The organism is Lactobacillus sp. ESL1191, assembly GCF_058504435.1.
In genome coordinates, this window is the sequence record NZ_CP196365.1 from 1,103,612 (window position 1) to 1,161,282 (window position 57,671).

A 57,671-nucleotide genomic window follows, 5' to 3' on the forward strand; every position below is an offset into this window, starting at 1 on the left:
GAGCCCGGACCAATCGCTACGGCGAAGCGATCAATCTCACTTAATTTAAGCTGCTGATCAATCAAGATTTGGTTAATTAACGGATCCAAGTGTTCACTATGGTTATGCCGGTCTGGTTCACCCTTTTCAACCAAAATGGTCTGATCCTCATTTAACGCAACACTCAGGTGATTGGTTGCCGTTGACACACTTAATACTTTCATGACAAATTTACCCTTTTACAAAACTACTTTCTTAATTTGACCCGAGCTAGCGCCGTTAAAACAAAGTAGTCAACTACCAATTGAATCCACGGTACAATGGTTTCTTTGGGCAGGCGCTGGATTAGCGCCGCTTTAATGTCTAGACCATATAAGAGGTGCACCCAAACCGTGTTCAGACCGAGATTGATAATAACCGTAACTAACAGTGTGGCCACGATAATGCGCCAGATTTTGACCGGTTTTTGATGAAAAAACCAACCGTAAATCAGCGGCCCCAGCATTGCACTGAGGGTAAAGCCGATGAAAAAGCCCCCCTGATTACTAAACAAAACCGATGCAACCAAATCACTAATACCACCGCCGATTGCGCCCCATACGGGGCCAAACATATAGCCAAGCATAACGCTACCGATAAAACCCAGACTCACATGCACGACATTACTGCCAATGCTGAAACGGCCCAAAATAATTTTCATTGCGATAATAATTCCCAGCAGAACAAGATCACGCAATTCGATTTGAGGTTTTTCCTTGGTAACCATTTGCAACACATTCTTTCATTAAATTAAGCGGTAATAACTTTAAATTCAATTATATTATAAGTTGCGCCAAGTTAGTTCACAAACGGCTTTGTCGCTACGCTCTTCATCCTCAATTACATGGTAGGATTTGATGTCTTCGCCCGCTTCAGTTAGGCTAACGCCAGCAGTTGGCATTTGTGCGTAACGGACCTCCTGGTTAAAGCGAATATCAATTGTCTTAACCATGTGCGTGCGCAGAAAGTCACGATCCAAAGTATCGATAAACCAGTTAAAGTAGTGGCCGTTAGTCATGTGGTGGTTCGTGTCCAGATCATCATAGCGCACGCGGTACTGCCGCTTGTTTTGATATTCCGCGTGCGGACGCATTCGCGGAAAACGCGGTAATTTTTTCAGGCGGGGAACCCCTAAGGCGTCCATCATCTCCTTGTCGGTAGAAACCATCTTACGCTTTTGCAGGTCAAACAAAACCCATTCACTTTGAGCTTTAATTAACTCCTTACCTTCAGTATCAGTGAAAATAAAATCCCGATACTCTAAAAAGCGGTTATATCCAACCGGTTCAGTAGAAAGCACAACTTGTTCAGTGGAATGCGGCAGCCGCGTTAGTTCGATGTGGTACTGGGTCACAACCCACCCCAAGCCCTGATCATTCAAGGCATTAGTGCTAGCATTACTACTCGTCAATTGCCGCTCTGAAACACCCATCATGAGGTCAATCATTGCTGGTAACTTTAAGTTTTTGTTTTCATCACATTCATAAAAGTTGATTTGATGTTGTTCACTATATTTCATAATCTCTTCCTAACTATGGTGGTATTGCTCATATAATTCATTTTTAGAGACCCGGTTTGCTTGGGCGACCGCCTTAATAGCAGACTTCTTGCTCTCACCGCGGGCGACTTGCTCATCAACCAGCTTAATTAATTCGGGCCACGATTTTTGCACCGGCGCCGCAGTGTTTGGCGCTATTAGAATGACAAATTCACCGCGCGGATCATTCTGGTCAAAATACCGGCATACTTCGCCCAATGTGCCCCGAATGAACTCTTCATGAATCTTAGTTAACTCGCGCGCCACTACAATCTGGCGCTCAATGGCAATGACAGTCGCCATGTTATTAAGGGTCTTAACCAAACGGTGGGGAGACTCATAAAAGATTGAAGTAGCACGGGCCTCGTTCATTTGTTCAAAAAAAGGTTTTTGTTCACCAGCCTTGCGCGGTAAAAAGCCATAATAAGTGAATGGTTGGGCATCAAAGCCCGAAGCAATCAAGGCTGTAGTGAAAGCCGAGGCACCTGGAAGTGGCACTACCGGAACATCTGCCTTGATACATTCCTGCACCAAGATATCTCCGGGGTCCGAAATAACCGGCATACCTGCATCACTAATTTCGGCAATCACCGCACCATCCTGCATCAGCTTGACCAGTTCCGGTGCTTTGGCCTTTGAATTGTACTTGTGAAAAGCGACCATGTGGTTATGTACACCGATTTGGGCCAGTAAAAGTCCACTAGTTCGAGTATCTTCGGCTGCAATATAATCCGCTTCTTGTAAAATTCGCTTGGCCCGAATAGTAATGTCTTCCAAATTACCAATTGGTGTTGGTACCAAATAAAGCTTGCCCGTTGCACGTGCATAGCTACTCTGCTGCTGCATTTGTCTTTATCCTTAATGTGCTTTCTTTTTTCCGCCAAAATTATCGAGAATGTCGAGGCAGAACATGCAGTCTGAACTGGGATCTCGGTGTGAGCCGTAGTACATGTTGCAAATGTGATAACCCGAAGTATATATTTGACGCAGAGATTCGAGACCACTTTGCGTTTTAACCGGGTTATGTGCGTTATTCAGCTTGTCCATCTTGTCACGTAATAACTGGTTCTCGACCTTCAGTTCCGTATTTTCTTTGAGTGTTTCTAAGATATTATTTTCAAGGCTTTCGATTGTCTTGGTCATGTTGACCATAGTATCGTGTAGCCGCTGCAATTCTGAGTACGAATCTGCCATCAGGCACCTACCGTTTCCACTGCAGGGCAAGATAGTCGAGTATGTTACGAAAACTGACATTGCTATACTGCAGTTGGTCAATTTCAAGCAAATACTTTAACATCCTTGCCCCTTCCTCTTGACTTTCACCGTTCAAATCTTTTTGGGCGCGCTCCTTCAGCCAAAGTACCAGATATTTTTGTTCAGGTTTACTCTTAGCCAGTTCGGCCAACTTATGCGCACTGACCAAAGCCAAGGGACTGCCTTCTACCAGCTCTTGATAAAAGTACTTGGTCGCCTGGTCTAGCTTAGCCGTGTCGCCTAGTTCAGCAACTTCACTATCATTGAAGCCATTGTCGATCAGCCAGGCACTTTTGTCACTTTCCTGGTCGCTTGCGCCAAAGTTGATAATTTGGGAACGTGAGCGAATCGTGGGCAAAATCTGATCAAGATTAGTCGTAATAAGAATCGTAACCACTGGTGCTATTGGCTCTTCAAGCATATTTAACAGTGCATTGGCCGCTGGTAAAGTGAGCTTTTGCGCCTCATTAACCAAAAAGAAACGTGTGCTACTTTGCACTGGACTCTTAGCCAGTTCTTCTTTCAACAACCGTATTTGGTCAATTCCTAAACTCTGCTTACCTTCTGGACCAACTAGTAAAACATCAGGGTGGTTGCCAGCAATAATTTGACGACAATTCTGGCAGCTTCCGTCTGGCTTGTTTTGACCAGTACAATTAAACAAGCAGGCCAACCAATAAGCCGTATTCAGCGCCGCGCGCCCATTGGCAGCACAGAATAGGTAGCTGTGTGCCAGTTTATGCTGTTCTGATGCCTGCCGCAAAAAAGCGGCTGGTCGGGCACTGCGCTCAGAAATCTCAATTGCCATTAAAACTGCTTAAAGTCTTCTACAGGCAGGACAAAACAGGTGGCACCGCCAACTGACACCTTAACCGGCTGACTACTGAGGTCAAAGCCGTTCAAGCCAATACTTGGGTTCAGATATTCTTCGCGCCCTTTTGACTCTTCCTTGATTACCCGCAAAACCTGGTTAACGTGCTTCTCATCAATTCCAATCAAAAAAGTCGTATTTCCTTCACTTAGAAAGCCTCCGGAAGTCGCCAACTTAGTTGCCCGAATACCTTCTTTGGCAAAAGCACCCTGCAGCCTGCCAGCATCTTCTTTTTGAACAATCGCAATTATTAATTTCATTAAAATCCATCCTTTAGCAACTCTGTTGGTATCTGGTTTGCGATAATTTTAACACAAGCTTCGACCACTTGCTCAAGTGGTCCACTCGCATCCACTACTTTAATCCGGTTAGGATATGCTTGCTTAACTTCTTGATAACCCTGGTAAACTTGCTCGTGAAAAGTCAATTGCTCTTGCTCCAGGCGATCTTTTTGCCCCGCCCGAACTTTAGCTATTCTGGCCAAGCCAACTGCCGGTTTAACGTCCAAAAAAAGAGTCAGATCCGGTTCAATCTTACTCGTCGCAAAATCATTAATTTGCTTGACTGGCAAAATCCCCAGCTTACGTCCCACACCTTGGTAGGCTAACGAACTATCAACGAACCGATCTGCAAAAATCACTTTACCCGACTTGAGAGCCGGAATGATTGTTTCAGCCATGTGCTGACTACGCGCAGCCGCGTAAAGTAAGGCTTCCGTCTTGGCCGCCATTTTTTCATTGGTCGGGTCCAAAATAAGTTGCCGAATTTTCTCGGCAATCACTGAACCGCCTGGTTCACGCGTCACTAGATATTGTGTTTTAAGCCTGGGGCCAATGCGCGCCACCACTTGCTCCAAAACGGTGCTTTTACCGGAACCGTCAGGCCCCTCAAAGCTGATAAAAAAACTTTTCATAAAACTCTCCATGACTCTATTTTACAAGAGTTCACTTGAGAAAAACACCCATATGACATTTTTTAATTTTGGACCAAATAAAAAGCCCTCAAATGAGGACCCTCTATTCAGATATCGCATTGGTGAACCCACTAAATCTGGTATGTCGAATACGGGCTTCGTCATATAAAAAAGAGTACTTCGCCCGCAAAATTTTTCTGGCAACAATGTTATTGTCTGACATATCCAACGTAGTAAGGTCCAAACTCTTCTGGACCGCAATTTCTTCTTGTAGTTTGGCGATCTTTGCGATCAACTGGTCATCGCCCATTTGCTTTACTCTACGTGCCATTAGATTGACGTTCTCCCTTGTACTGCCCGTTTCAGGGTAATTGAATTAGCATATTCAATGTCACTGCCGACTGCTAGCCCGGCGGCCAGACGAGTTACCTTAAGGCCAGCCGGTTTAATCAATTTGCCGATGTACATCGCCGTCGCTTCTCCATCTGGGGTCGAATTGAGCGCCAAAATTACTTCTTTCACCTTGTCCTGTTTTTGCAGACGAAGGATCAGTGACTTGATATTAATTTCTTCTGGACCGATCCCATCCATGGGTGACAAGACTCCGTGCAGCACATGGTAAAGGCCGTTATACTCGCCCATCTCTTCAAAAGCCATGACATCCTTAGGCTGTTCAACAACCATAATTGTTGACTGCTCACGATTCTGGTCGGCACAGATGGAGCATGGATCCTCTTCTGTAATGTTGCCACAGATAGAGCACCGCCGTAGCTTTTCTTTGACCGCATTTAAGGCTGTGCTGAAGTTATGAACATCTTCAGTTGGCATATCGAGCGTATAAAAAGCTAAACGGGTCGCCGTCTTTTCACCAATACCAGGCAATTTCAGATAAGAATCAATTAAATGCGCAAGCGGTGCTGGATATTGCAATTAGATCATACCCTTCGTATATTTACCTAAACTCGACTGGGTCGCATCATCAATTGCCGCCAAGCCCTTATTAACCGCATCAATGATTAAGTCTTGGAGCATATCTGGGTCATCTGGATCAATGGCAGCTTGATTAATATCCACCTTTTTAAGTTTACGATCCCCACTAAAAGTGGCCACGACTAAGTCCTCTGCAGATTTGCCGACAAATTCTTGTGCTGTAATGGTTTGTTGCTCCTGGGCCATTTGCTCTTGCAATTTTTTAGCCTGTTTCATCATTTGTTGCATATTCATGCCACCCATTGCACCAAAATTAGGTTTCTTACTCATTGTTTTCTCCTTACACTAATTAATCCTTAACGTTGACAGTATCGCCAAAGAGGTCTTTAGCCTGCTGCACAACTTCGTTGTCATTGTCATTGTTAACTTCTGACTGCTTTTCGTCAGTTGCACTCGTCTTGCTCTTGCCCCTTAGTTCTTCGCGGTGGGTTTGCAAGAACTCCTGGCGGACCGTGAACCAATCCTTATCAGGAACCAGCACAATTTCGTATTCATGCTGGGCAAATTTGGCAATTTGTTCAGTTAAAATTGCCAGCAGATCATCATCAGAACTGGCCTTTTCAAACCAGAGGGCATACTTGCATTTCATCACTACTTGATCAGGGCTCGCCGCTACCGGTTCAAGCACATCAAGCAGGGCCCGTTGTGAAACAGCCAAAACAGACTGCAGGTCTGGCCAGACTGCTTTAATGGCCTGCAAGTCTTGTTTGGTTGCATTTTCCAATACATGATAGACCTGCTTGCGATTTTGCTGATCTTGACGGGCGGCGTTTTTGACCCGTTGGGGCGAACTAGCCGCCTTATCCGCCTGCTTAACTGGCCTAGTCTGTTTGACCGGACTTGAACTATGGTCGTCGAGATGAAAGATCTGCTCACTGCTTTTTCCGTGCTGCTTACCCCAAGCCGTAAACTTGGTGGTCAAATCAACTACTTGCTTTTTCAAGGCCGTCACTTCAGCTTGTAAGTCGTCAGCTCCCGGTTTTTCACCTGGTTTGGTGGCCGCTGCTGCCGGTGTATTTGCTAAGGGGGTGGTGCTTTCAACCAGAAACACTTCTAAGGGAATCTGCTGCTGGTTAGTATAACGCAAATTGCCCAAGGCCGTATTAGCTGCTGCAATCAGACCAAAATAGCGTTCTGGCGGTATATCCGCCACCTTGCTGAAAAAATCCTCATTTAAAAACTTGCGTTCAGTTTGACCGCCGGTTTTAACAGCTAGCAAGGCCTGGGTGGCTAAGTCAATAAGTTCAGTCAAGATGTTCTTGGAGCTGGCCCCCTCCCGCAACTGACTTTGAGCAAGGGTCAGGGCCCCACTGGTATCCCGATGCAAAAGTGCCAGCAAAATTTGTTCAATTTTTTCTTTTGCGGCAAAACCGGTTATTTCCAAGGTAGCTCTATATTCAACCCGGTCTGTTTCGTAACTTAGCAGTTGGTCCAGGATACTTAACGCATCCCGCATCCCGCCATCGGCTACCTGAGCAATTACGGCCAAGGCCTGGTCATCATACTTAACCTTTTCCTGATCCAAGATATATTGCATCCGTTCCTGCAGTTTGCTCGCACTGATACGTTTGAAGTTGTAGCGCTGCGTCCGCGAAATAATCGTTGCTGGCACCTTCTGTAATTCCGTTGTCGCTAAAATGAAAACAACGTGCTCGGGCGGCTCTTCCAATGTTTTTAGTAGGGCATTGAAGGCTCCCAGCGAGAGCATGTGCACCTCGTCAATAATATAGACCTTGTATTTTCCTTGGGTCGGCGCGTACTTGACTTTGTCGCGAATTTCCCGAATCTCATCTACCCCATTATTGGAAGCCGCATCGATCTCCATAATGTCCGCCATTGCACCCTTGTCCGCCGCCTGACAGTTGGCACACTCATTGCAGGGTTCACCATCTTGCAGGTTAGTGCAGTTCAGGGCTTTAGCAAAAATCTTAGCACACGAAGTCTTGCCCGTCCCACGCGGTCCGGCAAACAAAAAGGCATGCGAAATCGTGCCACGCTTAATTGCGTTCTTTAGCGTATTGGTAATATCTTCCTGACCAACGACACTGTCAAAGGTTCGTGGCCGCCACTTGCGGTATAACGCTTGATAAGCCATGCTCTATCTTTCCTAGTAAAAAACTCTTAACTCTTCGAAAGAGTTAAGAGTTTGTGAATGTCTATAAAAGGCACATGCCCGAGCAACCTTAGTGCTGCTACCTTCCGGTCCTGACACGCTTCAGAAGTCAAACATTGCCCACAGATAATACTACCGTATTTGCCAACATTTTTCCACTAATTTGACGTATTTTTATTTTTTTCACCGCTGTTACTGATAAGTTTCTGTTGCTTTTGCTGGCGTCTAATTTCTTGAAAAAATTTTTTCAACATCTGACTCGCTTCATCCCGGTACATGCCCCGAATAATCTGCGGATGGTGGTTGAACTTGGCCACATCAAAGAGGTTGACTACACTGCCAGCTGCCCCGGCTTTAGGATCTGCAGCCCCGTAAACCACCTGCTTAAGCCGGGCATTGATAATGGCACCAGCACACATCGGACACGGTTCTAAGGTAACAAACAAACTGCAATCTAACAGCCGCCAGGTGCCTAAAGTAGCGCAAGCCTGTCTGATGGCAATCAGCTCGGCATGCTGAGTCGCATCTTGATCCAGCTCCCGGTGATTAAAGCCGGCCCCCACAACTTCTCCATTAGCGTTCACTACAATAGCACCAATTGGGACTTCGTGCAGGTCTTGGGCTTTCTTGGCCTCGGCAAAGGCTAGTTCCATGTATTTTTTCTTTGCAGCACTTGACAAATCCATTAATTATTCACCGCTTGCAGAACATAATAGCCCTTGTCCCGCACCAGAATGCTACAGTTGCCAAAAGTGGCCTGCAGTAACTTACGTGCGCTCGGTTCACCCTGCTTCTTTTGGATTACGACAAGTAAAATACCCTTTTCAACCAGGTGGTTTTTGGCTCCGGACAAAATACTTGTAACAACCGCTTTCCCAGCTCTAATTGGCGGATTAGTAACAATTAGGCCAAACTTTTTACTGGCAGCAACTTCTTCATAAACATCGGAAGAATAAATTAGCACGTTGGCAATATTGTTCACTGCGGCATTCTGCCGGGCTAAGTTAAGTCCCCGCTCATTAACATCGACCATTTCGACCATCTGCTCAGTCCAGAACTTAGCCGCAAAGAGGCCTAAAGGGCCATACCCAGTTCCGACGTCGAGAATATTGCAAGGCGGAAAATCAAGCCCTACCATCTGCTTAAGCAAAACGCCCGTCCCATAGTCAACCTGCAACTTCGAAAAGACTCCAGCGTCAGTTGTGAATTTCAGGTCTATTCCATTTACCTGGTAGTCAACCACATGCTCATCGTGCTCGGAGGTTGGATTACTTTCAAAGTACATTTGATTTTTTGTCTCAGTCATTATTTGCTCGTTTCTAAAACACTATTCTTGAGATAATTTTACCGAACCAGCGGTTTTTTGCAAATTTATTGCCAAACTCGACGAATTATTTAACACCAGGAACACAAACTCGAAAAACACAAAAAGGCGCAAGCCCAAATCGTTGAGCTTACGCCTTTTTTGATTGCTTGGTCCAGTTGGACTGTAACTATTTAAGCGTTACAGAAGCGCCAACTTCTTCAAGCTTAGCTTTAATGTCGTTAGCTTCATCTTCAGAAACGCCTTCCTTAACGTTCTTAGGAGCGCCATCAACAAGATCCTTTGAGTCCTTAAGGCCAAGTCCAGTGAGATCACGAACAACCTTAATAACCTTAACTTTTTCTTGACCTGCTTCAGTCAATTCAACATCGTATGATGATTTAGCAGCAGCATCGCCACCAGCAGCACCAGCGGCAGCAACAGGAGCGGCAGCAGTAACGCCAAATTCATCTTCAATCGCCTTTACCAGGTCGTTTAATTCAAGAATTGAAGCATTTTTCAAGTCTTCAATAATCTTTTCAGTATCTAAAGCCATACTTATGTATCCTCCGAAATTTAATATTCAAAATTATAGTTCTTATTCTGCAGCTTCATCTTTTGAATCAGCAACAGCTTTAACAGCATATGCGACGTTGCGAACAGGTGCTTGCAATACAGAAATAAGCATTGACAGCAGGCCTTCGCGTCCAGGGATAGCGGCAAGAGATTTGATTTCTTCTTTCGAAGTTACCTTACCTTCCAGCATACCACCCTTAATTTCAAGAACGTCGAAATCATCCTCGTATTTAGAAACAATCCGGGCTGGTTCAGTAACGTCTTCTGCATTATCAGTATAGATAACAGCAGTCGGACCAACAAAAGTATCATTAAGACCTTCCATGCCAGCTTTAGCAGCAGCACGTCTAAGGTATGTGTTCTTGATAACCTTCATCTTGACATCGTTATCACGAAGTTCCTTACGCATGTTAGTTACTTCTTCAACCGTTAACCCAAGGTAGTTAATTACCAAAACGGCCTTGGCAGCCTTAAGTTCTTCAGCAATCGCATCAACGAGTTTTTCTTTTTCAGCAATAGCAGCTTTACTCAATCAAATTCACCTCCACTAATTAAATTTGTTAATAAATTCCATTAGGCCTAAAAAACTCCATGCCAAGCAAGACATGGAGGATTAATATCTTCATTATCTTCTGGCCTCGGCGGGAAATTAAGGCTTACGCCACCCGAGTCTTAGGTAGAATTTACTTAATTAACTATAGCAGGGCAGGCGCCCAAATGCAAGTTATTTCTTACCACTTTCCATCAGTTCAAATAATTCCCCTGAGGTCTTGTAAATAACCCAACTAGCAATATTGACGATGTGGTCGCTAATTCTCTCTAGCAGCCGGATAATGACAAAATAACTGGCTGAGGCGACCGCAGCATTGGGGTCTTTTTCTACACCATCAATAATCAATTTGCGCGCTTTTTTATAGTCCGCATACACTTCCTGGTGGCCACTGACCATTGCTCGAGCCGTCTGTTCGTCTTCTTGAACATAAGCGGTCAAAACCTGGATCAGCATCGTACGTACCTGGTGCGTCATTTGCGAAATAATGGTCTCTACGTCAGCGATCCGCGGATTCCCCTTCACCCTAACCGTTTCAACGGCAATACTGTTGGCATTCTCGCCAATCCGTTCTAAGTCCGTAGTTGCCTTCAAGATACTAATCACAACCCGAAAGTCGGTGGCGACCGGTTGCTGCAGAGCCATTAGCGACAGGGCCTTTTTTTCAATCTTAATCGCCTCTTTGGCAACTTCCTTGTCTTCGGCAATCATTTCTTGGGCAATCTTTTTATCGTGGTCGACAAACGAGCGCGTCCCCTTGTCAATTAGGTCATTGACCAAGACCCCTAATTCCATAAACCGGGTATTTAACTTCTTTAATTCATCTAAAAATATTTCGTGCATAATCCACCTCTACTCTATCCAAAGCGACCATTAAGATAATTACTAGTAATTTCTTTTTTAGGTGCCATAAACATCTCTTCTGTTGTTCCCACTTCAATCAAATTACCGTCCATCAAAAAGGCCACTTGGTCGGCTACCCTGCTAGCCTGCTGCAGATTGTGTGTCACCATAATAAAAGTGTATTTCTGCTTTAGGCCGGTCAAAGTTTCCTCAATTTCGGCACTGGAAATCGGATCAAGGGCCGAAGTTGGTTCATCAAGTAGCACCACTTCGGGTCTAATTGCGAGGGCTCGAGCAATACAGATACGCTGCTGCTGGCCGCCAGAAAAGGCCATGGCATTCCGTTGCAAGTTATCCTTCGTTTCTTCCCAGATGGCGGCCTGCTTCAGGCTCTCTTCCACCCGTTGATCAATCAGGTCCTTGTCCCTAACACCAGCCACACGCAGTCCATAGGCTACATTGTCATAAACCGAAAAAGGAAATGGAGTCGGTTGCTGAAAGACCATCCCGACCCGTTTACGCAGAGCAACTAAGTCCAGGTGATGATCATAAATATTTTTACCTTCCAGCGTAATCCTGCCCCTGATCTTGATGTTGTCAATATCGTCGTTCATGCGGTTAAGGCAGCGCAGAAAAGTCGACTTACCACAGCCGGAAGGTCCAATTAAAGCCGTCAACTTCCGGTCGGGAAAAGCAAGGGTAATTCCATGTAGTGCTTCAAACTTACCGTAATTTAATTTAACGTTTTCGGCTTCCATCACATTTGTCATCTTGCTACTCCTTTATCCAAAACTACCTTGAATGTACTTCTCCGTGATTTCACCTTGAGGATTGGTAAAAATATTGGTAGTGGTGTCATATTCAAGGGCGTGCCCTAAGTGGAAGAAGGCAGTATACTCACTAATTCGTGAGGCCTGCTGCATGTTGTGGGTTACCATAACCATCGTGTACTTCTTACGCAACTGCTTCAAGGTGTCCTCCAGTTTAGCCGTTGAAACCGGATCAAGGGCACTGGCCGGCTCATCTAACAGCAAAACTTCCGGCTTGAGTGCAATTGCCCGAGCAATGCACAGACGCTGCTGTTGACCACCTGATAGGGCTAATGCACTCTGGTCAAGCTTGTCTTTAACCTCATCCCAGAGGGCGGCGGCCCGCAAACTCTCCTCAACAATCTGGTCTAATTTTTGCTTGTCCTGCTGACCATTGGCCTTCAGCGCATAAACAATATTCTCCCTGATTGACTTAGGAAAAGGATTGGGCTTTTGAAAGACCATCCCAATTGCCTTGCGTAGTTCATAGACATTGACCTTTTTCTGGTTGACATTAAGGTCATGAAACATGATCTGACCATCGACCCGGGCAACCCGGTCATTCATCCGATTGAGTGACCGCAAGAAAGTTGACTTCCCTGAACCCGATGCCCCGATGAGGGCAGTAATAGTGTTTTTCTTAAAACCTAAGCTAACCTCAAATATTTTTTGGATAGTACCACCGTAGAAAACCGACAAATCTTGCGTATAAATCGCACAGTCATCTTCGCTGAAGGTCTTAATATGCCGTGCTTGCTCTAAATTATCCATATGACTTCCTTATTTAATCTTAGCCGCGGTTAACCGGCGGTAAAGCCAGTTGCCCAAGGCGCGTGCGCCAAAGTTAAACATAATTACCACAATTACCAGTAAGGCCGAAGTGGCGGCTGAAACAAGGTTAACATCTGGAATAATGCCCTCCGTATTAACCTTCCAGATATGCACTGCCAGTGTTTCGGCTGGCCGCATCACGTTTAAAAAGCTGGTCGGACTAAACGGGTTCCAGTTGGAATAGTCGACGGTCGATCCACTCTGACCAGCAGTATAAATCAGAGCCGCCGCTTCACCAAAGACGCGGCCGGCGCTTAAAATTACCCCCGTGATAATGCCAGGAAGAGCTGCTGGCAGAACAATGCCTCGGATGGTCTTCCAATTAGAAAGACCTAGCGCCCAGCCAGCCTCACGCTGGGTCTGAGGCACGCCCTTGATTGCTTCTTCAATGTTACTAGTCAAGATTGGTAGGTTGAAGAAGGTCAGTGCTAACGCGCCCGCAATAATAGAAAAGCCGAGGCCGAATTGAACTACAAATAACAGGTAGCCAAATAGTCCGACGACAATCGATGGTAGCGAACTCAGAATTTCAATGGTAGTTCTGATCAACTGCGTCAACCAGGTGTCAGCAGCATATTCAGCCAAGTAGATGGCCGCGCCCAGTGCAATCGGAAAAGAGATTAGCAAAGTGAGTAGCAACAAGTACAGCGAGTTAAAAAGTTGGTCGCGGACACCGCCGCCTGCTTCAAAAGAAGAGGCTGCCGCGGTCAGGAAGTGCCAGGACAGGTGGGGCAAGCCTGAAATGAGAATATTGCCAATGATTCCAACCAATAGCAGAATAACAATGCCCACCAGAAAATAAATGACGCCCGTAGCAATCCGGTTAGTTTTTTTTGAATTCATAGGTCTTTAACTCTTCTTTCCAATCAAGTGTACTAAAAAGTTGAACACCAGAGACATGACAAGTAATAACAGGGCCAAAGACCACAGTGCATTATTAGGCAGGGTGCCCATGACGGTGTTACCCATTTGACTAGTCAACTGACTAGTTAAGGTAGCAGCTGGACTGACCAAATTAGCTGGCATTAAGACTGCATTACCAATTGCCATCTGCACAGCCAGAGCCTCGCCAAAGGCCCGCGCCATGCCAAAGATGACTGCGGTCATAATCCGTGCTCGGGCAGCCCGTAAGACAACGTGAAAAATAGTCTGCCACTGCGTTGCGCCAAGAGCGGCTGAAGATTTCCGCAATTCTTTGGGAACAGCCTTGAAAGCATCAATTGTGAGCGAGGTAATTGTCGGTAAGACCATTACAAATAAAATCAGTGTGGCCGTTAAAATACCAAAACCGGTACCACCAAAAATATTCCTGACGGCCGGAACAATAACGGTTAAGCCCAAGAAACCATATACCACTGACGGAATACCAACTAGTAGTTCCATCACAGATTGCAAGAGGCGCACTTTCCGACCCGATTCATATTCGGTCATAAAAAGCGCTACCGCAATGGAAAATGGCGTAGCTAAAAGCGCTGCTAGCAGGGTCACTGCAAAAGAGGTGACAATCATGGCAGCTGCTCCAACGTGTTCTTTACCAGCACTTGGGTTCCAATCAGTCGTAAAGAGAAAATGAAAGACATTTACCCTATCAGTAAAAAAGGTGGCCAACCCCCGCAAGCCGACAAAGCCAATAATGGCAACAATCAAAATCCCAATTAAGCCAATTGCCAACAGGGTTAACCCTTTGCCCCAACGCTCTTGCCGCGTTTCCTTAGATGGCTTGGTTAAGCGTGCAATATCAATGTCCTGAGGGTCAATACCCTTGAACTTGACGTGTGGTACCTTTTGCTGGGCAATTGCCTTTTCGACCACTTTTTGCAAATCTTGTTTCTTTTTTCCCATCTTACTTACCTATCTGCGTAATTTTATTTTGACTGTCACGCGCAACTTTCATCTCGTGGATGCTGAGATAACCAATCTTCGGTACCAGATCCTGTTGCACCTTCTTGCCCAAGACGTACTTGATGAAGGCCGCCGTTGCCTTGTTTGGCTTGCCCTTAGTATACATATGTTCATATGACCAGAGGGGCCACTTATTAGCGGGAATATTCTGATTATCTGGTCGAACACCGTTCAAACTCAATTTTTGAATGTTCTGATCATTAGCATAGGGAAAAGAAATATAAGAAATTGTACCTGGGGTGGTGCTGACAATCTTTTTGACGGTGCCATTAGAATCTTGTTCTTGGGAATTAACCGCTTCCTTGCCCGACAAGATAAGATCTTCAAAGGTTGTTCTGGTACCACTGCCCCGGGAACGGTTAATGACAATAATTGGCAAGTTTTTTCCGCCAACTTGGCGCCAATTTTTTACTTTACCGGTAAAAATCGCTGCTAGCTGCTGGGTCGACAGGTCCTTAACCCCGACTCTCTTGTTAGCAATTGGGACAATCCCCACCACGGCCACCGGGTAATCCTTAAGCTCCGCTGCATTAATCCCCTTCTGGGTAGCAGCAAAAACGTCAGACGTGCCCACTTCAACTGCGCCGGCCTGTACCTGGCTGAGTCCAGTACCAGAACCGCCGCCCTGCACGACAATATTACTGCTCATGTGGGCCAAGTGGTAATCATTTCCAGCTTGTTCAATTAAGGGCTGCAAAGCACTTGAACCAACAATAGTAATCTTTTCTTGGTTCTTACTGCAACCAACTAAAAAAAGCGGCACAACCACGATGACAGCCAAAAGTTTGACCAAATTATTTTTCCGCATTCAAAATTCCTCAATTAGACAATTAAATTAGTTATAGTTTACCAAATCTTGCCCCCTCGTTAAACCATAAATACTTTGAAGATAAAACCCAAGGGACTAACTTGCAATATTTAAAGCTGTTTAACATAAAAAATCCTGCTGATAGAATCATCTCTACCAACAGGATTTATTTTATCAGCCGTAGCCAACAAGATTATTTACTTATTAGTCTAAGTTCAATGGGTCCAGCTTAATCCCTGGGCCAAAAGTTGCGGCAACAGCCACACTCTTAACATATTGCCCCTTAGCAGCTGATGGACGAGCCCGCAGAATAACATCGCGCAGGGCGTCAAAGTTCTCAACCAGTTGCTCATCAGTGAATGAAACCTTACCAATAGCAGCGTGGATGGCAGCTTGCCGGTCAACTCGGTATTCAACCTGACCAGCCTTAACATTTTCAACGGCCTTGGCAATATCCATGGTCACAGTACCAGTCTTAGGGTTTGGCATTAAGCCTTTTGGTCCCAGTACCCGACCCAAACGACCAACTTTAGCCATCATCGTTGGTGTTGCAACAACAACGTCAAAGTCCAAGTAACCGTTTTGAATCTTTTCTACCAGGTTGTCTGAACCAACTTCATCAGCACCCGCTGCCTTAGCTTCTTCAGCTTGGGCACCTTCAGCAAAAACAACTACCTTTTGAGTTCTACCGGTACCGTTTGGCAAGACCAGTGAACCCCGAATTTGTTGATCAGCTTGCTTAGGGTCAACGCTCAAGTTGTATGAAACTTCAACTGAAGCATCAAAGCCTGCATATGAAGTCTCTTTAACCAACTTCATTGCTTCGGCAACCGAATATAACTTCTTTGAGTCTACTTTTTTAGCAGCTTCTAAATATTTTTTACCATGCTTTGGCATGTGATTTCCTCCTTAATATGTGGTCAAACGAGCACGCCGGCTCTCCCACCTAAATTGTTATAAATAACAGGATTAGTCTTCGACTTCGATACCCATGCTTCTAGCAGTACCTTCGATCATCCGCATAGCAGCCTCGACATCAGCAGCGTTAAGGTCTTGCATCTTGGTTTCCGCAATTTCCTTAACCTGATCCTTGGTAACCTTACCAACCTTCTTGGTGTTCGGTTCACCGGACGCCTTATCAATCTTGGCAGCTTGCTTCAAAAGAACTGGAGCTGGTGGAGTCTTAGTTATAAATTCGAATGAACGATCTTCATAAACCGTGATGACTACAGGAATAATCATGCCTTTTTGGTCAGCAGTTCTAGCATTGAAGTCCTTGGTAAAACCTACAATGTTAATTCCCGCCTGACCTAAAGCAGGACCAACTGGGGGTGCAGGTGTTGCTGCACCAGCTGGTATTTGTAATTTGACAACGTTAATAACTTTCTTTGCCACGGTCAAAACCTCCTTGATTCCGTGCGTGGTTAAAATGGAAAACTAACCTATTTTCCTCCCACAATAATAAAAGTACTTTAATATCGTACCATCGTTTACCTACTTTTGCAATTACTTGCCCAACTTTAACTAATCTTCTTAACCTGGTCGTAGTCAAGTTCAGTAGTGGTTTCCCGGCCGAACATATCAACCAGGACAAAGAGCTTGTAGCGGTCGGCTTGGACTTCGGTAATCTTACCCTCAACCCCGTTAAAGGCACCATCGGTAATTGTTACCGTCTCTCCGACTTCAAAATCAATCTGCGGCCGCTTAGCCGGCTCACCTTGCTGACGCAAGAGCCGATTTACTTCTTCTTCAAGTAGTGGGGACGGCTTAGAACCACCCCCGTGAGAGCCAACAAAACCCGTAACATTAGGTGTGTTACGGACAACGAACCAGCTCTCGTCGGTCATGACCATCTCCACCAACACATAACCTGGGAAAACTTTTTCCTCGACCTTTTTCTTCTTATCATTGACCTTTTCAATTTTTTCTTGTTCCGGGACCATCACCCGAAAAATGTAGTCTTGCATCCCCATACTTTGTGCACGTGACAGCAAGTCGGACTTAACCTTATCTTCATAACCTGAATAAGTATGAAGTACAAACCATTGCTTCTTAGCTGTTTCAACCATTACGATGAATTCTCCTTTAGTTTTGGCAAACAAAAAAACCTCCACGTCAGAGGTCTTCTTTAATTATCATTATTCTATCACAAGTAGCGCATCTTTGCTACTTACATAAATAATTGCGTCAACTTGCCAAAGAGTAGGTCAAGCAAACCTAGATATGAGGCAAAGAGAATTGAGGTTACAATTACGATTCCCGTGTCATGCCGGTTTTGCTTAGCTGATGGCCAGGTTACCAGGCGCATCTCTTTACCAACGCTCTTAAAAAACTTAATCATTATCCTTACCTCGTTTCTTTATGTAGGGTCTTTTTGCCGCAATGCTTACAAAACTTGTTCAGTTCAAGCCGCTTCGTGCGATTGGTGCTTGCGGTGATCGAGTAATTACGCGAGCCGCAAACGCTGCAGGCTAAGGATGCTTTTTTCACTGCCATAATCTCACTTCCAAACTACTGTATTCTAGCAAAAAACAACTTTTTAAACAAGAAAATAAGCCAGATTCTTCAAGAAGAAAACAAAGGCAGCTACTCTATCCGAGTAGCTGCCGCCCTGAGTTGGTGGTCAATCCAAGTAAAACACTGCGTCAGTGTCTTGGACTTGACTTACTTCTTAAGTTTTTCTTCGACCAAGGCTTTAAGCCGATCGTCTGAATAATTTAGAACCGGTAACATCGTTTCTTCAGTCTTAATGGTATCGTGGCCATTTTCTTCCATAAAATAATCCCACAGAGCATCTCTAACTGGAATATCGGCCTCACTCCAGTCAAACACTTCTTTCATGTGCCGGTCAAGTAATGCTGTCTTCATCTCTTCTGCCATTTTAACTACCTCCTGAATTTTTTCTTTTACTAGTTTTATTGTAACGCTATTTAGTTTGCCCACTGCTTAAAAAACACTATTTTAACAAGGTAGCGCGCATTTTTTGTAATAAACGTGAACGCGCCCGGGCAAGGGCCTTGTAATCAATCTCTAGGAGCTCAATAACGTCTTCTGGGCTAGCCATCCCTAGGGTTACCAACAAGGCATTCATTTCCAAGTTGGACAAATTAGCAACCACTTCCGTCAGACTTTCGGTTAGTGGTACTTGAGATTCGGACACCTGGTCGCGGTGTAGCGGTCCGAGGCCATTTTCTTGGGCTGTTTCCAGCGATACCGACTGTAGCAGCGCACGGCGCCGATATGCCGTATTGTATCTGACTAAGGATTTGGCGTGGTTGGTTAACCGAGTTTTATAATAACTACTGAAGCGGCCGCGCTGGCAATCGTAATTTATGGCTGACTGGTGGCAGATGATCAACGCCTCTTGATCCCAATCCTGACTATCATAATCGCGCACGTGGTACTTCTGCTTAACACTGTTGATTAGCGGCTGATACAAGTAATACAGCTTTTTCAGGGCATCATCGTCGCCCGCCTTAGTTTGGAGAATCAACTTATCTTCACGTTTTTTGGTTTGTTCGTATTTTTGCATGTGCTGCTCCTTCATCTAACTGGTAAAATGAAGATTATGAAAATAAGTTGCTGCCAGCTATCGAACCATTGTTTATTTTGTCCGAAAATTGGCTAACGCACCTTAAACTCGAAGCAGCTCCTGCTCGCTGATAAATTTCTTGTAGCAAAAAAAGATTCTGGGCTAACTGCCCAGAATCTTTTTGACTTTTGCTTAAAGCGGATTACGGCTATTTAGCATCTGATAAAGCAAAACTCCCGTAGCAACACTCGCATTCAACGACTGCACGTGGCCTACCATGGGTAGAGTTAACATCTGATCCATCTGCTCCTTGAGTAGCCGGGAAATACCCTTGCCTTCATTGCCAATCACCAGAACTGTCTTGCCCTTACTATCCCACCTGCGATAGTCTGTACCATCCATGTCTGTACCAAATAGCCAGTAGCCCCGCTTCTTTAGCAGTTGACTTGTCTGCACCAAGTTGCCGACGCGGGCAACAGGAACATGGTCAATAGCGCCCGTCGACGTCTTGGCAACCACTGAAGTAAGGCCAGTTGCATGACGCTTGGGAATGATTACAGCAGCCACGCCAGTGGCATCCGCCGTCCGCAAAATTGATCCTAAGTTGTGGGGATCCTCAATTGAATCCAGCATTAACAAGAAGGGATCCTCAGCCCTCTGGTCGAACTCAGCTAAGAGTGCGGTCAGTTCCGCATATTCAAAACTTGCAACTGCCAAGACTAAGCCTTGATGATTGCCCCCAGCTACTAGCCGATCAAGCTTGTTCTTCGGTACGGTCTGTATAATCAGCCCTTTGTCTTTAGCTAAGCCATACACTTCTTTAGCAAAACTCTCTTGGACACCCTGCTGCAAAAAAACTTTGTTAATACGTCCAGCATCTTGTGTTTTTAAAAAATCCAAACCCGCATGTTTACCAAACACAAAGTCGCGCTCACTTGAACTCATAATTATCAATACCACCATTCTCTACGGTTTTAATGCACCACTCAGTTAATTCATGAATCCGTTCATGCTGTCCCAACAACTCTAGATAACCCCAGACCGCCTCAAAGCCGGTCGACAGCTGATAGGTTGCTAGACTGGTGTTTTTAGCCTTGGTGTGGCTTTTGGAATTGCGGCCCCGGCGAAAAGTCGCCAGCTCGCCTGCCTCCAGTAAATGCTCCGCTTGGAGTTTAGTAATAAGCGACGCCTGCGCCTTCGCCGAGACATAGTGAGTAGCACAGCGTTGCAGCACCTGAGGCTTAACCACCCCACATTTAATTAAGTGCCGCCGAATCGCAATTTCGTATACCGCATCCCCCAAATATGCCAGCGTTTGGCCGTTCAACGTAGCTGGATTGACCGCTTTTTCAATCATTTCTGTGTTTTTAGTCACGTCTCCACCTTGTTCCCAGCGGGGTGTCCTCTACCGTAATCCCCATTTTTTGCAATTGTTCGCGCAATTCATCACTTTTAGCCCAATCCCGGTTCTTGCGTGCTTGATCACGCTCCTTAACCAGCTGGATGACCGCTGCATCTTCTTCGGTTGAGTCAGTTTCAGCCGTTAACTGATCGGCCTCAATCCCAAAAATTGCCAGCCATGCTGTCAACCGCCCGCGCGCCTGTCTTAGGGTAGTCTTGTCAACCTGTTCAGCCGCACTGTTGGCGTTGAGCTCAGGTAATAGTTCATAAATTGCGGCTAAGGCATTTTGCACATTAAGGTCATCATCCATTGCTGCAACAAAATTCTGCTCAGTTTCTTCCAACTTCTGACTGAGTGCTGCCGACGCCATACTTGAACTGGTATCCTTTAAACGGAAATCAACATTGACTAAGGTGTGCTTAAACCGCTGCAAAATATTTTGGGCCTGCGTCAAGTTTTGACTAGAGTAGTTAATCTGGCGCCGGTACTGCACACTAGCCATAAAAAAGCGCAAGGTTTGGGGATCCGTTGTCTTCAACAGGTCATGCACGGTCACAAAGTTACCCAGTGACTTAGACATCTTCTCTTGGTCTGCACCAACCGTAACAAAACCGTTATGCATCCAATAATGAACAAACTTCTTGCCGGTAGCGGCCTCACTTTGGGCAATTTCGTTTTCATGGTGAGGAAATTCTAAGTCTTGTCCGCCGCCATGAATGTCAATCGTGTCACCTAAATACTTGGTGGACATCACGGAACACTCAATATGCCAGCCGGGCCGCCCCTTACCCCAGGGTGAATCCCAAGCAAGCTCATCAGACTGCTTCTGTCCTTTCCACAAGGCAAAGTCAATTGGATCCTCCTTGCGTTGCTGCTCGTCATCATTCAGGTGGTCTGAAGCCCCCTCTTCCAGCTCGGCAATATTCTGACTGCTTAATTCACCATAATGAACAAATTTTTTTGTATGGTAATAGACATCACCGCCTGCTTCATAGGCGTAGCCCTTATTAATCAGTTCGGCAATGAAGTCAATAATTGCGGAAATCTCATGCGTAGCACGCGGATTCAAAGTTGCCGGTTTCACATTCAAGGCGGCCGTATCTGCCTTGTAGGCCGCAATATAGCGCTCAGCCAGAGCAGCTACAGTAATACCCTCAGTACGCGCTGCGTTAATCATCTTATCATCAACATCAGTAAAGTTGGACACATAGTTAACCTGGTAACCCCGGTATTCAAAGTAGCGCCGAATGGTGTCAAAGGCAATCGCACTCCGAGCATTACCGATGTGAATGTAGTTATAAACGGTCGGGCCGCAGACGTACATTGTTATTTGCCCCGGCTTAAGCGGCCGAAATTCTTCCTTGGTCTTGGTCAGAGTATTGTAAATTTTCACGGCTTTTTAACCTTTCTAGCTTAACTTTTATCTTCATTTTACCAGAAACCAGCCCAGATTCTAGTCAAGCACTACCAATAAGTCAGTCCTTGTGCCTTCTTACTTTACTCCCGCCAACATTTAAAAACGTTGAGTAATTCACTTCCTCAACGTTTTTTGGTTTATAATCCGTTCTCACTCATTTGCTGCAAGGTCAAGTCCAAGTGCTCGTGCACCCTATCCTTGCCCAGCAGTTCCATTGCTTCACCAATGCCAGGTCCAACCATTGATCTGGTAGTCGCAATTCTAATCGGCATGAAGAGGCGTCTACCCTTGATGCCTGTGACTTTACGAGTGGCTTTAACTGCATTCATAATCTGGGCAGACGTGAAACGCGGCAGCAGGTCAATCTGCTGCTTAAATTCTTCAATCACTGGTCTAGCCTCATCCTGGCGGATTTCGTCCAATTCTTCAGCACTTAGAGCTTTTGGCGCAGCAAAGAAAATCTGAGCCAAATCAACAATTTGCTTGGTATAAGACATCTGCACCGCATAGATGTTAACTAGTTGACGAACCCACTCCATTTTTTCTGGGCTTGGACTAGTCTCAATCAGGCCAGCCTCTTGTAGGTTACCAAGAGCTAAGTCAAGTAGGGTATCACGATCAGCCTGCTTGATGTACTGGTTGTTAATCCATTCCAGCTTTTTACGGTCAAAGGCAGCAGGTGACTTAGAAAGACGCTCTGGGTCAAATTGCTTAATCAAGTCGCGCTGACTATAGATTTCACTTTCACCCACCGGTGACCATCCAAGCAGGGTAATGAAGTTAAACATTGCTTCTGGAAGGTAGCCCATTGCCCGGTACTGCTCAATAAACTGGAGGATAGACTCGTCCTTTTCGCGCTTGGATAGCTTCTTGCCCGTCTCAGCGTTGATAATCAAAGTCATATGACCAAACTTAGGTGGCTCCCAGCCAAGTGCTTCATAAACCGCTAATTGCTTAGGCGTGTTCGACACATGATCATCCCCGCGCAAAACGTGCGTGATTGCCATCAAGTGGTCGTCTACTACGACCGCAAAGTTATAGGTCGGCATCCCGTCGCGCTTTTGAATGACAAAGTCGCCGCCAATAGTGTCAGACTCAAAACTCAAATGCCCCTTAACAATATCCTCCCAGGCGTAGGTCTCCATTTCAGGAATATGAATCCGAACCACTGGCTTTAAGCCTGCAGCCTGGGCCTGGGCCTGCTTTTCAGCAATTTCAGCAGCAGTTAGGCCTTCATACTCATAGGTATAGTGGGGCGCAATCCCCATCATGCGCTGCTCCTCACGCTGTTCCTCTAGTTGCTCTTCGGTCTTGTAGGAATAGTAGGCCTTACCCTCGTCGAGCAGTTGTTGGATATACTTTTGGTAAATATCCTTGCGTTCTGATTGCCGGTAGGGGCCATAGTCGCCGCCCTGGTCTGGACCCTCATCCCAATCAATGCCCAGCCAGTGCAGGTTATCCATCTGTGACTTAGAACCACCTGCAATATTACGCTTCTGGTCGGTATCTTCAATTCTTAAGACAAAAGTACCCTTATTGTGTCGCGCAAATAAGTAATTAAATAGCGCAGTCCGTGCGTTACCAATGTGTAAATGTCCCGTAGGACTTGGGGCATACCTTACCCTAATCTTTTGTTTTGCCAAAGTTCATGCCTCTTTCAAATAGTATCGTTAAATCAATATAAGTTTACCCGTAAACCGGGAAAAGTTCAATGGATCCTTAGCCCAAAACCAGTTTCAGCGCCTGCGGAATGCTTGCCACCGGAATCACCTCGATCCCCAGCTGCGTAAGACTGGCCCGCATGTTGTGCTTAGGAATGAAAATTCGTTTGAAACCGGTCTTAGCGGCCTCCTTAATGCGGGAATCCACCTGGTTGACACGGCGAACTTCACCGGTCAAGCCCACTTCACCGACAAAGCAATCAGTCGGTAAGATTTCTTGGTTTTTATAACTGGAAGCGATGGCCATCACCACCGCCAAATCAACCGCTGGCTCGCCCAAGCGAATACCACCAGTAGCGGTCAAATAGACGTCTTGGTTTTGTAGCATGAGATTGCCCCGCTTCTCCAAAACCGCAAGCAGCAGCGCGGCCCGGTTGTAGTCGAGCCCAGAGGTAGTACGCTTGGCATAGCCAAAGGCGGTCGGCGTAACTAATGCTTGGATTTCCGCCAGGATGGGCCGCGTCCCTTCTAAAGAAACAACAATCGCCGACCCCGTTGACTGCGGCAAACGCTCATCTAGAAAGATGGCTGATGGATTGGTAACCTCCTGCAGCCCCTGGTGAACCATCTCAAACATCCCAATTTCATTGGCCGCCCCAAAACGATTCTTAACCGAATGCAGGATACGATAAGCATGGTGTTCATCACCCTCAAAATAGAGTACCGTATCCACCATGTGTTCTAGAATCTTCGGCCCTGCAATGGCCCCTTCCTTGGTGACGTGTCCAATGACAAAGATTGTAATGGCATCCAGCTTGGCCATTTTCATCAGTTCACTGGTAACTTCACGTACCTGCGAAGCCGAGCCCGTCATCGAGTCCAGACTAGGCTCATTCATTGTTTGAATCGAATCGATTACCACAAAATCTGGCTGCAGCTCCTCAATCTGTTGCCGAATATCCTCCATGTCCGTTTCAGGATAGAGTAACATATCACTAGCATCAAGACCCAGCCGGCTGGCGCGCAGCTTAATCTGATTGGCTGACTCTTCGCCCGAAACATATAGCACTTTGTGCCTGGTCGATAAGTCACTCATAATCTGTAGCATCAAGGTAGACTTGCCAATGCCGGGATCTCCGCCCACCAAGACCAGCGAGCCGGGCACGATACCACCACCTAAGACTCGGTTTAGCTCGCCCATCGAGGTCTGAATGCGTTCTTCTTTTTCTGCTTTCACATCTTCTAGCTTGACTGGTTCACTTACGCCCGTCTTCTTAATTAGGCGACTAGGACTGCCCTTGCTCGACCGGTTCGCAACGGCCTCTGTCTCTTTTTCAAACTGGTTCCAAGCACCGCAGTTAGGACAACGGCCGAGATAGCTGGCCGAGATATAGCCACATGAGCGGCACTTGTACTTGGTTTTAAGCTTGGCCATTTAACTCTCCTTCTTGTTAGTTGAACCGAAGCCACTCAGCCGTTCCCGGCTAACTGGCTGGTCATCGTCAATCTTGCGGTATTGCACAAAGATACCTTGAGCAATCCGATCACCCTGATGAATTTTAATTGTTCTGACACCGTAATTCAGTAGTTGGGCAAAAAGTTCGCCCTCGTTATCAGGATTATTGTAGTAGTCGGCATCAACTACGCCAATGCCATTGGGCAGACTTAAGTTACGCCTAAAGGTATTAGAAGACCGATTAGCCAAGATTAAGACTTCATCCTCAGGCATGTATGCCTTGACGCCCGTGGGAACTAAGAATGGTTTCAAAATTGCTTCGGCTTGCTGATAGTCCGATTCATATAATTGGTGGCCATTCCTAATAATCCTAAAAATCCGCACAAAGTTGAGCCGCCAGATACTCGGAATCTCCATATCCACAGCTGCTGCGAGATCATAGCCCGCGCTGGCAATGGTCTGGCGCCTGGGCAGCGTGATATTTTCATCCCGATATTTAGATACAATTTCAAAGCCGCGTATTCTCGTCATTTTTTCTCCCTTAAGTTTATCTAATATTATTTTACATTAAATTGCAGCTTTGATAGAAAATCAACTATAATTAACTACGACAAAAGCTAAATTTATTTCGAAAAGGAAAAAATGATGTTTAATCTTGATGATCCCCACCAATTTTGTGAAGTTTATGATGATGAAGTATTAATTTGCCGCTGGACAATGGACCGACTTGAACGCCAGGATGGTCCGGTTTGGGTCATGAATCACTTTTTCATTAATCCAAGCGCCAACCATAAGCAAGTTCTTAGCGAACAATTGAACGTTGTCCAGACGATTGCCCAGCAGTCTCACCTGTTGGTCTGGCCACTTGATCCCCTGGTCATTGACTACTTCAAAGAACATCCCCAATTTGATAAAATTTGGTACCACAAACCGGCTGGTCAGTTTGACCAGACCGCAAAATAACTAACTTAAAATCAATAATTGCTATTCAGGAGGGCAACGATGGGCTTTTCAGTTTTTTATTTTATCTTTGGAATAATTGGCTTGACCTTTTTAATTCTGGGCCGCCACCGTCAAAAGAACTGGTTAGCTTATCTAGGTGCAACTATGTTGCTCTTGTTTTTGGCGGTGCTGCTTTACTTTTGGCTGTCTCCAGACACCATGTGATCAAAAAAGTTAGTTGTGCGTGATAGACTAGTAAGCCTTGATAAGCTAAAATAGTAGTTAATTATCTCAAGGAGGAAACAAGATGACTAAAGAAATTACTAATGATGCAATAGCCAATTATACTGCCGACCTGGCTAAGCATGCTGGCTTTAACATTGCTAGCCATGCTGCCCAAGAAAACGGCATATACAAGGCGAGCCAAAACTTACAAGCCAAGATTGACTTAACCCCAACCTTTTCAATTGAAATCGAAACGGGTAAGCCATCCAACCAGCAACAATCAGGCCGTTGCTGGATGTTCTCTGCGCTCAACACCATGCGTCACCCACTGCAAAAAGAATACAAGGTGAAAGATTTTGAATTATCGCAGAACTACACCAACTTCTGGGACAAGTTCGAAAAGTCTAATTGGTTCTTCGAAAACGTGATTGCTTCTGCAGACAAGCCACTGGGGGACCGCAAGGTCAGCTTCCTGTTCGCCACTCCGCAGCAAGATGGTGGCCAGTGGGACATGCTCTGCGGCCTAATTGAAAAATATGGGATCGTGCCTAAGTCAGTTTATCCAGAAACAGCTAATGCCACTAATTCCAGCGCCTTAAATGATACGCTCAATACGCTTTTGCGCAAAGCTGGTCTGGTGCTACGCGACTTGGTTAATTCCGGCAAGTCTCAGGATGAAGTTGAGGCGCGCAAGAACGAGTTTTTAAACGATGTTTTCCGGATTTTAGCAGTTTCTCTTGGTGTGCCTCCTAAGAACTTTGACTTCGAATATAAGGATGACGATGGCAACTACCATCGCGAAGCCGGCCTCACGCCGAAGACCTTCTTTGATAAGTACGTGGGCATGAACTTGGAAGACCATGTTTCTATCATTAATTCACCAACTGCAGACAAGCCGTACCACAAGGTCTTCTCCGTCGAATATCTAGGCAACGTGGTTGGTGGCCGGCAAGTACGCCACCTCAACTTGAAGATTGACGAGATGAAGGATTTAATCATCAAGCAGCTCAAGGCTGGCGAGGTGGTTTGGTTTGGTTCAAACGTGGGTAAAGATTCCGAGCGGCAACTTGGATTGCTTGACACCAACATTTACAAGCGCGACGAACTCTTCGATGTTGACTTTTCAATGTCCAAGGCCGAAAGACTTGATTCAGGCGAAAGCATGATGGATCACGCGATGGTAATTACCGGGGTTGACTTGGTTGATGGTCAGCCAACCAAGTGGAAGATTGAGAACTCCTGGGGTGAAAAGCCTGGCTTTAAGGGCTACTTCGTGATGAGTGATGCCTGGTTTGACGCCTTTGTCTACCAAGCTGTAATCAACCAGCAATTCCTGCCTGAAGACCTGAAGAAGGACTTTGCCGCAGGCGCCAAGCAGCCAATCGAACTGCTTCCTTGGGACCCAATGGGTGCTTTAGCTTTTAAGTAAAGATTCCAGATCAAAAAAGCGTTGAGTAAGCTCAACGCTTTTTTGGTGCCTACCAGCTGGCTCGCCCCAGTACTTACTGTTTCATTGACCAAAATTCAGTAAAACCACCATTTGATGAGTGCTTTTTTCAACCAGTTTGAGAAAATCTGCCCGGCTAATTCCCTTGAAGTTCAGGTAGGCTACAAGTACCTCATAGACATCCCCTAACTCTTCAAGCAAGTTGTCTTCCGTCTGCGCCTCAAGAACTTCATTAGTTTCTTCAAGCAACTTCTTTTTTAGGGCTGGGTCAATCTCTTCCTCGCTTAGTTGGCGAAAACTTGCAGCCTTAGCTAACTCGGGAATTTTGTCTCGTACTAATTTCTCCATTTTATTATCCTCTTTTTGAAATTTGGCTAGTCGTCACTAGGCGATGCGGACTGCTCAGCTAGTCCGACTTTTTGGACAAAACGCATAAAGGCTTTTTGCCCCGCTTGCGTCCGCTTGAAGACCCCAGCATCTTCAAGTACCCGCGCAAAGATCTGACCTAATTTCGCGCGCAAGATCTGATCGACATTATCTGCATTTATTCGCTGCCTTGCCCTAATTTGCTGCGCCCAGGGCAGATGCATTGGTGCCACCTGATTCGGCTCATCTAGCAAAAACTTTTTGACTTCCTCTAGCTCGGGTTTCAAGCGCGGCGGAAGAATAGCCAGACCCATGACCTCAATCAGACCAATGTTTTCTTTTTTAATGTGCTGGACATCTGGGTGCGGGTGAAAGATGCCATCCGGGTATGCTGAGGAAGTCTGGTTATCGCGGAGTACCAAGTCCAATTCAAAATCATGACCGCGGCGCCGAGCAATCGGCGTTACTGTGTGGTGCTGCACGCCATTAGTGGTGATTTTGGTAGCTAAATCTACTAGTTGTGCCTGGTCTCGCTTAACTAGAGCAATCGCACAACCACCAAATCCGGCTCCGGTCATGCGGGCACCCAAAGTCCCAGCTTGGTCCCAGGCCGCGTGAACCAACGTGTCAAGTTCCTTTCCGGTTACTTCGTAGTCAGCTTCAAGCGAAACGTGCGAGGCGTTGAGCAAGTGGCCGAACCGTACCAAGTCTCCATTTTGCAAGGCCGCTTTAGCAAGTAGCGTCCGGTGGTTTTCCCAGACGGCATGCCGGCTACGCTTAAGCAAATTTGCTTGCGGCAGCAAGTAGCTGTACTCGTCCAGCGTTGTAGTGTCTAAGTCGCCAAGAGACTTAATCTTAAGCTGCCGCTGCAACCAATGTAGCGCCTGGTCACACTCACTTCGGCGTTCATTGTACTTAGAGTCAGCTAACTCCCGGCGCTTGTTAGTGTTCATAATGACAATTAGGTTATCCTGCAAGTCAAGTGGAACCAGATCATAATCTAGGGTCTCTGCATTGAGCAAAATAGCATGATTCTTTTGACTCAATTCAACGGCGAATTAGTCCATAACGCCAGAGTTAACCCCGATAAAGTCGTTTTCGATTTTAACGCCGAGCTTAACCATGGCAAGGTGATCAATCGACAGGTGGAACTGGTCTTCAATCATGGTTCCGATTGGCATAGTTGGCCCAACCGTCTTCCTTAACATAGCGTAACTGGTCCAGGTCAACCTCAATTACCCCAGCTTGGACAAAACTGGTGGAATAAAGCCTAAACTTGCGGTCTACACGCGGACTAGCGGCACCATACAAGCCAAGCGAGATTGCACAAGGAAAAACATGACCGCCGTTATAATCCGTGTGCTCACCAATTAGTTTGATTCGACCGGGAGCAAAGTAATACCTACTTGGCAGCTCCTGGTAAATTTGCTTAAATCCTGCTTGTAAATCTGCAATTTGCATTATCATCACTCTTTTTCTTTAAAAGCACTAATAAAAGCGATTACAACTCAATTATACCGTTTTTTTTTGCTTGCACGACAGCTAACTTTTTACCATTATTAGCGTAATAAAGACTTTCGCTAGTCTCAAATCATTGGTAATACAATAAGAGCTCAATCCACCAAAGTTGTGAATTGAGCTCTTATTTTGCTAAGCAGCTACCAGATGTGCAAGAGCCGATCTGGTTGTAACTTGCTTAAGTTGAATTGATGCACGTGTTGCGGCCTACTCTGGGGATAGTCCAGGGCAAAGTCGGCCAAGTTAACTAATCCAGTTGAATAAGTCCACACACCCTTGACCTTCTTAATGGGATCAAAGACTTCATTGCGCACCGGATAAGCCGAAATGAGAAAGTGTTTATGATGAAACTTAAACACAAAGTACGGCAAGCGGAAGTTGTCGATAATTTCCGTGCTGGTCTTACCGATTGTTATCACGTTGCGGTATGTCCCGTACCTTTCCGTAAACTGATCATTAAAAGAAAAGTAAAAATTGGAAATATGAACATGAGGGAAATCTTCCTCCGGTACCTGGTCAGGCACCGCAAACACATGGGCAAAGTGATCTAAATTACTTTCCCGCTGTGATAACGCCCGGCTCAACTGGTTGGGATTAATCACGTGTGCCCACTCGGGAACCTGCTGATTCTCTTGGTAAGCTAGGTACATCTCCCTAATCACTTCTGGCTTGACCCAATCGTACTGCCGACGAATTTCATTGCGATTGAGCAAGTTATTCAGGGTCTTGTGGTACATCAGGTCAACAATGAAGGCTTCATAACGGTATTGTTCGACCCAGGGCTGGTAATGGTCAATACTCTCCGCGGAAATATGGGTGCTGTCAACAATGACCGTTTCACCTCGCTTCATCTTTGCTTCAACCAGGCTGTCTACCAAGCGTTCCGTTTGCTCGTTAGCATAACGGGGCACAACTTGGTGTAGGCTATCGGATTCTTCTTCATAATAATAGGTTAAATTGGCCAACAATAATCTAATCTGATCACGGCTAATCGCATATGGCTGTAGGTGATGACGGGCAATGAAAGAAGATTTTCCGGAGCCGGGTGCGCCTCTTAATAAAAATATTTTACGCATACCTTTACTCCAAACTAAGAATGTAAAATTAAATTGATATCGTAATAAATTTTACCACATATCTGAATAATTCCTTAACCTGAAATAGTATGCAAAGCAAAATTAGTGCAGAATTTCCCGGTTAACCAGCCGTAACTGCTGGTCCATGGTATAAACAAGCGGCTCTGCATTGGGCACTTGCACGATGGCGGTGTCACTAATTTTTTCTAACTTTTTGATCAAAGCACGCAGACTGGAACCATGAGCCACAATTAATTGGTCCTCACCCTGCAACAGCCTATTGGCCACGCAGTCTTGGTAATATGGTAAGAGGCGTTGTTGCGTCTGGTACAAGCTCTCAGCTCTGGGCAAGCTAGGCATATCACAATTGTGATATGCCCGTCCACTGACTGGTTCACCGGCAGGCGGAATCGCATAAAAGCCCCGTCGCCATTCCAGAACCTGCTCCTCACCAAAAATCACACGTGAAGCTTCCTTATTGAGACCACGTAGTTTGCCATAATGGCGTTCATTCAGTCGCCAAGTCTTCATGATGGGCACGTACAAGAAATCACTGGCTGCTGCCACAATATTGGCCGTCATAATCGCTCGCTTTAAAACAGAGGTATGGATACAAGTGGGCTCAAAGTCACTGAGGCCGGCAATGAGTTCGCCTGCTGTTTGAGCTTGCCTAATTCCCCGGGCAGTTAATTCGACATCGTTCCAACCCGTATACACATTAGAAAAATTTGCGGTACTCTCGCCGTGCCTAACTAGTACTAACTTGGGCATCTTATTAACCTAACCAGTGAGCAATTAGCATTCCGATGCCAGCAATGGTAAACAATGTTCCCAGTAGCATAAATGGTTTACTGCCTCGGCCTTGGTTGTGGTTGCGCCGATTATAGCCATAGGCTAGGTCATATAGACCTACAATAAGGACGATAATTGCCGTAAACAGATTAATTTTAAGATTCATTTCCTATTCCTATTCTTGCGACCGTTCAGAAGTAATCATCTGATCATTCTTGCCCCGCTCGCATTCTACCTGAAAGTTGATGTGATTAATGCCCAAGCGTTCAAGTTTTTGTGCGATTGCCTGGGTTAGCACCTCAAATTCGCCTGCAGTCAAGTCAGCATTCACGTTAACGTGGGCATCTAACATGACATAGCGGTCACTATAACGCCACACGTGCACATGGTGAATATTCTTGATTTCGGGGTAAGACAGCACCAGTTGATTCACCTGGTCTAGGTCGATGTCCGGATTAGACTCCATTAGTACATCAGCTGCCTTACCGGTTAAAATGCAGGCTTCCCGGAAGACAAAGACTGATACTAACATTGTCATTACTGGATCAATCCAGGTAATATGCCAAAAATAAATAAAGATGGCCCCAATAACAACAGCAACACTAGAGAGGGCATCGCTCAACATGTGAATAAAGGTAGACCGGACATTCAGATTATCGCCGCCCTCTTGGTGCATTACCAACATTGAAAGCAGATTTGCCAGTAGACCAATAACGGATACCACTAACATGATGCCACCACTAATCTCGGTAGGCTCCCAAAAGCGCTCAAGCGCTTCAATAAAAAGCGCAATACTAATCAGGATTAAAATAACCCCGTTAGTAAAAGCCGCTAGCGTCTCCGCCCGGTCATAACCAAAGGTTTTCTTTTGATTGCTACGACGATTACTAATCAGGTGTGCCACAAATGAAATAATAATGGCTCCGACATCACTCAAATTATGAACTGCATCAGACAGCAGCGACAGGGATCCTGAAACAAAGCCCCCTATAAATTCAGCAACAGTAATAAGAACATTTAACGCTGTAACAAAGGCATAGCGCCTGGTCGTGTGATCTTTCATTTTGTTTTCCTTCCAAAATTATTGTAACAAAAAATCCTACTTTGATAGTAGGATTCTAGATATCTTTTGCATCTACGTTGTAATCGACAATTTCAAACTTGCCGTTTTCATGGAGTATGCCCCGACTGACACTGCCATTGTCAGGGAAAATGATGTCGTGTAACCCATCACTCTTATTCCAGTACTTGATTCCTAGCGTCTTGATGAAGTCACCGTGAGAAACGATTAACACCCGCTGTTCCTGGCGGCTTAAGTCGGCTAAAACCGAAATTGCTTGTACCATGCGCTCATCTAGTTCAGCCTTGTTCTCGGCTAGGTGGCGCGGGTCGGCTTGTTTGGTCGCTTCCCGGAACTCATAAATACCGACTTGGTTGATAATTCTGGTAACATCATCTTCATCGCTAAGTCCAGCAGCATGAGCCACTTGCTTCCAAGTATCGCGAATATCGTCGCCTTCAAAGGAACCAAAGAAGACCTCCCGGAACTCCAGCAGTTTTTTGATCTTACCAATTTCTGAAACCTGGTTGGCATCCTTCATCAAATGGACAGTATCGATTGCACGTTTTAGGTCAGAGGAATACATATTGTCGAAGTGAACTTGACTAAGCGCCTGCGCCGTCCGCTTCAAATCATTAATCCCTTTAATGGTCAACGGTGAATCGCACCACCCTTGAACCTTGTCCAATTGATTAAACATCGTTTCGCCATGACGTACGAGATAGACTTCTGTTGCCAATTTGTATCCTCCTTTCAGCTAAATAATATCTAAATACTATACCATAAATGAACAGCAAAATAAACCGCTAGCTGCCAGGAATCCTTAAGCGACCAGCTTAAATAGCGCACCTTGTAATTATGCTCAAACAAAAAATTCACGCTCCCGCCTGAATTTTTATAATCTACTGGCTAGCTTAAGTAGCTCGATGTGACCAGCTATCAACAATCCTGCCACGGTCTAGTCGATAGACCTCATCGGCTAGTTCACCAATGAAGCGCTCATCATGGGCCGTAACCAAGACTGTGTGCCTCTTTTATCCGCAAGTCTTGCCAGAACTGTATGGGCCCACAATTCCGATAATCTTTCCCGTGTTAATGGACAAATTAATATCGTTTAGGACAACTTCTCGCTTGATAACCTTGGTAACATTCTTAAGTTCTAAAAAATTCATTTGTACCTCCTCAATCGAGAACATCTTGTCTACTCTTCTTCATTGTTAAAACGGCAATTACCACGCTGAATAATAGAAAATAGGTCAAGAGCACCCAAATAGTGTGTCGCTGGCTGTTGCTATCAACTGGCGTTAGTAGATAGGACAGGAAAAGCTCAGCCCGGCCAGAAAGCTTGGCCAAAAGCCACGTTGCACAAGACAGGGCAAAAGGAACAACCATTTCGAAACCATTGGGTATGTCATAGTATGAGGCAGCCAAACCAGTTAGGCCGTACAAACCTCCAAAAATGAAGGTAATCAATATCACACAAAGCAAAAATAGAGCGCGTGGTGGGCAAATAGACCATACCCCCAGCCAGTGGGCTTAAGCAGTTGCACCCCTGCCTCGATAGACCTCTTAGCGAGGCCATATTTAGCAAAAAAGTAAGCAGCTTCCACTAATAACGGCAAGACACCGACCGTACCCCCACAACAAAAGAACTGGCAGTAGTTGAAAGAAGGTACTGCCGCTGCGTTTGCTTGGTTAAGATACTATTTAAGAGGTGATTGTGTTGGTCCAATTGAAAGGTACTGCTGGCTGCTAAGCCGCACATGACAGGCAAGGCTAAGTAATACATGAGGCTGACCCAATTACAGTTGTTAAAGCCCGTAAGGTGCATAAAGGCATTGTTACTACTGCGCCCGACTCTAATGGTCTCAGCCTGAATAATCACCAGCACCAAGCCAATCACTAGTGCTAGCGAGGTTTGCCAACGTAGACTCATTCCCTGAACTTGCTTCTTAAAAAGCATTATTATCTCCCTTATAATCCTAACCTAAAAACAAAAATTAATATATGATTCAAAAAAAGTATATTTTAATTTAAGCATAAAAGTATAAATTTTCAAAATAGGCAATGGTTCACCCACTGCATGAGCCATTGCCTATTTTATAGTATAAAGGGCTTTCTATAAGTAATAACCAAATTTCCTAGGATTGATTACTACTTATCTTGCCATTATCAAGTAGATAAATATCATCTGCTATTGCTTTAATTATGCGATCGTCGTGACTAGCTAGCAAAATTGTGCATCCTTTTTGACGCAGGTCACTAATTAAGTGCATAAACTGCTCAATTGATTTCTGATCTAGACCATTAGTCGGTTCGTCAAGTACTAGTAGTTCTTGCTTTTCCATAAAGGCTTGAACAATTGCTAATTTTTGACGCATCCCCAAGGAAAATTTTTTCACTTTTTTATTTTCGTATTGATCTAAATCAAAAACTTTCATTGCAGCAATAATTTCTGGCTCACCAACTAAATTTTTGATTGATGCAAAGTATTGTAAATTTTTAAATGCAGTATACGAATTAATAAAACCAGGCGTTTCAATTATCGCACCAACATTAGTTTTCCGTTCAGCATTTAAACTGACTTCATTTCCGTCAAGAACTATTGAACCGCTATTGATTTTAATCATACCCAAAATGGCCCGAAACAGCATGGTCTTACCTGATCCATTCGAGCCAACAATACCAGTAACTGTTCCCTTATTAATTATCATATTCACATTGCTTAAGACCGTTTCATTACTAATAGTTTTAGTAACATTGTTTACTTCCAAAAAGTTCATCTTTTATCTCCTCATTTTGTTTCAATCCGCTGATTTACCTGTTGTAATACGAATACCAATGCACATGACCAAATAATATTACTGATACTCGATTTGACCGTTACATTATTTGTCAGCACGATTGAATAGTCTGTCTTTAATATCAATGCCAAGAGAGCTGTGATAATTCCCACTACCCAGCCCAAGACTGGTTCAATTAAAGAAAAAGCCAACATCAGCAAAGTGAAAGCCATAAAACTTAACCATAAAGCAAGAAACAACTGACTAAAGAAAAGTAAATTCACTCTACCAGCTTGCAAAATTATAATTATAATCAAAAAGATAAAGTTATAAATAGCCGAGAAGGCTGCAGTCGTCAGCAAACAATCTCTTAAAATAGTTGTTTTTTGTTCGTTTCTTACTACAATCAGAGGATTCGCAGCAAGCAACTTCGTTTGCACGGTAGCAATTATATATAGTTCGCCACCTAAGTAATAAAATAACCAGCCCACATTGCTAAATATGAAATTTAAATTATCCGCTTGAAAAGTAACAAAAATATTACGTTTTGAGCCAAAGCCTGCAATCTGACAATACTGCCACCAAAATATTACCTGAAATAATGCTAAAACAACTTTGCCGAAGCGATTACTGATGAAGATTTCGCATAAATAAGATCGCCAATTCATAATAAGTCTCTCCCACTGTAGAGAGAAACGCTTAATATCCAGCAAATTAAGACAGTTCCCCACATTATGACTGATTGCAGTAATAACCTAATCATATCTCCTGTCAGTAGATAAAATGAATTTATAAAGTCGCGTAGCAGTTGATTATGTATTGTTGTACTTAAGAGTCCTACTACTAATGCATATAAACCGCAATTAACAAAAAAATAATTGGACTTCGGTAATAATAGGAAGAGTACTAAAATAAGACTTTGAAAAAATACCAGATTTTCAAATGCTATAACTATCGTTAATAAGAACTGGGTCCAATATATTTGATCAATTCCGGACTCAAGCAAAATAATTCCTTGTAAAGATACGGTTGCGCTCAATGCCGTCCAAAAGCCGCTTAGAACTATCCACGAAATCACCGTTTTTAGCCAGTCTTCTTTGCGCTGATAGCGCATTGTTCAAAATAAGTTGTAAATGGGGGAACCAAGATGACCAAAAGAACACAGAAAAAGGCGTCAATTGAATAAAAAGTATTAGGGTAAAAGAGTTGGTAGATGGCTGCTTTCTTGCCTAATCCGCGCTCAATGCCAGTAATGCGATATAGGATAAGCAAGGTACTAACAAAGCAAATTGTAATAATGATAATTTTTCTTGAATTAGCCTGAAGCAAGCGTTTAATTGAAGACATCTTGTTTACACTGCTTCCAGGTCAAGGTTAGAACTGTAGCGCTCATAACCACAAAATAAGCCAACAAAATGTAGATATCGAAAAAATATGAATTGCTATAAGTCGGAGTCAAAACGTAGTACAGAGAAGCTTCGGTTTCTCCAGTAATTCCTGACAAAACTATAGTTAAAAAAGATAAAACGAAAGGAATGATCGTCTCCATTCCTGCACGTAAATCGTAGTAGGTTGCAACCAGTCCGATTAAGCTAAACAACCCACTAAAAATAAAAGTAATCAGCATAATGCATAACCAGAATAAGAGTGGCTGATGCATAAACAAGTCATATCCCCAGCCAGCGGGGTCAATAATTTGAAAATCTTGTCCTTTTGGAACACTGGTAACTCTGTAATTTAAGAAGAAGTAGCCGGCTTCCGCCAATAAAGGCATAACTCCAACGGTCCCACCAAATAAGAAGGAGCTGGCTGTAGTTAAAAATAAATATTGCTTATTCGTCTTCTTAGTTAGCAGTTCGCCTAAACGGTGATTTTGGCGGTCTTCCTGAAAAGTGCTACTAGCAGCCAAGCCGCACATCAAAGGCAATATTAGATAATAAACGGAAGTTCCTGATCCACTAAAACCAAAACCCGTCAAATGTAAAAATGCATTATTGGTTGCGTTAGCATTCATTTGATTAATTGTTTTAGCTTGAATAAAAACTATTAAAAAACCGATTAATAAAGCTACCCAGGTCTGCCAACGCAGAAACATTCTTTGAATTTGCTTTTTAAAAAGCATCTCTCTTCTCCCTTATTAATAGCAAAAGAGAAAATATTCTATTGACGAATATTTCCCCCTTTTTATAATAATGCGCTATTAACTAAACTGAATCTGGGCTCCATTTGCCACGTGTGTGCACATTAACAACTTGAAATCCATCAGTCTTAAGACCTAGTTTAATATTTGTCCGACCATACATTTCGTATGCAAGATTGTAGATACGAGCTACTTGACCCTGCTTAATAGAATATGACCTACTTTGAACACCAGTGCCATTAGATCTTTCAACCCAAACAATAGCTTTTCCCATACCAATTTCAGTTAATTTTGCATAACTACGACTTTTGTCTGTCTTCAACCTAGCATCTGTACGAGCTACTTGATTAAATCTTGGTAAATTCAAATCCCAAGTCGTATCTGAATGATTATTTCTGAGCAAAGTCGAAGTATCAGCAGATTCAATGTTATTTTCTAATTCATCTGCTAATACAATTCCTGCTGATCCTGCTGTAAGCATTACTCCAGCTAATGCAGAAAACAATAGCTTCTTTTTCATAAACTCTCTCCTAAATATTATTTCAACGTAATCATTAATTATTTAAAAACTAATAACTATGTCTAACTCTAATGACAAATGAATGATTACAATTTAACTAAGGATCCTTTTGTTATTTCATTCACCATACATTAGTTTAACAATAATCAATATTTAAATTATTAATTGTTCAATATAGCGAACAAATTAGTTTGATTTTTTAAAAAAGTTATTATCCGATAGTTTAAATTAATGCTCTTGGTATACCTTCTTTAATTGGGAAAACCTTTGTTAATAACTAAAAGAAAAATAATCCCAAGAGATATCCGTTCTTTTAACATAGATTCCTATTAACTAAATTGAATCTAGTCGCCTTGATAACCGTCAACGTATAGTTTTTAATATATATTTTCTTTTATTGTACAGTTTATGTAGTTACAAGTCCAATAAATTTTAAAACAAGTTTGTTCTATATAATGAACAATGGCACTGTCAAGTTTACTGTTTAGGGTATTATAATGGTGTTTTAGATTACTTCTTTTGGTATAGTTGCTTTAGTTGTGAGAAGCTTTTTTGCAAGCCTGCACTGAACTGATCCAGCTCTAAGTAATCTAGCATTGGAAAGAAGATGGTTGTCAGCCGAGTTTCATCTCGGGTCTCAATATAGTATAAGAATTCATCAATAAGTTTCATCCTGAGCTTCTCAAAAGCAAAACTATCCGATAGCTTTACTGACTTGAGCTCTTGGTTGAGAACTTCCGCCTTGTTGGCATTATCGTAGAGTAGGGCATACGAAGCGTTAATTACCGTGTTCAGTGCAGAATGCTGCCACTTGGTGTCTTCATTTTGGGTTTTAACAATTTTGGTAATTAACAGCTTGCTCAATCCACAGATGCGTTTGCCTGGCAAGAGGCTTAAAGTATTCCCAAAGATAAAGACATCCTCATAGTGCCATTCTTCTATTGCCGACAAGAGCTCCTCAAGTCGCTCCGTATCACTGGACAAGAAAAGATTCTCACCAGTTGATGCTTTCAAAAAATTGCATGCTACAGCTGCCTTTTGAAATCCCCTCTTATCATATTGATTTTGGTGGCTTTGCGCTAGGCTGGCCTTTGCAAGTGATTTTAGTTTTACATCATCATCATCATAGTATGCTGACCAGACATCTTCGATATCGAGATAGTCACGCGGGCTCTGGGTATCCAGTTCCATCAACTTGATGTGCAAGCGGCCAAGCATCGCCAGCACCTTGTAAAATGCCATGTTGCCCTTACCATTTTCCCAATTATAGAGCGCCGTTTTTGAAGTAATGCCGGCGGAGGCAGTATCTAAACTATAATGTTTTTGTTCACGCAATTGTTTGAATTTTTTACCATATTTTGTATTATTCATGGAGGTACCTCAAATGAAAAAGAACTTGTTAAAAAGAAAATTTGTTACCGTTTTAGTATTACTTTGCGGAGGAGTAATAGCTATTCCTTATGCCTTTCCGCTACTGATCGGCCAACAAGTAAGCTTGCTGGGATAAGCCAATAACTTATTGATTTAAGGATTGCATCAGTGCCAGTTAGCTGAAGGAAGTTTAGTAAAATAGCCGCTAGAACAAGTGAGTGTTCTAATGGCTATTTTTTGTTCATGTAAGCCCTAGCCTTAAAGTAAGAAAAGTTTACCCTACTTCCCAAAAAATAAAAATATAAGCACATAGAATTCAAAAAGCGAATTCATTCAATTGCCTTGAACGAACTCGCTATTTGTATGATTAAGCTTCAAATAGAACCAAAGGCTTTTTAGGTTAGCAGTACATTTACTTTTGCATACCTATTAATAAAGAAGGAATATTGGCATATACTCTTTGCTTCATCCACTTTTTCAATTGCTGAACAGAAGTTTTACCCAACTTCTTCTTGTGTCCATGGAGTCCCTTAACCATTTTTTCGGCCTTAGCCAATGCCTTCTGCGCTGCCTTTTTATGACCTTCATCACGTAGATGCATTGCCTTGACTTCAACCTTAACTAGTGGCTTCAAGGCTTTACTTTGAGCATTAGCATTATAAATTTCAGCAACTGGACTAAGCCAGCCCTGGATTTCACCACTCTTATCAGTGATGTGGGCCGAAAAACCATTTTCAATTGTTCTTACTTCAGTTACCTTAAATTTCACTTTTTTACTAGCAAATTTTTTAACATCTGTTTGACTATATTTCTCTAGCCTGTGCAAATTGAGATAAATCTCAGAATTTTTTCTTACCCGGAAAGTATAACCTGCTTGACTAAGGTTCTTAGTCCAATTCTTGTCAATCGTTGCCTGTTCAGTTTCCTCAGTTTTACCTGGTTGGACCTGATTCGGCTCAGTTATATCAGCTTTTACCATAGCTAGCTGGCACGTACTTGCAAGTGAAAGTGCGCAAATAGCAGACGTCAATAATTTTGTCCATTTCTTCATCTTATAACCTCCGTCAATTGTTGTTACCTGAATGATACCATTATTTCATATTTACTTAAATATTTTTTGTTTTATAAGAAATAAATCTTAATAGTTTGCTCATCAAAATTTCTGCACCTTCACTCCATGAATGAATGCGTTCTTGTCTATCAAGGAACACTTGCATGCGCGTCTCTTGATGCATCTAGCTTATCAAATTTTAATGACTAGTTAATTAAATGTTCAATATAGTGAACGATTTTTTATTAAATTGACCTTGCCGCTACTAGAGCCAATGTGGCAACTGGTACCAAAAAAGGAGTTCCTTTCTTAGGAACTCCTTTGTGCTTAAGTAATTATGCTTGAGCCAATTCGGCCTGTTTCAGTGCAACACGTCCGAAATCTTGATGAATGGAATGTAGAACAAGGTACAAACCACTAAAATAACAATCTGAACAAGTACCACTTTCCAGTCGCCAGCACTAGCCAAGATACCACTCAAAATTGGTGGCGTGGTCCATGGCACTAACACACTTAGGGGTTTAACAAAGCCAATGGCCGTTGCAAAGTAGCCAATTAATGACCCAATAACCGGACTGAGCACGAACGGAATAATCATCGGAATATTAAAGACAATGGGAAAACCAAAAATAATTGGTTCATTAATCTCGAAAATTCCAGGTACGGTCGCTAACTTGACCACATCTTTGTAAGGTTGATAATGCGAAACAATTAAAACCGCAATAATTAGGGCAAGTGTTAAGCCAGTACCACCCATTTGTGAATAGACCGTTACGAAGTCAGTATTAATAATGTGGGTAGGCTGTTTGCCTGCAGCAACTGCCGCCATGTTTTCATTCATATTAACTAGGTTCAGTGGATCAAGTAAAGAACCATTGATTACCGTCTGATGAATACCGAGTGTATAAAGAAAGTTACCGGTCGAATAGATTAACAAGAAACCCGGTAATGAAGTATTAACTGACCGCAGCGGTTCTTGGATGAGCCGCGAGATCAGTGTTACTAAGTCGGTATTGAAGTAGGCAAAGATACCCGCAAAAATACCAAACAAACCCAGGGTAAGTAGTGAAGGCAATAACACCGAAAAACTTTGACCAACGGCTGGTGGCACTTGATCACCCAAATTGATCTTAAGGGCCTTAACCTTTGATAACTTCATGTAAATTTCAGTTGCCAGAAGTCCAATAATGATACCGGAAAACATCCCAGTTGTTCCTACCTGTGAGTAAAGCACCGCACCGGAGACATCAACCGCCTTTTTGGCACCAGTGGGAATGATGCTAACATTAATGGCTAGCATAATGAAGACTGCCGAAATAGCGACTGCAACCGCCGATATTTGATTATCAAAAGACTTGTTCTTAGCCAAGAAGTAGGCAATCATCGGCGCAATCAGAATACTGGCAATATTCAGGGTCCCGTTAGTCAGAGCTGTGCCGAAGACCTGGAACTTTGCTAACGTTGCTCCCTTAAAAATCCAGGTAAAAATAACATTATTAAATAAGACGGCCACACCAGCCAAAATAAACATGGGCATCAAGGTTGCAAATGCATCCCGCAATGATCGTAAGTGGACCTGATTTCCTACCTTTACCGACACTTCGGTAAATTTATCCAAAAATCGCTGTAATTTTGGATGACTTTGGATACTTGTTGAATCGTTCAATTAGAACACCTCCATAAACTAACTTAAATCCTTACCGTTGGAATGAATGACCTTTTTGAGCCAGTGATAACTTTTCTTGGGTATCCGTTTCATATCGCGCAGATCATGGTTTGTCCGGTTAACGTAGACCACGCCATACCGCTTCTCCATGTCACCCTGTGAACTCATAATATCAATCAGTCCCCAACCTAGATAACCAATGACGTTGACGCCATCCTTGTTAATCGCATCCTGCATCGCCTTGATGTGACTTCTGTGGTAGTCAATGCGATAGTAATCTTTAATTTCGTGTTGACCGTCCCATTTTTCGCGGACACCGATTCCGTTTTCGATTGGAAAGACTGGGAGATGATATCGTTGATAGATCTTGTTTAGCACATCCCGAAAGCCTAACGGATCAATCTGCCAGCCCCATTCAGTCGACTTCAAAGCCTGATTAGCTGTGGCTCCCCAATCCATGTACAAGTTAGGTGCGGTATCCGCCGGAATCTTACTTGCATCAATCGTATTCGATGAATAATAACTAAAACTCAGAAAATCACTCCGCAGCGCAGCAATTTCTTTCATTTCCGCTTCCTTGTATTCAACCGGCAATTTTTGTGTTTGCACAAACTTTATTACGGCCGTGGAATACTTCCCATAACTAAAAGCATCTAGCAAATCATAATTTAGGAATTCATCAATTTGGTGAGCAGCAAAAACATCCCGGGGATTAGCCGTTGCCGGATATACCTGACTGTAAGCCAACATGCCACCAATTTTGGCAGTTGTTTTAGCATGGAGGTAATTGGCAACCGCGGCATGACAATACATCACATTGTGCGCAATCTGATAGAGCTCGGTTAGTGTTTGATCACCCTTGATATACCCAGCAATCTTGAACGCTTCAGGAGTATGGTAGAGGTTTTGCTCATTAAAGGTGATCCAATACTTAACTCGATCTGCAAAATGATCAATTACCACCTGGCTGTACCTAATAAAAGCCGCACACACTTTTTTACTAGTAAAACCGTTGTAATCCTCCGCCAAATGCAAAGGCATATCAAAGTGATACAGACAAATCATTGGTTCAATGTTACGCTCGCGCAAGGCCGCAATCAGCTTATCGTAATAGCGTAAGCCCTCCTCATTGATCTCACCATCACCATCTTTAATAACACGCGACCAGGAAATTTGGAACCTATACATGTTCATCCCTAAATCCTGCATGTAATCGAAATCTTCTTCAAAATGATGATAATTATCATTAGCAAAGTGCCAGTCGCTAACCTGGTCTCCTGACTTACGAATATCATAGACGGACAAGGACTTACCACCCTCGTTCCAGCCACCTTCTGTTTGCATACTGGAGGTTGAATTACCCCAGAAAAATTCAGACATTATACTTCCTCTTTCTTTTTATTTTTAAAAGCGCTTTCAGATATTATGTTATTTCATCTTGCCCTTTTAGTAAATATTTGTCATCATGTAAGTAAAGTATTTCCTATACTTATGCCAAGGAGAACCTACGATGACCACTAAACCAAAATACTTCACTGTTGCTAACCTGATTGAGCAGGAGATTCTCATGCACAAATACCAGCAACAATTACCCCATATTGATGAACTGGCAGTGATTTATCATACTAGCAAAGTCACAATTGTGAGTGCGCTACGCCTATTACAATATAAGAACATTGTTAAACCCGTACGCGGTCATGGCACCCAAATCTTAACGGCGAAAGAAAGTGAGATTTCCAAGAAAGATAATGCTAACGAGCACCTTGGTTTTACCTCGCGGATCAAAAACACTAAATTTCTGACCAGCAAGGTTATTTCCTTCGATATTCGCGAACCAACCGACAAGGAACGGATCATGCTCAAACTTAATAAAACTGACCTAGTCTACGACATCATCCGCCAAAGACTATTGCGCAACTTTCCGGTAAGACTGGAATATACAGTGATGCCGCAGAGAATTATTCCTGGAATTACAGTAAATATTTTGGACCAATCGATTTACCACTACATTGAAAATCAGCTCCAGCTTAAAATTGGCAGGGCCAACCGCACCTTCCGAGCCGACAAGCCCGATGCTTATGACCAACTCTACCTCAAGTGTGCAAGCACCGATCCGGTACTCGAAATCGAACAAACTTGTTTTCTGCAAGATGACACCCCCTTTGAATACTCCCAAACCCGTAACCGCTATGACCAAGCTGAATTAACTTTAAACCAGGTATAACACTGACTTTTGGAGGGCTTGACCAGGAATTGATCATCATTTAGCTTAATAAGTCACCAAATGAGCTATTGGTCTTTCTTTACTTGGCCAATACCGTTATAATGCAGCTAGAAAGATAAGGAAGGTAAAACAATAGTGGCTAAGTTTGAAACGTTAATTTTCATTCCTGAAGGCAGCTTGCTTGACCAAAAATCTGCAGAAGCAAATGCTCTGCGGATAACACTCGAACATTTTGGTACCGGCATGGGACCGACCCAGCGATTGAAATACGCAAGCTTAGGACAACAAACTAAGCTATTAGGCATGGACGAGCGAATTGACCTGTTTCTTAAAACAATAGTCCCGCAAGACCTGACTACTGCTCGGCACTTTTTCGATGAACAGCTCCGCCAGCAAGACCGCCTAAATAAGGAAACTATCCCATTCTTGGACGAGGTTCAAGGCAAGCTTCAGCTTATCTTGCTATCTAAAGAGCCGCGCCAGTTGATAGCTAGCCGCTTACAAGCAACAGAACTGTTTAGTTACTTTTCTGCTTGCTATGGCAAGGATGAACTGCAAGGCAGGCTGCCTGAAAAGCGAGTTTTCGATCAAATTGTTCAAGAACAAAAAATTACCCCCGCCTCTTGCCTGGTTATCGGAACGGATTTAAGTGAAGATATTCAAGGGGCTGAGAATGCCGGCTTGCAGTCACTTTGGCTAGCACCCAAAAAGGTCAAACTGCCAATCAGTCCGCGTCCTACTTTGCATTTAAGCAAACTAAGTGACCTATTGTTTTATCTAAATTTAAGTTAAACTAAAGTAAAAAAGATGATGGAGGTAATAATATGAAAACGGTTGCAGTTGTCTTTGCTGACGGATGTGAAGAAGTTGAAGGATTAAGTATTGTTGATGTCTTACGCCGACTCGACGTACAAGTCGATATGGTTGGATTAACTAGTACCAAAATTACTGGTGCTCACCAAATCAGCCTAACTTGCGCTAAGATAATCGACAACAGCTTACTAAACTATGATTTAGTAGCCTTGCCTGGTGGCAAGGCGGGAGCTGAAAACTTACGGGACAGCCAGCAGCTGCGAGAGCTGATGGTCAAGCGCAATCAAACTGGTCAATGGCTTGCCGCCATGTGTGCTGCGCCAATTGCTTTGGCCCGCTATGGTATTTTAAATGGTGCCGACTACACTTGCTATCCAGGTTTTGAACGCCAAACCAAAAAAGATGCCCCCAGTGGTCACTATCGGGAAAACATTACAGTAACTGACAAAGTTCACCAGGTCATCACTAGTCGTGGGCCTGCAACAGCCTGGGCCTTCGCTTATGCAATCGGAGATGCCTTAGACATTGACACCCAAGATTTAAAGCATGTAATGCTATATGATTATCTAGCAGACAACATTCAAGACAGCTTGTAAGAATTTAAGGTAATTCTTTCCACCCCAAATTTTTAATAGACAACAAAAAAGCCCACATCTCGTTTGAGATGTGAGCTTTTTGTTATTCAGTATCACTGGCGAACATTTCCATTGATCTGAAATAAATTGTTATTATTCCTATTAGTGATTAATACTTGTCCACATTGTTCTTTGCAACATAGTACCCGTCACCAATTGAAACTAGTTCTTGGCCGTTAACGCTCTTAACTTCACCGGCGATTACTTTAGAACCAGCTAGAATAACATAGCCGTCTACTCGCTTGCCATCAGCGTCATAAACATATGAGTTCTGTGAAAGTTCAGCATTTGAGCTTACGCCAGCAGCAATTACGTTATTAGCTTCAATTAAAATTGAACCAAAATTCTTTGCTTTGACGTAACGATTATTAGCAGTGATGTAGTAATACTTACCACGAATCTTCACTGGATCACCGTAAACGCTAACTCTGGTCTTCTTCTTCAAAAGTTTCGTACCAACACGTTTGCCCTTACTGTTATATACAAACGCATTCTTCTTTAAAGTACGCTTCCGACTATTAACATTGTGAACAGCGATGTAAAGATTCTCACCAACTTGGTAGAAATCACGACCATTAATAGACTTGGTACCGTACGTTGTGATCGTCGAGCCCTTCTTGACTAGTAATAGGTTGGCACGCTTACCTTCTCTATTGTAGTAGAAGGCATTGTGCTTAAGCACTTTAGAAACCGCATTTGATCTATTAAGATTACCATTAGTTCCATTTGAGCCGTTAGCTCCGCCTGAACCGTTGGCACCATTTGAGCCGTTGGCACCATTTGAGCCGTTAGCACCATTTGAGCCGTTAGCTCCGCCTGAACCGTTGGCACCATTTGAGCCGTTAGCACCATTTGAGCCGTTAGCACCATTTGAGCCGTTGGCACCATTTGAGCCGTTAGCACCATTTGAGCCGTTAGCACCATTTGAGCCGTTGGCACCATTTGAGCCGTTAGCACCATTTGAACCGTTGGCACCATTTGAGCCATTAGCTCCGCCTGAACCGTTGGCACCATTTGAGCCATTAGCTCCGCCTGAACCGTTGGCACCATTTGAGCCATTAGCTCCGCCTGAACCGTTAGCACCATTTGAGCCATTAGCTCCGCCTGAACCGTTGGCACCATTTGAGCCATTAGCTCCGCCTGAACCGTTGGCACCATTTGAGCCATTAGCTCCGCCTGAACCGTTGGCACCATTTGAGCCATTAGCTCCGCCTGAACCGTTGGCACCATTTGAGCCATTAGCTCCGCCTGAACCGTTGGCACCATTTGAACCATTAGCTCCGCCTGAACCGTTGGCACCATTTGAACCATTAGCTCCGCCTGAACCGTTGGCACCATTTGAGCCGTTAGCCCCGTTGTTACCATTTACAACGTTATTAATTCCATTAATACCATCTTGCTTAGCCTTATCAACCTCATCTTTGCTATTAGAGTTATTTACTTTATCTTTTGCATCAGAAGCAATTTGGTCAATTTTATCCTTTTCTTTTTGCTTTTCTTCATCGGTCTTATTCTTGTCTTTATCTACCTTATCCTTAGCAGCATTAGCAGCATCATCAATTTCCTTATTAGCATCAGTCTTTTGCTGCTCAAGCCCTGGTGTATTAGCAATAACATTTATTGCATTAATACCATCTTGCTTGGCCTTGTCAACTTCTCCCTTGTTCTTGGCATTATTGACTTTATCCTTTGCTGCAGCAGCTGCGGCATCAATGGCTGTCTTGTCTCTTTGTTTTTCAGCATCTGTCTTAGTCGGGTCCTTATCAACCTTATCCTTAGCAGCGGCTGCAGCGGCATCTATTTCCTTATTAGCATTAGATTTTTGGTTATCAAGATCATTATCAATTACAATCTGATTAATATTTGATGTTCCTTTATCCTTGGATTGGTCAATTCCATCAGCACTTGTACTATGATTAATTTCATCCTTAGCGTTGGAAGCAGCCTTGTCAATTTCATCTTTTTCCTTCTGCTTCTCTTCATCAGTCTTGTTCTTGTCCTTGTCTACCTTGTCCTTGGCAGCTTGGGCAGCCTGATCAATTGCAGCAATGGCATCAGCTTTTTGCTCATCAAGTGACTTACCAGGAACATATTGAGCATCAATTGCCTTAATTCCTGCATTCATTTGATCTCTAATTTCTTGAGAAATAATTGCTCGATTAATCGCATTTTGCGCTTTTTGAGATTCAACTTCAACGTTAGCAATTTGTTGATTTTTAACATTTGTAGTTAAAGTTACATCATTTTTAATTGCATTCTTGATTGTATTAGCTTCCTGAACAATTGCTGTAATAGCATCAACCTTTTGCTTAGCTAATTCAGCTGCTGAAATATATTGTGCGTGAATTGCAACTATACCATCATTATATGCTTTATGTATACCTTGAGCGTCAATTGCCTGACTAATTGTATCAAGCGCTTTTTGCTTTTCATCGTCTACTGCATGGCTTTGCTGCAACTTAGTAGCATCATCAAGTGTAACATCCTTGCTAATAGCAGTTTTAACAATTGCTGCTTCGTCATTAATTAATTGCTTAGCATTATCTTTTTGTTCTTGTAAGGTTACTGCATTAGTTACGTATTGAGCATCAATTGCTGTAATACCATTATAACGAGCAACTTTGACTTCTTGAGCATTACTTGCATCGTCAATTGCTGCCTTAGCTCTGGTTACCTCAGTATCAACATTAGTTCTTTGCTTATTCTTAGCTGTACTATCTAAACTCGGATCATTATCAATTAAAGTCTTAACTTTAATTGCTTCTGCATCAATTGCCTTGTAAGCAGCTAACTTTTGATCTGATAAAGAAACATTATTTCCAACATGTTCACTATCAATCTTGGCAATTCCATCATTTCTAGAGTCAATGACAGCTTGTGCATTAACTGCTTGCTCAATTGCACTTTGTGCACCAATCACATCTCTATCAACGGCATCTTTCTGTTTGGATTTAGCTGTGTCGTCTAATGAATCATCAGCATTAATTTCGGACTTAATTCTCGTTGCTTCTGCCTCAATAGCTTTTTGAGCCGCCTTCTTTTGGTCTTCTAACGCCTTACCTGGGATATGATCGCTATTAATTCTCGAAATACCCAGTTCTTTTGCATCGGTAATACCCTTAAGATCAGTTGCTTGACTAATGCTTGTTTTGGCCGCTGTTGCATCTCTGTCAACATTAGCCTTTTGAACCGCCTTAGTTGCATTATCCAAAGTTACATCATCATTGATTTGAGCCTTAACTCTTTCAGCTTCATCATCGATAGATTTTTGAGCATTTGACTTTTGTTCAGGAAGTGAAACTGTATTTGGAATGTGATCACCATCTATCTTGATAATCCCTGCATCCTTGGCATCTTTTACCCCTTGGGCATTAATTGCTTGTTCAATCTTGTTTTTAGCATCTGTAGCGTCTTTGTCAACGTTAGCCTTTTGGACTGCCTTAGAAGTTCCATCAAGAGTATCATCTGCATCGATCTCATTCTTCACTTTGGTTGCTTCCGCATCAATGGCTGCTTGAGCTGCCTGCTTCTGATCTGGTAAGGAGATGCTATTAGGTACGTGATCACTGTCAATCTTGGCAATTCCTGCGTTAGTAGCATCCTTTACACTTTGAGCATCAGTTGCCTGAGTAATATTAAGTTTGGCGGTTGAAGCGTCCTTATCCACATTGTTCTTTTGCGTTGCTTTTTCAGCATTATTTAGAGTAACATCCGCTTCGATTTCTGCCTTAATCTTAGCTGCTTCCGCATCAATAATTGCTTGAGCGTTAGTCTTTTGCGCTAATAGCGAAGTACCATTTGGAATGTGGTCACCATCGATCTTGATTATTCCGGCACTCTTAGCATCCTTTACACTTTGCGCATTAACCGCTTGCTCAATTTTAATTTTAGCGTCTGCGGCATCCTTATCCACATTGTTCTTTTGCGTTGCTTTTTCTACATTATCAAGCGTTGGGTCTGCTTCAATTTCTTTCTTAATCTTAGCTGCTTCCGCATCTATCGCTGCTTTAGCCGCATCCTTTTGATCTGGTAGGGAAATACTACCTGGGATGTGGTCACCATCGATTTTGATGATACCGGCATTCTTGGCATCGTTAACACCCTGGGCGTTGGTTGCCTGACTAATATTGTTCTTAGCTATTGCGGCATCTGTATCCACATTGACTTTTTGAACTGCTTTTTCTGCGTTATCAAGCGTTGGGTCTGCTTCAATCTCAGCTTTGATTTTGGCTGCTTCTGCATCAATGGCGGCTTGGGCATTGGTCTTTTGTGCTGGCAAAGAAATATTGCCTGTGACATGGTCGCTATCAATCTTAGCGATACCCGCATCTCTAGCATCATTTACCCCTTGCGCATTAGTGGCCTTGTTAATGTTGGCCTTAGCAATAGCTGCGTCTGTATCTACGTCGCTCTTTTGCTTATTCTTTGCTGCCGTATCTAAGCTCGAATCCGCATCAATCTCAGCCTTAATCTTAGTGGCTTCGGCGTCAATCGCTGCAATCGCATTCGTCTTCTGCACTGGCAGGGAAATACTGCTTGGAACGTGGTCCGCATCAATCTTAGCGATCCCTTCATCCTTAGCATCAATTACCCCTTGGGCCGTAGTCGCGCTGTTGATCTTGTCTTTAGCAGCCGCCGCGTCACGATCGACATCAGCCTTTTGCTTGTTCTTAGTGGCCGTGTCTAAAGTGACATCCGCATCAATCTCGCCCTTAACCTTAGTCGCTTCCGCATCAATTGCTGCAATCGCATTCGTCTTCCGATCTGGCAACGAAATGTTACCTGGAACGTGGTCACCATCGATCTTGACGATGCCCGCTTCTTTGGCATTCTTGACTTGTTGAGCATTAAGGGCATTATTAATCGCCGTCTTGGCATCAGCCGCGTCTTTATCGACGTCACCCTTCTGTTTTGCCTTAGCCGCTGCGTCTAGGGTTGTATCGGCATCGATTTCTCCCTTGACCTTGGTGGCTTCCGCATCAATCGCCGCAATCGCTGCCTTCTTTTGGTCGGGCAACGACACACTACCTGGAATGTGATCGCCATCAATCTTAATGATTCCGGCAGCCGTTGCGTCTTTAACTGCTTGGATGTTAGTGGCACTATTAATCGCCGCCTTCGCATCCGCTGCATCTTTATCGACATCACCCTTTTGTTTTACCTTGGTTTCATCATCCAAAGTTTCATCGGCATCGATCTCTCCCTTGATCTTAGTGGCTTCATCATCGATTTGCTTACTATAATTCTTCTTTTGATCTGCAAGTGTTACTCCTGGTACATGGGCGGCATCAATTGCTGCAATGCCATCTTCCTTGGCCTTATCGACTTGGGCTGGCAATACTGCCTTATTGATATTAGCCTTGGCATCCGTGGCCGCCTTGTCCACATCACCCTTTTGCTTTGCCTTAGCTGCACTATCAAGCGTTGGGTCTGCATCAATCTCATCTTTAACCTTAGTTGCTTCCGCATCGATGGCTGTATTAGCGGCCTGCTTCTCTACATCCAACGGGTGGTATACATAGGTGATTTCGTCTGTTCCGTTGCCAAATTCAAAGGCTGAACCTACTGCCACCGTCTGACCATTCACAATCACATGGTCTAAGGCCCAGTTATTGGCATCTGGGGCTGTTGGTAACTTAATCGTTTGGCCCGTTGCTCCTTGAATTACAAATGGCGCATTAGGAATAATTTGATTACCATTTGTATCCATAAACTTCGGATTAATCGTTTGCGAACTCCCTTCTACATAGATTGTAACTACTGGATTATTATCGGATACGACCGTCGTTTTCGGCTGGTTAGGTGCACTTGCTGCGTAGTGGTAACCAGCAGGTACATTGTCTTCAGTATAGTACTTGTTAGTCCAGTCAATCGTGTTACCATAGTTGGCCGGTGTTACACCACCAACCGCTTCTGTACCGGTTTGGCCTGATAACGGTGAAGTCAATACCCGATCTTTATGGTTAACATCTACATACTGGTAGGTAACGTTTTGTTTAGTTCCGTAGACATATACCTTATAGGTATATGTGGTACCTTCCATTGGAACTATCCCAACGGCAGCCTGTCCGTATGTATCACCATTATCATCAGTTGTTGTCGGATCACCGCCACTTTGAGCATCTGCTTTAGCTCCAGGGAAAATTTGATTTCCGAGCGCCCACATGTAGTTCTTAGGCATATTCTTAACAACAATATCACTGGTAATCAGCGGCAGATATTGACCAATATAAGAGTCTTTATCTAGCGGTACTGCCACTGGTCCACCAACATTCTTACCATTTTGGTCGACATATTGCACGTTAACCTTACCAACTGGAATCGCAATCGTCTGTAATTCACGTGTCGTTGGTGTGACAATATTTGAATTAGCGATGGCTCCACTTAAATCAGTAATTACTGCTTGACCATTTCTAACCACCATCTTGGTAAACTTAGCCGTATTGTCTCCTGCAGCACTAGTAGCCTGGGAATTATTACTCAGCCAAGTCTTAATGTTAGAGTTGTTCAGTGTTACTGTACCTGAACCAGAAATAATCCCTGCGCCTGTTGCGACTGGGTTACCATTACCATCTTGAATGGCCAAGTGCAGTTGTTTTGGTGAAATAAAGGTAACACTTGATGTGTCATTAACTCGAATTACCGAGTTATTATATCTTTGGTTAATATCAAAAGTGGTTCCAGCATTAAACTCTGCCCGTTGTGTACCCCACAGCCGAATCGCATTCGGTTGGGTCGTAACTGGAGCAGACAAGGTAAAGTTTTGTCCAAACTTAAACTGCGCGACTGAATTACCACCCTGCGTTCCATTTATAAAGTATTGGAATCCAGATTGTGTCCACTTGACATTGTCACCAGCTGTTACTCCGCGAACATTATTATACATTGCGGGATAGTTGGCAGCCATTCCATTATAAGTATATGCTTCATTAGAGGAGCCATCACCCATCGTGATCTGATTACCATAACCTACACTGGCTTGCGGTGCCACATTTGAAAACCAAAACTCCGAATATCTAATATCGTTGCTGGTTCTGTTCATAGTCACATGGGCATTGTTGGCAAAGTCAATCATCCCAACGCCACGTGTTACCTCGTTAGAGATGTTAAAGACATTGGTACCTGAAAATGTCACCTTGGAATAGTTAGCCATAACCGCATGGATTGGGTTATAACCATTTAACGAACTTGATAGATTGACATTGTCAATATTTACCTTAAGTCCTGCACCATTGCCCCATTCACAGTATACAAGAGCTAAATTATCCCCATCATTTCCTGGAAACCCTTGTTTGAACTTGCCGTTGGTCAATGTTACAGTTGTTAGATTATTATAAGGTACAGCAGTGTAAGTGAAGTTCTGTCTATCTAAATCAATCGTATGACCATTACCATTAACAACTACACTAGCCCCCGCAGCACGAGATCCCATGCGACCACCAGTATATGTAATATCACCAGTAATGTTGATATAGGTTACGCTGGCATCTTTCCAGGCTGCTGCTAAACTATTAAAATCACTTACGTTTGCTACCTTTTGTTTGTACTTATCCGGACTCGTGATTTGATCAGGAGTAGCAATATTCATCGAGGTTGGCGTTGCGCCTGCTGGCTTGTCAACATTCTTATTAAAGTCGTCACGACCACCATCTGGGTCGGCACCAACCGTTACACCTTTTGAAGCAGCATAGCCAGCAATTCCAATATCTCTTGGCTTAGCTTCAAGTTTTGAATCAGCTTCATTTGAATTATTAGGCTTAGTGGCCGCATCATCTGATAAACTCGTATCCATTACGTCCGTTGGAATTTCGGCTGCAGGAATGTTAACTGAAGTGCTGGTAGGCTTTGAAGCGCTCTTCAACAAGTCAGCAGATCGGCTACTCTGCTTTAGGCTAGTTGAACTCTTAGCACTAGCAGCACTTGAATCAGACTTCAAAAATGAGTTGAGGCCAGCATAAGTTGCTAAACTACCTTGAGCGGCAGTTTTTGACTTTTTAGCCTTAAGCTTCTTGGTCTTGGAGCCTGTCTTTTTAGAACGGGCTTTAGCTTTTTTAGCTTTAACTGCCTTAGTTTTGGCAGGTTTGTCTGCTTTTTTGAGCAAACTAGTCCTATCAACACCTGCTTGATAAGTAGCCGTGATATCAGCACTAGCCTTGTCCAATACTGTCTTAAGACCAGCTAAATCATTCGCCGCATTAACTTTATCTTTAGAATCATTAAGTAAAGCGTCAACCGCTTTTATCTGTTTAGCCTTAGTAGCACTGGTTAAGTTTCGATCTTCATTGATCTTCTGCTTAGTACTAGTAGCTACTGTTTCCAACGTGTTTAACGCGGTTTGTTTAGCTTCACTGACCGCCTGATCATCAACCTTTTGTTGGGTCGACTTATCAACTCCAATCTGATTACTTTGACTCTCAATTTCAGCGGCTTTTACTTCTTGAGCATTTACTGAATTAGCCGATTGAGAGAGCATTGCTCCTCCACCTAGCATAAAAGTCAAAAGAGAGTAGCTAACTAGCCAACCCTTTTTACTTTTGTGCATTTTATAGTTTGTGTTTTTGACTTCTTCAATCATTTTAAATCTGTTCAAAATCTTTCACCTTCTATAATTATTGTATTTAATATATTACTACGATATTAAAATAATATCACAAACTATCATTTCTTTCCATAACTAATCTGTATAAATTATTAAATTATAAATCGGTTTATATTTTAAATGTAAATAACGAATATAAATAGCATTCGTACATATCAGGGATATAATTTAGTTATGGCAAGAACTTATCATCCATTATCTTAATAATTAAGCACTGTTTATAGTGGTTTTTATGATATTAGATATATGATTTTAATTTATAAAACTTACTAATATCATTAAAATTACTATAAAATTAATCATAGTAGTCCTTTTGCCCCTCCGTAACTACCTGTTATTCTGCCTATCGTTTGACAGAGGTTACCATTAGCTTTGTTTTACCTGTACTTCTTGAGATTACAGCTATTATAAGTGGCTACTACATGCCCACTACAAAAATTACAACGAAAACCCCCCAGTATCTTCTGACACTGGGGGGTTCTTTGTTATTCGAGCTAACTTATACAATTACTTGGGCCAAATAACCATCTTTTCCTTTATTTTAATGTTCAACGCGCAAAACTTCTTACATTATTTTGGGCAACATAGTATCCATTACCAATTGCAGTAAAACTTTGCCCATTAACTGTTTTGACTTGGCCAGCAACAATTTTGGAACCGGCTTTGAGAATATACTTATCTACTCGCTTTCCGCTTTCATTATAAAGATACGAATCGTGTGAAAGTTCTGCATTTGAGCTTACGCCAGGTGCTAGTGTCTTTCTGGCTTCAATTTGAATTGAACCGAAGTTCTTTGCTTTAACATAATGTTTATTACCAATGATGCTGTAATACTTTCCACGAATCTTCACTGGATCGCCATATACATTAACCTTGCTGCTCTTCTTCAAGAGTTTCTGACCTACATGCTTTCCCTTCTTGTCATAGACAAATGAATTCTTCTTCAAGCTTCGTTTGCGACCAACAACATTATTAACAGCAATGTAGAGCTCCTTACCAATGTGGTAAAATTCACGGCCATTAATCGTCTTGGTGCCATAAGTTGTTATGGTAGACCCCTTCTTAACAATCAACAGGTTAGCCCGCTTTCCTTCCTTGTTATAGAAGTATGCATTATGCTTCAGCACCTTAGATGCTGATTTGGACTGCTTAGGTTTAGTTTCAGGACTGTCAGACCCAGTACTACTTGAATTATTCCAGCTATTTGACCCATTCGAACCGGTTGAGTTAGTTGAAGCACTGGAATCATTCGAGCCAGTGCTACCAGAACTGCCACCCGTATCGCCGGATCCGTTAGAACCATTCGAGCCAGTTGATCCGTTGGGACCATTACTATTGCCATTCACGATATTATTTATTTCATTAATACCATCCTGCTTAGCCTGATCAACTTCACCCTTGTTCTTTGATTTATCAACTTTGTCCTTGGCAGCTGAAGCGGCACTATCAATTGCAACTTTGTCATTTTGCTTTTCAGCGTCAGTCTTATTCTTATCTTGATCAATCTTGTCTTTAGCGGCTTGCGCAGCCTGGTCTACTTCCTGCTTGGCCACTTCTTTTTGATGTTCCAGGCTATTATTTACTACAAGCTGGTTGATCGCTGCTAGGCCATTTTCTTTGGCCTGGTTGACTGCATCAGCATTCTTACTTTGATTGATTTCGGCTTTAGCTGTTGAAGCAGCAGTAGCAACTGCGTCCTTTTCTTTTTGCCTCTCTTGATCAGTCTTGCTGGTATCTTTATCAACCTGGTCTTTAGCAACTTGCGCAGCCTGGTCTATTTCCAGGTTGGCAGCCGCCTTTTGCTCATCAAGCGGCTTGCCCGGTATATATTGTGCATCAATTGCTTTAATACCAGTAGCTTCACAATCAATAACTTCTTGAACATTTTTAGCGCGGTCAAGCGCATTTTGCCCTTTTTCTAATTCAAGGTCAACATTGTGGGACTGCTGTTTTTTAGCATTAGTAGTCAAAGTAAGGTCATTATTAATCGCCGCTTTAATCGTGTTTGCTTCTTGAACCAATGCATTCTTAGCAGTTTGCTTTTGAATATCCAAAGCAGTACCCGGTACGTGTTGCGCATTAATTGCAACTATCCCATCATTATATTCTTTTTGAACAGCTGTCGCATTAGCCGCTTGACTGAGTTGATCTAAAGCCTTTTGTCTCTGTGCTTCGACAGCTTTTACCTGCTTATTCTTAGTAGCTTGATCAAGAGAATTATCGCTATTGATGGCCTCTTTTACTATATTAGCTTCATCATTAATCAACTGCTTGGCACGTTCTTTTTGTTCATCTAAGGACATCGAGTTTGTCACATACTGGGCAGCAATATTGGCAAGCCCATTGGCCTGTGCAACACTAATTTCCTGGGCAGTTGCTGCGACTTGAATATTACTCTTTGCGGTCATTACTTCTTGATCAACAGCCGCAATCTGAGCTACTTTAGTCTTGTCGTCCAGCGTTGCATCATTAGTAATCTGATTCTTGACTTTGGTTGCTTCCTGATCAATTACTGCATTAGCATTGGCTTTTTGTTTATCTAGGCTGTCACCTGTTACATATTGTGCGTTTATATCTGTAATACCATTATGCAGAGCAACCTTGACTTCTTGGGCAGTAACGGCACGGTCAATCGCTGCCTTCGCATTGCTGGCAGCCATATCAACATTGGCCTTTTGCTTTAACTTTTCTGCACTAGTTAAAGTTATATCTGTCTCAATCACTGCCTTAACTTTTTTGGCTTCAGCTTCTATCTTGGTTTGCGCAGCAATCTTTTGATCCGACACCGTGCCATTTGGCACATAATCGCTAGCAATCTTAGCAATACCGGCATTCTTAGCATCTTTTACACCTTGCGCGTCAACTGCCTGCTCAATCTGCTCCTGGACATTGGTTGCATCACGATCTACATTAGCACTTTGCTCAGACTTAGCAGCATCGTCTAGACCCTGATCAGCCGCAATCTGGTCTTTGACTTTTACTGCTTCAGCAGCAATCGCCGCTTTAGCCTTGGCCTTTTGTTCCAACAATGAAATTACACTCTTCACGTGGTCATTATCAATCTTAATAATGCCTAATGCAGTAGCATCTTTAACCGCCTGAGCATTGATTGCCTGATTAATCTGATTTTTGGCAGCAGAAGCATCACGGGCAACATTAGCCTGCTGAATTGCCTTTGTATCATCATCCAAAGTTACATCAGCAGCGATTTCTCCCTTGATCTTAGTTGCTTCTTGGTCAATTGCATTTTGGGCTGTAGTCTTGAGACTGTCTAAGCTGCCATTTTCACCAGTAATGTGTTGAGCAGCAATTGCTGCTATCCCATCGTTTTTAGCCGTCTTAATAGCTTGAGCTGTGGTAGCATGATCAATTGCAACTTTAGCTTTTGTTACCTCACTATTAACATTCATCTTTTGTCTTGCCTTAGTGGCATCATCTAAAGTTGAATCAGCATCAATTTCCGCCTTAATTCGATCTGCTTCAGCATCAATTACCTGTTTGCCTTCTAACCTTTGATCAGACAACGACTTGTGATTAGACACATGGTCACTATTAATCTTGGAAATGCCAGCTTCTTTTGCTTCCTGAATGCCCTTGGTATCGGTCGCCTGATTGATGTTGTTTTTAGCGGCGGCGGCATCTCGATCAACATTAGCT

General features: G+C 43.3%; 62 protein-coding genes, 1 other RNA gene, 1 pseudogene and 1 other annotated feature (2 of these 65 running past the window's edge). Of the genes and pseudogenes, 7 read left to right on the forward strand and 57 right to left on the reverse strand.

Annotation, left to right across the window (positions count from 1 at the left end; genetic code table 11):
• The 36 genes from tsaB to ACSYSN_RS05840 form a co-directional block, all read right to left on the reverse strand.
• Positions 1–203, reverse strand: the 5' portion of a protein-coding gene (gene tsaB, locus ACSYSN_RS05665) for a tRNA (adenosine(37)-N6)-threonylcarbamoyltransferase complex dimerization subunit type 1 TsaB (RefSeq protein WP_491711926.1). It extends 538 nt beyond the left edge of the window; the window shows 203 of its 741 coding nt (coding positions 1–203); the start codon lies at positions 201–203; its stop codon lies beyond the left edge, outside the window.
• A gap of 23 nt (positions 204–226) precedes the next feature.
• Positions 227–745 (reverse strand): folate family ECF transporter S component, encoded by a 519-nt coding sequence (locus ACSYSN_RS05670; protein ID WP_491711927.1) that lies wholly within the window; start codon positions 743–745, stop codon positions 227–229.
• A 54-nt stretch (positions 746–799) separates the two neighbouring features.
• Positions 800–1,537: an acyl-[acyl-carrier-protein] thioesterase gene (locus ACSYSN_RS05675; protein ID WP_491711928.1), complete on the reverse strand. Its 738-nt coding sequence runs from the start codon at positions 1,535–1,537 to the stop codon at positions 800–802.
• A 9-nt stretch (positions 1,538–1,546) separates the two neighbouring features.
• Positions 1,547–2,401 carry a 16S rRNA (cytidine(1402)-2'-O)-methyltransferase gene (rsmI, locus tag ACSYSN_RS05680; protein WP_491711929.1) on the reverse strand — a complete coding sequence of 285 codons (855 nt, stop codon included), beginning with the start codon at positions 2,399–2,401 and terminating at the stop codon, positions 1,547–1,549.
• A gap of 12 nt (positions 2,402–2,413) precedes the next feature.
• Positions 2,414–2,749 carry a DNA replication initiation control protein YabA gene (gene yabA / locus ACSYSN_RS05685; protein WP_317637056.1) on the reverse strand — a complete coding sequence of 112 codons (336 nt, stop codon included), beginning with the start codon at positions 2,747–2,749 and terminating at the stop codon, positions 2,414–2,416.
• Positions 2,750–2,756: 7 nt separating this feature from the next.
• Positions 2,757–3,617, reverse strand: a complete 861-nt coding sequence (locus ACSYSN_RS05690; RefSeq protein WP_491711930.1) for a DNA polymerase III delta subunit-related protein — start codon at positions 3,615–3,617, stop codon at positions 2,757–2,759.
• Positions 3,617–3,940 carry a cyclic-di-AMP receptor gene (locus tag ACSYSN_RS05695; RefSeq protein ID WP_317637058.1) on the reverse strand — a complete coding sequence of 108 codons (324 nt, stop codon included), beginning with the start codon at positions 3,938–3,940 and terminating at the stop codon, positions 3,617–3,619. Before ACSYSN_RS05695 ends, ACSYSN_RS05690 begins: the two co-directional genes overlap by 1 nt.
• Complete coding sequence (gene tmk, locus ACSYSN_RS05700; protein ID WP_491711931.1) at positions 3,940–4,593, reverse strand: dTMP kinase; 654 nt, start codon at positions 4,591–4,593, stop codon at positions 3,940–3,942. Before tmk ends, ACSYSN_RS05695 begins: the two co-directional genes overlap by 1 nt.
• Positions 4,594–4,696: 103 nt before the next feature.
• Complete coding sequence (locus tag ACSYSN_RS05705) at positions 4,697–4,924, reverse strand: YaaL family protein (RefSeq protein ID WP_491711932.1); 228 nt, start codon at positions 4,922–4,924, stop codon at positions 4,697–4,699.
• The gene (gene recR / locus ACSYSN_RS05710) at positions 4,924–5,523 is read right to left on the reverse strand and encodes a recombination mediator RecR (RefSeq protein ID WP_491711933.1); all 600 of its coding nucleotides are present in this window, start codon (positions 5,521–5,523) and stop codon (positions 4,924–4,926) included. Before recR ends, ACSYSN_RS05705 begins: the two co-directional genes overlap by 1 nt.
• Entirely contained in the window at positions 5,524–5,853 is a 330-nt protein-coding gene (locus ACSYSN_RS05715; RefSeq protein WP_317637062.1) for a YbaB/EbfC family nucleoid-associated protein, read from the reverse strand. It abuts the gene before it with no gap.
• A gap of 19 nt (positions 5,854–5,872) precedes the next feature.
• Entirely contained in the window at positions 5,873–7,678 is a 1,806-nt protein-coding gene (gene dnaX, locus ACSYSN_RS05720) for a DNA polymerase III subunit gamma/tau (RefSeq protein WP_491711934.1), read from the reverse strand.
• 52 nt (positions 7,679–7,730) lie between these two features.
• Positions 7,731–7,828, reverse strand: an RNA gene (ffs, locus tag ACSYSN_RS05725) — signal recognition particle sRNA small type.
• Between the two features lie 26 nt (positions 7,829–7,854).
• Positions 7,855–8,382 carry a tRNA adenosine(34) deaminase TadA gene (tadA, locus tag ACSYSN_RS05730; RefSeq protein ID WP_491711935.1) on the reverse strand — a complete coding sequence of 176 codons (528 nt, stop codon included), beginning with the start codon at positions 8,380–8,382 and terminating at the stop codon, positions 7,855–7,857.
• A complete protein-coding gene (locus ACSYSN_RS05735; protein ID WP_491711936.1) occupies positions 8,382–9,002 on the reverse strand; it encodes a class I SAM-dependent methyltransferase in 621 nt (206 codons plus the stop codon). Before ACSYSN_RS05735 ends, tadA begins: the two co-directional genes overlap by 1 nt.
• A 187-nt stretch (positions 9,003–9,189) precedes the next feature.
• Positions 9,190–9,555 carry a 50S ribosomal protein L7/L12 gene (gene rplL / locus ACSYSN_RS05740; RefSeq protein WP_317637066.1) on the reverse strand — a complete coding sequence of 122 codons (366 nt, stop codon included), beginning with the start codon at positions 9,553–9,555 and terminating at the stop codon, positions 9,190–9,192.
• A gap of 42 nt (positions 9,556–9,597) precedes the next feature.
• The gene (gene rplJ, locus ACSYSN_RS05745; RefSeq protein WP_317637067.1) at positions 9,598–10,107 is read right to left on the reverse strand and encodes a 50S ribosomal protein L10; all 510 of its coding nucleotides are present in this window, start codon (positions 10,105–10,107) and stop codon (positions 9,598–9,600) included.
• A 39-nt stretch (positions 10,108–10,146) separates the two neighbouring features.
• Positions 10,147–10,270, reverse strand: a sequence feature (ribosomal protein L10 leader region).
• Positions 10,271–10,299: 29 nt separating this feature from the next.
• Positions 10,300–10,968 carry a phosphate signaling complex protein PhoU gene (gene phoU, locus ACSYSN_RS05750; RefSeq protein ID WP_317637068.1) on the reverse strand — a complete coding sequence of 223 codons (669 nt, stop codon included), beginning with the start codon at positions 10,966–10,968 and terminating at the stop codon, positions 10,300–10,302.
• Between the two features lie 14 nt (positions 10,969–10,982).
• Positions 10,983–11,738 carry a phosphate ABC transporter ATP-binding protein PstB gene (pstB, locus tag ACSYSN_RS05755; protein ID WP_491711937.1) on the reverse strand — a complete coding sequence of 252 codons (756 nt, stop codon included), beginning with the start codon at positions 11,736–11,738 and terminating at the stop codon, positions 10,983–10,985.
• Between the two features lie 12 nt (positions 11,739–11,750).
• Positions 11,751–12,548 (reverse strand): phosphate ABC transporter ATP-binding protein PstB, encoded by a 798-nt coding sequence (gene pstB, locus ACSYSN_RS05760; protein ID WP_491711938.1) that lies wholly within the window; start codon positions 12,546–12,548, stop codon positions 11,751–11,753.
• Between the two features lie 9 nt (positions 12,549–12,557).
• Positions 12,558–13,451 (reverse strand): phosphate ABC transporter permease PstA, encoded by an 894-nt coding sequence (pstA, locus tag ACSYSN_RS05765; protein WP_491711939.1) that lies wholly within the window; start codon positions 13,449–13,451, stop codon positions 12,558–12,560.
• A gap of 6 nt (positions 13,452–13,457) precedes the next feature.
• A complete protein-coding gene (gene pstC / locus ACSYSN_RS05770) occupies positions 13,458–14,450 on the reverse strand; it encodes a phosphate ABC transporter permease subunit PstC (protein WP_491711940.1) in 993 nt (330 codons plus the stop codon).
• Position 14,451: 1 nt separating this feature from the next.
• Positions 14,452–15,318 (reverse strand): phosphate ABC transporter substrate-binding protein PstS family protein, encoded by an 867-nt coding sequence (locus ACSYSN_RS05775; protein ID WP_491711941.1) that lies wholly within the window; start codon positions 15,316–15,318, stop codon positions 14,452–14,454.
• 204 nt (positions 15,319–15,522) lie between these two features.
• Complete coding sequence (rplA, locus tag ACSYSN_RS05780; RefSeq protein ID WP_491711942.1) at positions 15,523–16,215, reverse strand: 50S ribosomal protein L1; 693 nt, start codon at positions 16,213–16,215, stop codon at positions 15,523–15,525.
• A 72-nt stretch (positions 16,216–16,287) separates the two neighbouring features.
• A complete protein-coding gene (gene rplK / locus ACSYSN_RS05785) occupies positions 16,288–16,713 on the reverse strand; it encodes a 50S ribosomal protein L11 (protein WP_277130645.1) in 426 nt (141 codons plus the stop codon).
• A 125-nt stretch (positions 16,714–16,838) separates the two neighbouring features.
• Positions 16,839–17,387, reverse strand: coding sequence for a transcription termination/antitermination protein NusG (gene nusG / locus ACSYSN_RS05790; protein WP_317637076.1), 549 nt, complete (start codon positions 17,385–17,387; stop codon positions 16,839–16,841).
• A gap of 101 nt (positions 17,388–17,488) precedes the next feature.
• Positions 17,489–17,659 (reverse strand): preprotein translocase subunit SecE, encoded by a 171-nt coding sequence (gene secE / locus ACSYSN_RS05795; RefSeq protein WP_317637077.1) that lies wholly within the window; start codon positions 17,657–17,659, stop codon positions 17,489–17,491.
• A gap of 5 nt (positions 17,660–17,664) precedes the next feature.
• Positions 17,665–17,814, reverse strand: a complete 150-nt coding sequence (rpmG, locus tag ACSYSN_RS05800) for a 50S ribosomal protein L33 (protein WP_317637078.1) — start codon at positions 17,812–17,814, stop codon at positions 17,665–17,667.
• Between the two features lie 168 nt (positions 17,815–17,982).
• Positions 17,983–18,198, reverse strand: a complete 216-nt coding sequence (locus ACSYSN_RS05805) for a P8 family protein (protein WP_491711943.1) — start codon at positions 18,196–18,198, stop codon at positions 17,983–17,985.
• Positions 18,199–18,274: 76 nt separating this feature from the next.
• Complete coding sequence (locus tag ACSYSN_RS05810) at positions 18,275–18,850, reverse strand: sigma-70 RNA polymerase sigma factor region 4 domain-containing protein (protein ID WP_491711944.1); 576 nt, start codon at positions 18,848–18,850, stop codon at positions 18,275–18,277.
• A gap of 192 nt (positions 18,851–19,042) precedes the next feature.
• Positions 19,043–19,795 carry a 23S rRNA (guanosine(2251)-2'-O)-methyltransferase RlmB gene (gene rlmB / locus ACSYSN_RS05815; RefSeq protein WP_317637081.1) on the reverse strand — a complete coding sequence of 251 codons (753 nt, stop codon included), beginning with the start codon at positions 19,793–19,795 and terminating at the stop codon, positions 19,043–19,045.
• Positions 19,782–20,207 (reverse strand): Mini-ribonuclease 3, encoded by a 426-nt coding sequence (locus ACSYSN_RS05820; RefSeq protein ID WP_491712911.1) that lies wholly within the window; start codon positions 20,205–20,207, stop codon positions 19,782–19,784. The genes rlmB and ACSYSN_RS05820 overlap by 14 nt, the downstream gene beginning before the upstream one ends.
• A gap of 10 nt (positions 20,208–20,217) precedes the next feature.
• Positions 20,218–21,645 (reverse strand): cysteine--tRNA ligase, encoded by a 1,428-nt coding sequence (gene cysS / locus ACSYSN_RS05825; protein WP_491711945.1) that lies wholly within the window; start codon positions 21,643–21,645, stop codon positions 20,218–20,220.
• A 161-nt stretch (positions 21,646–21,806) separates the two neighbouring features.
• A complete protein-coding gene (gene gltX, locus ACSYSN_RS05830; RefSeq protein WP_491711946.1) occupies positions 21,807–23,312 on the reverse strand; it encodes a glutamate--tRNA ligase in 1,506 nt (501 codons plus the stop codon).
• 76 nt (positions 23,313–23,388) lie between these two features.
• Positions 23,389–24,765 carry a DNA repair protein RadA gene (gene radA / locus ACSYSN_RS05835; protein WP_491711947.1) on the reverse strand — a complete coding sequence of 459 codons (1,377 nt, stop codon included), beginning with the start codon at positions 24,763–24,765 and terminating at the stop codon, positions 23,389–23,391.
• Positions 24,766–25,317, reverse strand: a complete 552-nt coding sequence (locus ACSYSN_RS05840) for a dCTP deaminase/dUTPase family protein (protein WP_491711948.1) — start codon at positions 25,315–25,317, stop codon at positions 24,766–24,768.
• Between the two features lie 111 nt (positions 25,318–25,428).
• Between ACSYSN_RS05840 and ACSYSN_RS05845 the strand changes: the two genes are divergently transcribed.
• The 3 genes from ACSYSN_RS05845 (at position 25,429) to pepC (ending at position 27,382) form a co-directional block, all read left to right on the forward strand.
• Positions 25,429–25,749 carry a hypothetical protein gene (locus ACSYSN_RS05845; protein ID WP_491711949.1) on the forward strand — a complete coding sequence of 107 codons (321 nt, stop codon included), beginning with the start codon at positions 25,429–25,431 and terminating at the stop codon, positions 25,747–25,749.
• A gap of 39 nt (positions 25,750–25,788) precedes the next feature.
• A complete protein-coding gene (locus tag ACSYSN_RS05850) occupies positions 25,789–25,953 on the forward strand; it encodes a hypothetical protein (RefSeq protein WP_491711950.1) in 165 nt (54 codons plus the stop codon).
• An 82-nt stretch (positions 25,954–26,035) separates the two neighbouring features.
• Positions 26,036–27,382, forward strand: a complete 1,347-nt coding sequence (pepC, locus tag ACSYSN_RS05855; RefSeq protein WP_491711951.1) for an aminopeptidase C — start codon at positions 26,036–26,038, stop codon at positions 27,380–27,382.
• Between the two features lie 81 nt (positions 27,383–27,463).
• On the opposite strand, the gene ACSYSN_RS05860 is transcribed toward pepC, so the two are convergent.
• The 16 genes and pseudogenes from ACSYSN_RS05860 to ACSYSN_RS05935 all read right to left on the reverse strand — a co-directional run bounded on the left by ACSYSN_RS05860 (position 27,464) and on the right by ACSYSN_RS05935 (position 39,026).
• Complete coding sequence (locus ACSYSN_RS05860; protein WP_491711952.1) at positions 27,464–27,748, reverse strand: nucleoside triphosphate pyrophosphohydrolase; 285 nt, start codon at positions 27,746–27,748, stop codon at positions 27,464–27,466.
• A gap of 26 nt (positions 27,749–27,774) precedes the next feature.
• A pseudogene (locus ACSYSN_RS05865) lies at positions 27,775–29,227 on the reverse strand (galactokinase family protein).
• Positions 29,228–29,424: 197 nt separating this feature from the next.
• Positions 29,425–30,360 carry an AAA family ATPase gene (locus ACSYSN_RS05870; protein ID WP_491711953.1) on the reverse strand — a complete coding sequence of 312 codons (936 nt, stop codon included), beginning with the start codon at positions 30,358–30,360 and terminating at the stop codon, positions 29,425–29,427.
• Positions 30,361–30,462: 102 nt separating this feature from the next.
• Positions 30,463–31,131: a 2,3-bisphosphoglycerate-dependent phosphoglycerate mutase gene (locus ACSYSN_RS05875; RefSeq protein WP_491711954.1), complete on the reverse strand. Its 669-nt coding sequence runs from the start codon at positions 31,129–31,131 to the stop codon at positions 30,463–30,465.
• Positions 31,132–31,135: 4 nt separating this feature from the next.
• Complete coding sequence (locus tag ACSYSN_RS05880) at positions 31,136–31,318, reverse strand: hypothetical protein (protein WP_491711955.1); 183 nt, start codon at positions 31,316–31,318, stop codon at positions 31,136–31,138.
• Between the two features lie 9 nt (positions 31,319–31,327).
• Positions 31,328–32,215, reverse strand: coding sequence for a cation diffusion facilitator family transporter (locus ACSYSN_RS05885; protein ID WP_491711956.1), 888 nt, complete (start codon positions 32,213–32,215; stop codon positions 31,328–31,330).
• A 55-nt stretch (positions 32,216–32,270) separates the two neighbouring features.
• On the reverse strand, positions 32,271–32,951 hold the full coding sequence (locus ACSYSN_RS05890; RefSeq protein WP_491711957.1) for a histidine phosphatase family protein: 681 nt from the start codon (positions 32,949–32,951) through the stop codon (positions 32,271–32,273).
• A gap of 295 nt (positions 32,952–33,246) precedes the next feature.
• Positions 33,247–33,384 carry a hypothetical protein gene (locus ACSYSN_RS05895; protein ID WP_491711958.1) on the reverse strand — a complete coding sequence of 46 codons (138 nt, stop codon included), beginning with the start codon at positions 33,382–33,384 and terminating at the stop codon, positions 33,247–33,249.
• A 10-nt stretch (positions 33,385–33,394) separates the two neighbouring features.
• Complete coding sequence (locus ACSYSN_RS05900) at positions 33,395–33,685, reverse strand: hypothetical protein (RefSeq protein ID WP_491711959.1); 291 nt, start codon at positions 33,683–33,685, stop codon at positions 33,395–33,397.
• 136 nt (positions 33,686–33,821) lie between these two features.
• On the reverse strand, positions 33,822–34,175 hold the full coding sequence (locus ACSYSN_RS05905; RefSeq protein WP_491711960.1) for a hypothetical protein: 354 nt from the start codon (positions 34,173–34,175) through the stop codon (positions 33,822–33,824).
• Positions 34,176–34,353: 178 nt separating this feature from the next.
• Positions 34,354–34,995 (reverse strand): ABC transporter ATP-binding protein, encoded by a 642-nt coding sequence (locus ACSYSN_RS05910; protein ID WP_491711961.1) that lies wholly within the window; start codon positions 34,993–34,995, stop codon positions 34,354–34,356.
• Positions 34,996–35,006: 11 nt separating this feature from the next.
• Positions 35,007–35,663 (reverse strand): hypothetical protein, encoded by a 657-nt coding sequence (locus ACSYSN_RS05915; RefSeq protein ID WP_491711962.1) that lies wholly within the window; start codon positions 35,661–35,663, stop codon positions 35,007–35,009.
• Between the two features lie 415 nt (positions 35,664–36,078).
• Positions 36,079–36,342, reverse strand: a complete 264-nt coding sequence (locus ACSYSN_RS05920; RefSeq protein WP_491711963.1) for a hypothetical protein — start codon at positions 36,340–36,342, stop codon at positions 36,079–36,081.
• Entirely contained in the window at positions 36,329–37,117 is a 789-nt protein-coding gene (locus ACSYSN_RS05925) for a hypothetical protein (RefSeq protein WP_491711964.1), read from the reverse strand. The genes ACSYSN_RS05920 and ACSYSN_RS05925 overlap by 14 nt, the downstream gene beginning before the upstream one ends.
• Before the next feature lie 82 nt (positions 37,118–37,199).
• Positions 37,200–37,655 (reverse strand): DUF2712 domain-containing protein, encoded by a 456-nt coding sequence (locus ACSYSN_RS05930; protein WP_491711965.1) that lies wholly within the window; start codon positions 37,653–37,655, stop codon positions 37,200–37,202.
• A gap of 510 nt (positions 37,656–38,165) precedes the next feature.
• On the reverse strand, positions 38,166–39,026 hold the full coding sequence (locus tag ACSYSN_RS05935; protein ID WP_491711966.1) for an Rgg/GadR/MutR family transcriptional regulator: 861 nt from the start codon (positions 39,024–39,026) through the stop codon (positions 38,166–38,168).
• A gap of 13 nt (positions 39,027–39,039) precedes the next feature.
• Between ACSYSN_RS05935 and ACSYSN_RS05940 the strand changes: the two genes are divergently transcribed.
• Complete coding sequence (locus tag ACSYSN_RS05940) at positions 39,040–39,162, forward strand: hypothetical protein (protein WP_491711967.1); 123 nt, start codon at positions 39,040–39,042, stop codon at positions 39,160–39,162.
• 276 nt (positions 39,163–39,438) lie between these two features.
• Here ACSYSN_RS05940 and ACSYSN_RS05945 read toward each other — a convergent pair whose 3' ends face one another.
• The 3 genes from ACSYSN_RS05945 to ACSYSN_RS05955 form a co-directional block, all read right to left on the reverse strand.
• Positions 39,439–40,077 (reverse strand): hypothetical protein, encoded by a 639-nt coding sequence (locus ACSYSN_RS05945; protein WP_491711968.1) that lies wholly within the window; start codon positions 40,075–40,077, stop codon positions 39,439–39,441.
• A 361-nt stretch (positions 40,078–40,438) separates the two neighbouring features.
• Positions 40,439–41,743 carry a PTS sugar transporter subunit IIC gene (locus ACSYSN_RS05950; protein ID WP_491711969.1) on the reverse strand — a complete coding sequence of 435 codons (1,305 nt, stop codon included), beginning with the start codon at positions 41,741–41,743 and terminating at the stop codon, positions 40,439–40,441.
• Positions 41,744–41,761: 18 nt separating this feature from the next.
• Complete coding sequence (locus ACSYSN_RS05955; RefSeq protein WP_491711970.1) at positions 41,762–43,123, reverse strand: glycoside hydrolase family 1 protein; 1,362 nt, start codon at positions 43,121–43,123, stop codon at positions 41,762–41,764.
• A 130-nt stretch (positions 43,124–43,253) separates the two neighbouring features.
• On the opposite strand from ACSYSN_RS05955, the gene ACSYSN_RS05960 reads away from it, so the two are divergent.
• From ACSYSN_RS05960 to ACSYSN_RS05970, 3 genes are all read left to right on the forward strand, one after another.
• Entirely contained in the window at positions 43,254–43,967 is a 714-nt protein-coding gene (locus ACSYSN_RS05960) for a GntR family transcriptional regulator (RefSeq protein ID WP_491711971.1), read from the forward strand.
• Between the two features lie 135 nt (positions 43,968–44,102).
• The gene (locus ACSYSN_RS05965; protein WP_317637105.1) at positions 44,103–44,759 is read left to right on the forward strand and encodes an HAD family hydrolase; all 657 of its coding nucleotides are present in this window, start codon (positions 44,103–44,105) and stop codon (positions 44,757–44,759) included.
• A 32-nt stretch (positions 44,760–44,791) separates the two neighbouring features.
• A complete protein-coding gene (locus ACSYSN_RS05970; protein ID WP_491711972.1) occupies positions 44,792–45,376 on the forward strand; it encodes a DJ-1 family glyoxalase III in 585 nt (194 codons plus the stop codon).
• A gap of 148 nt (positions 45,377–45,524) precedes the next feature.
• Here ACSYSN_RS05970 and ACSYSN_RS05975 read toward each other — a convergent pair whose 3' ends face one another.
• Positions 45,525–54,005 (reverse strand): DUF1542 domain-containing protein, encoded by an 8,481-nt coding sequence (locus ACSYSN_RS05975; RefSeq protein ID WP_491711973.1) that lies wholly within the window; start codon positions 54,003–54,005, stop codon positions 45,525–45,527.
• Positions 54,006–54,562: 557 nt separating this feature from the next.
• On the reverse strand, positions 54,563–57,671 hold the 3' portion of the coding sequence (locus ACSYSN_RS05980; RefSeq protein WP_491711974.1) for a DUF1542 domain-containing protein. Its footprint extends 5,486 nt past the window's final position; only the last 3,109 of its 8,595 coding nucleotides appear in the window; its start codon lies off the right edge, out of view; its stop codon occupies positions 54,563–54,565.

Coding starts and splice junctions, on each gene's coding strand:
- ACSYSN_RS05845 (WP_491711949.1), top strand. CDS start 25,429: ATGATGTTTAATCTTGATGATCCCCACCAATTTTGTGAAGTTTATGAT.
- ACSYSN_RS05870 (WP_491711953.1), bottom strand. CDS start 30,360: ATGCGTAAAATATTTTTATTAAGAGGCGCACCCGGCTCCGGAAAATCT.
- ACSYSN_RS05840 (WP_491711948.1), bottom strand. CDS start 25,317: ATGACGAGAATACGCGGCTTTGAAATTGTATCTAAATATCGGGATGAA.
- nusG (WP_317637076.1), bottom strand. CDS start 17,387: ATGGTTGAAACAGCTAAGAAGCAATGGTTTGTACTTCATACTTATTCA.
- rplL (WP_317637066.1), bottom strand. CDS start 9,555: ATGGCTTTAGATACTGAAAAGATTATTGAAGACTTGAAAAATGCTTCA.
- ACSYSN_RS05705 (WP_491711932.1), bottom strand. CDS start 4,924: ATGGCACGTAGAGTAAAGCAAATGGGCGATGACCAGTTGATCGCAAAG.
- ACSYSN_RS05970 (WP_491711972.1), top strand. CDS start 44,792: ATGAAAACGGTTGCAGTTGTCTTTGCTGACGGATGTGAAGAAGTTGAA.
- ACSYSN_RS05775 (WP_491711941.1), bottom strand. CDS start 15,318: ATGCGGAAAAATAATTTGGTCAAACTTTTGGCTGTCATCGTGGTTGTG.
- pstB (WP_491711938.1), bottom strand. CDS start 12,548: ATGGATAATTTAGAGCAAGCACGGCATATTAAGACCTTCAGCGAAGAT.
- ACSYSN_RS05880 (WP_491711955.1), bottom strand. CDS start 31,318: ATGAATCTTAAAATTAATCTGTTTACGGCAATTATCGTCCTTATTGTA.
- tmk (WP_491711931.1), bottom strand. CDS start 4,593: ATGAAAAGTTTTTTTATCAGCTTTGAGGGGCCTGACGGTTCCGGTAAA.
- ACSYSN_RS05955 (WP_491711970.1), bottom strand. CDS start 43,123: ATGTCTGAATTTTTCTGGGGTAATTCAACCTCCAGTATGCAAACAGAA.
- ACSYSN_RS05885 (WP_491711956.1), bottom strand. CDS start 32,215: ATGAAAGATCACACGACCAGGCGCTATGCCTTTGTTACAGCGTTAAAT.
- ACSYSN_RS05910 (WP_491711961.1), bottom strand. CDS start 34,995: ATGAACTTTTTGGAAGTAAACAATGTTACTAAAACTATTAGTAATGAA.
- rplA (WP_491711942.1), bottom strand. CDS start 16,215: ATGCCAAAGCATGGTAAAAAATATTTAGAAGCTGCTAAAAAAGTAGAC.
- ACSYSN_RS05735 (WP_491711936.1), bottom strand. CDS start 9,002: ATGACTGAGACAAAAAATCAAATGTACTTTGAAAGTAATCCAACCTCC.
- pstB (WP_491711937.1), bottom strand. CDS start 11,738: ATGACAAATGTGATGGAAGCCGAAAACGTTAAATTAAATTACGGTAAG.
- phoU (WP_317637068.1), bottom strand. CDS start 10,968: ATGCACGAAATATTTTTAGATGAATTAAAGAAGTTAAATACCCGGTTT.
- ACSYSN_RS05850 (WP_491711950.1), top strand. CDS start 25,789: ATGGGCTTTTCAGTTTTTTATTTTATCTTTGGAATAATTGGCTTGACC.
- pepC (WP_491711951.1), top strand. CDS start 26,036: ATGACTAAAGAAATTACTAATGATGCAATAGCCAATTATACTGCCGAC.
- yabA (WP_317637056.1), bottom strand. CDS start 2,749: ATGGCAGATTCGTACTCAGAATTGCAGCGGCTACACGATACTATGGTC.
- ACSYSN_RS05935 (WP_491711966.1), bottom strand. CDS start 39,026: ATGAATAATACAAAATATGGTAAAAAATTCAAACAATTGCGTGAACAA.
- ACSYSN_RS05930 (WP_491711965.1), bottom strand. CDS start 37,655: ATGAAAAAGAAGCTATTGTTTTCTGCATTAGCTGGAGTAATGCTTACA.
- ACSYSN_RS05820 (WP_491712911.1), bottom strand. CDS start 20,207: ATGATTGAAAAAGCGGTCAATCCAGCTACGTTGAACGGCCAAACGCTG.
- ACSYSN_RS05675 (WP_491711928.1), bottom strand. CDS start 1,537: ATGAAATATAGTGAACAACATCAAATCAACTTTTATGAATGTGATGAA.
- ACSYSN_RS05690 (WP_491711930.1), bottom strand. CDS start 3,617: ATGGCAATTGAGATTTCTGAGCGCAGTGCCCGACCAGCCGCTTTTTTG.
- tadA (WP_491711935.1), bottom strand. CDS start 8,382: ATGGATTTGTCAAGTGCTGCAAAGAAAAAATACATGGAACTAGCCTTT.
- rsmI (WP_491711929.1), bottom strand. CDS start 2,401: ATGCAGCAGCAGAGTAGCTATGCACGTGCAACGGGCAAGCTTTATTTG.
- ACSYSN_RS05960 (WP_491711971.1), top strand. CDS start 43,254: ATGACCACTAAACCAAAATACTTCACTGTTGCTAACCTGATTGAGCAG.
- ACSYSN_RS05920 (WP_491711963.1), bottom strand. CDS start 36,342: ATGTCTTCAATTAAACGCTTGCTTCAGGCTAATTCAAGAAAAATTATC.
- ACSYSN_RS05805 (WP_491711943.1), bottom strand. CDS start 18,198: ATGGCAGAAGAGATGAAGACAGCATTACTTGACCGGCACATGAAAGAA.
- ACSYSN_RS05875 (WP_491711954.1), bottom strand. CDS start 31,131: ATGCCCAAGTTAGTACTAGTTAGGCACGGCGAGAGTACCGCAAATTTT.
- ACSYSN_RS05695 (WP_317637058.1), bottom strand. CDS start 3,940: ATGAAATTAATAATTGCGATTGTTCAAAAAGAAGATGCTGGCAGGCTG.
- rlmB (WP_317637081.1), bottom strand. CDS start 19,795: ATGAGTTCAAGTGAGCGCGACTTTGTGTTTGGTAAACATGCGGGTTTG.
- secE (WP_317637077.1), bottom strand. CDS start 17,659: ATGATTAAGTTTTTTAAGAGCGTTGGTAAAGAGATGCGCCTGGTAACC.
- ACSYSN_RS05925 (WP_491711964.1), bottom strand. CDS start 37,117: ATGCTTTTTAAAAAGCAAATTCAAAGAATGTTTCTGCGTTGGCAGACC.
- ACSYSN_RS05945 (WP_491711968.1), bottom strand. CDS start 40,077: ATGAAGAAATGGACAAAATTATTGACGTCTGCTATTTGCGCACTTTCA.
- radA (WP_491711947.1), bottom strand. CDS start 24,765: ATGGCCAAGCTTAAAACCAAGTACAAGTGCCGCTCATGTGGCTATATC.
- ACSYSN_RS05810 (WP_491711944.1), bottom strand. CDS start 18,850: ATGCAAAAATACGAACAAACCAAAAAACGTGAAGATAAGTTGATTCTC.
- ACSYSN_RS05715 (WP_317637062.1), bottom strand. CDS start 5,853: ATGAGTAAGAAACCTAATTTTGGTGCAATGGGTGGCATGAATATGCAA.
- rpmG (WP_317637078.1), bottom strand. CDS start 17,814: ATGGCAGTGAAAAAAGCATCCTTAGCCTGCAGCGTTTGCGGCTCGCGT.
- ACSYSN_RS05860 (WP_491711952.1), bottom strand. CDS start 27,748: ATGGAGAAATTAGTACGAGACAAAATTCCCGAGTTAGCTAAGGCTGCA.
- pstA (WP_491711939.1), bottom strand. CDS start 13,451: ATGAATTCAAAAAAAACTAACCGGATTGCTACGGGCGTCATTTATTTT.
- ACSYSN_RS05895 (WP_491711958.1), bottom strand. CDS start 33,384: ATGAATTTTTTAGAACTTAAGAATGTTACCAAGGTTATCAAGCGAGAA.
- ACSYSN_RS05670 (WP_491711927.1), bottom strand. CDS start 745: ATGGTTACCAAGGAAAAACCTCAAATCGAATTGCGTGATCTTGTTCTG.
- ACSYSN_RS05940 (WP_491711967.1), top strand. CDS start 39,040: ATGAAAAAGAACTTGTTAAAAAGAAAATTTGTTACCGTTTTAGTATTA.
- dnaX (WP_491711934.1), bottom strand. CDS start 7,678: ATGGCTTATCAAGCGTTATACCGCAAGTGGCGGCCACGAACCTTTGAC.
- pstC (WP_491711940.1), bottom strand. CDS start 14,450: ATGGGAAAAAAGAAACAAGATTTGCAAAAAGTGGTCGAAAAGGCAATT.
- ACSYSN_RS05915 (WP_491711962.1), bottom strand. CDS start 35,663: ATGAATTGGCGATCTTATTTATGCGAAATCTTCATCAGTAATCGCTTC.
- ACSYSN_RS05905 (WP_491711960.1), bottom strand. CDS start 34,175: ATGCTTTTTAAGAAGCAAGTTCAGGGAATGAGTCTACGTTGGCAAACC.